We start from the raw sequence: 55,570 nt of genomic DNA, 5'->3' as shown, positions 1-55,570 counted from the left end.
AGCGTTCGCTCTGAGCCAGGATCAAACTCTCAGGTTCAATCCAGACCAACAGAATAAAACATCCAGCTCAATTCAACGCATCAAACTTAAAGTCAGATACATCAGCTTCCGTCTTCCATCAGCCTTCACTAACGAAAACGCCGCCAACATATCCCTTCCAGTCTCTACTTTATAACCCATATTCTCTTGTCAATGACCACCCCAGCCGCCCCGAAACTTCCGCTCCAGCGCCGCCGGTGAATGGGCTTATACGCACCCACCCCCATACGGTCAACACGATTCCCGAAACTTTCTCAAAGTTTCTTCACAAACTCTTCAAAAACCCCAGAAAACCGCCACCCAACCCCAAAAACACAACCCCGGCGAATCACCCCACCAAAAAGAATCGACAACAGAAAAAAGGCCGCCCCCTGCGGGGCGGCCTTCCATCACGCCATTCAGCTCTGGGCTGCCGAATGTCCATTTATGAGCAGTCCCTGATCATTGGCCGAGATGGTCACCTCATCTCCGTCATGGATGGTCCCCTCCAACAAGAGACCAGCCAGCGGGTTCTGCAGCTCACGCTGGATCACCCTCTTCAGCGGACGGGCACCATAGACCGGATCATACCCAGCCTCGGCCATCCACTCCCGTGCCTTCTCATCCAGAGACAGGGTGATCTTGCGATCAGCCAGAAGATGCCGCAGGCGGCCCAGCTGAATCTCCACGATCTGGCCCATGTCCGCCCGCTGGAGACGGGAGAAGAGAATGATCTCGTCCAGACGGTTCAGGAATTCCGGCCGGAAATGCGCCCGAACAACCTCCATCACCTCATTCCGCACGGCCTCGGTTGAGTCGCCATCCTTCTGATGCGCCAGAACCTCGGAACCAAGATTGCTGGTCAGTACAATGATCGTATTGCGGAAATCCACCACACGACCCTGCCCGTCCGTCAGGCGGCCATCATCCAGCACCTGAAGCAGGATGTTGAAGACATCCTCATGCGCCTTCTCCACCTCATCAAAGAGGATGACCTGATAGGGACGACGCCGCACGGCCTCGGTCAGCACGCCACCCTCATCGTAACCGACATACCCCGGAGGGGCACCGATCAGACGGGAGACGGAGTGCTTCTCCATGAACTCGCTCATGTCGATCCGCAGCAGGGCACGTTCATCATCAAAGAGGAACTGCGCCAGCGTCTTGGCAAGCTCCGTCTTACCCACACCGGTCGGACCAAGGAACAAGAAGGAGCCAATCGGGCGATTGGGGTCCTGCAACCCGGCACGGGCACGGCGCACGGCATTGGACACGGCCACCAGAGCCGATTCCTGCCCCACGACACGCTCACGCAGCACGGACTCCATCCGCATGAGCTTGGAACGCTCACCTTCCAGCATCCGGTCCACCGGCACGCCGGTCCAGCGGGACACGACAGCGGCGATTCCCTGATCCGTCACGGTATCAGCGAACAGCGTATTGCCATCAGACTGGGCTTCTGCCTGCTGGGCCTGTTCGATCTGACGTTCCAGCTCCGGAATACGGCTGTACATCAGCTCGGATGCCCGCTGGAGATTTCCCTGGCGCTGCGCCACCTCAACCTCGGACCGGGCGTGGTCAAGCTCTTCCTTGTATTTCTGCACGGCATTCATGCGGTCTTTCTCCGCATGCCAGGCCGCACTCATCGCATCAGACTTCTCCTGAAGGTCAGCCAGTTCAGCTTCCAGAGCTTCCAGACGCTCACGGGAGGCCGTGTCATCCTCCTTGCGGATGGCCTCACGCTCGATCTTCAGCTGGATGATGCGGCGGTCCAGCTCATCCAGAGCCTCAGGCTTGCTGTCGATCTGCATCCGCAGGCGGCTGGCGGCTTCGTCAATCAGGTCGATGGCCTTATCCGGCAGGAAACGGTCCGTAATGTACCGGTTAGACAACGTCGCTGCGGAAACCAGTGCATTGTCGGTGATCCGCACCCCATGATGCAGCTCGTACTTCTCCTTGATCCCACGCAGGATGGAGATCGTGTCCGCAACGGACGGCTCACCCACAAAGACCGGCTGGAAGCGGCGGGCCAGCGCAGCGTCCTTCTCGATATATTTGCGGTACTCATCCAGAGTCGTGGCGCCAAGGCAGTGCAGCACACCCCGGGCCAGTTCCGGCTTGATGAGATTGGACGCATCCATCGCCCCGCTGGAACGCCCTGCGCCAACGAGCGTATGCATCTCATCGATGAAGAGGATGATCTGCCCCTCGGCACTCTCAATCTCCTTGAGGACAGCCTTCAGGCGTTCCTCAAACTCACCCTGATATTTCGCACCAGCAATCAGTGCCCCCATGTCGAGAGAAAGCAGCTTCTTGTTGCGCAGAGCCTCCGGCACATCGCCATTGACGATACGCAGGGCCAGCCCCTCCACGATGGCGGTCTTGCCAACACCGGGTTCACCAATCAGCACGGGATTGTTCTTGCTGCGGCGTGCCAGAACCTGAATGGCCCGGCGGATTTCCTCGTCACGCCCGATGACCGGGTCCAGCTTGCCTTCCTGCGCCTGAGCCGTCACGTCACGGGCATATTTCTTCAGCGCATCAAAATTGTTTTCTGCCGAGGCCGAATCCACGGTCCGCCCTTTGCGGACCGTCGCAATCGCCTTTTCCAGAGCCTGAGCAGACGCCCCGCCCTGCCGCAGGGCCTCACCGGCCGGTGTCCTGCTGGCCGCAATACCTGCCAGCAGACGGTCCTGCGCCACGAAACTGTCACCAGCCGCCTTGGCAGCCGCCTCCGCACCATCCAGCACCCGCACGAAGTCAGGCGTCGGCTGGGGCTGGGACGCTCCGCTGCCCTGCACAGCCGGCAGTTTGGCCAGGGCCGCATCATTGGCCTGCCGGACGACCTTCGGGTCCCCGCCTGCGGCACGGATCAGCCCTGTCGCCGCTCCCTGCTCGTCATCCAGCAGGGCCTTGAGCAGATGCTCCGGCGTCAGCTGCTGGTGATAATCTCGCAGGGCAATGGTCTGGGCAGCCTGAATGAACCCCTGGCTCCGCTCCGTAAATTTCTGAATATCCATGATATTTGCCTCTCCTTCTCGCCCCATCCTTGGCAGCGATGACTGTTCAGCCTGCCCCGATATGGCGACAGACCGTGCCTAAAATTTAGGCACGATCACATCGGTTTCAAGAGGGCGTTTCTGGATTCACCCACAAAAACGCCTGTCTGCAAGGAGATTCCGGGACCTTTCAGACTGGTAAAGTCTGAGACCAAAACAGAATGCAGGCAATAGAAAGGCAGCCCCGCAGAAACCTTATGCCTCCCCCACTGAAGCCGTAAGTGAGGACGGTTCCAGCCCTACACTCTCCAGCGCACGCTGCCATTTTGTGGAGGGATCCGCTCCAAAGACAATATCTTCATCAGCCGGAACAACATACCAGGCATTGCCATGGAGAATCTCTTCTTCAAGCTGCCCGGCGGCCCATGCGGCATGGCCAAGCAGCAGCATGGCCTGCCGTGGCCCCCGGCCTGCCGCCAGCTCCCGGATCATCTCGATGCTGGCACTGACTTCTGCCACGGGCGGCTCATCCGGCAGGACGGTCATGCGGCTGCCTGTCCTGCCACGCCCAAGGCCTCCACCTTCCGGCGAATGGAGAACAAAACCCCGCCCCGGCTCCACCGGCCCGCCAACACCCACACCAAAAAGACGCTGCGGCGGGTTGGGCGATACATCCAGATGGCGCAGCAACGCACTGATGTCCGGGTGGGTCAGCCGACGATTGACAATCATCCCCATGGCTCCATCCTCGGCGGAATGGGCGCAGAGATAGATGACCGTCTGGGCAAATTCGGTCCCTGCCAGAACAGGGGTGGCAACCAGCAAACGGCCCGTCAATGTCTCGATCGGCTCAAGAATCGGCATGAACACCTCTTACAAACAGGGGATGCGTCCAGCATAACAGAAGACAGTTCTGTTTTTCATTCTTCATACACGGAGTTCCCACAATGACCCAGCCACAGACCATCCTCGTGACGGGCGCCACATCCGGGTTCGGCAGAAGCATCGCCACACGGCTGGTCCGGGAGGGGCACCGTGTCATCGCCACGGGGCGCCGGAGTGAACGGCTGAGCAACCTGCATGAGACACTCGGCACCAGCCTCCTCCCCCTCACACTGGACATGAGCGACCGGGACGCCCTGCGCGCCCTGCCCGAAACCCTGCCAGAGGGCTGGCGCCATGTGGATGTTCTCATCAACAATGCCGGGCTGGCACTGGGCGTCACACCCGCACAGGACTCCAGCGTGGATGACTGGGAAACCATGATCGACACAAACATCTCCGGCCTCGTGGAGATCACCCACGCCCTGCTCCCCGGCATGATAGAACGGGAGCGCGGTTACATCCTCTCCATCGGCAGTACGGCGGGTCATTACGCCTATCGGGGCGGGAATGTCTATGGGGCGACGAAAGCCTTCGTCTCCCAGTTCATGAAGAATCTGCGGACAGACCTGCTGGGCACGCCACTGCGTGTCACGACCATCGAACCCGGCCTTGTGGGTGGCAGTGAGTTCAGCAACGTGCGGCTGCGTGATGATGCAAAGGCACGAGCCGTCTATGAAAACACCACACCACTGATGCCTGCCGATATTGCAGAAACCGTCTCATGGCTGATTGGCCTGCCGGCCCACATGAACGTGAACCATCTGGAGATCATGCCTGTCTGTCAGGCATCTGGCGGGCTGGCCGTCATGAAAAAGGAGGGGTAACCCCCTCCCTCTCCACTTCAACGGCGATGGAATCAGCTCCGGCGGCGGGTGGATTTCTCGCCGCTGCGGGCCGGGCCGGAACGACGTTTGAAGGATGACGGGCCACGGCCCCCTTCCCGACCTTCACGCCCCTCACGACGTCCCCCGCCAGCGGGGCCACCAAAACGCCCTTTCGGTGCACCAAAGCGACGCCCACCCGGCGGGCCACCACGACCCCGGCGGGGACCGGCCCCACCGGCAGGAGCCTCGGCTGGCTCAATGGTCACCTCGTCCTGCTCTGCTCCTGCCCGACAGGCATTGAAGCGGGCCAGCTTTTCATCAGAAATCTGGAAGAGCGTGTCATCCTGCTGGATGCAGATATTGCCAATATCCCGCTTCTGCACGCCACCAAGACGGCAGATGAGCGGAATCAGCCACTTTGGATCGGCCTTTTCACTACGCCCTACGCCAAGGCGGAACCACGAACCAGCCATCTCATACCCACGTCCCCCTTCACGGGCAGCACCACGGGCTGGTGGCTCGACAGACACAGGGCGGATATCTTCCACACGGGGCAGATGCGCCTTGTGGAACCCTACCAGAGCCCGGGCCAGCTGGGTGGCATCGAAACGTTCTGTCAGCTTGGCCACGATCTCTTCCGGCACGGCAACGGAGGCTTCCCCGGTCAGGATCGGATCTTCCAGCAGACGCTGTGCATCCTGCTCGGCAATGGCCTCTGCCGTTGGTACCGGCTCCCACTCAGCCTTCACACGGGCCTGCGCCAGAACACGCTCCGCCTTGCGCCGCTGGTTGAATGGTACCATCAGCACGCTCACGCCCTTGCGCCCTGCACGACCTGTCCGGCCGGAACGATGCAGGAACGTGTCGGAAGAAGACGGCACACTGGCATGGACAACCAGGCCGAGGGCCGGGACATCAATGCCACGGGCCGCCACATCGGTGGCCACGCAGACACGGGCCGCACCGGAGCGCAGGCTCTCGATGGCACGAGACCGCTCATTCTGCCCCATCTCACCGGAAATGGCGACGGAGGCAAAGCCCCGCTCCAGCAGGGCTGCCTGAACCTGATTCACCAGCAGGCGGGTGTTGCAGAACACCATGGCTGTCTGGCTTTCATAATACCGCAGCACATTGACAAGCGACCGCTCCACTTCCTGCGGGGCCGTCACCACGCAGCGATGGGTGATGTCGGCATGCTGCTTCTGGCCGGAGACCGTATCAATCCGCTTGGCGTCCTGCTGATAGCGCCGTGCCAGAGAGGCGATTTCCCGAGCGATGGTAGCGGAAAACAGCAGGGTGCGGCGTTCCTTCGGGGATGCATCCAGCAGCTGTTCCAGCTCCTCACGGAAGCCCATGTCCAGCATCTCGTCAGCTTCATCCAGCACAACGGCACGCAGGCCCGTCAGGTCCAGCTTGCCACGGGAGAGATGGTCACACAGACGGCCCGGCGTACCAACCACGATATGAGCACCACGCTCCAGAGAGCGGGCCTCACGGCGGGCATCGGTCCCACCGATGCAGCTGGCGATACGGGCCCCGGTCTCGGCATAAAGCCATGAAAGTTCTGTCTGAACCTGCATGGCAAGCTCACGGGTCGGGGCAATCACCAGTGCCAGCGGGGAGCGGGTCGGGGCCATCCTGTCCCCTTCCGTCAGCAGATCGGTCGCAAAGGCGAGGCCAAAGGCCACTGTCTTGCCAGAGCCCGTCTGCGCAGAGACGAGCAGATCACGCCCTTCCAGCCCCGGCTCCAGCACGGCCTCCTGTACAGGCGTTGGCTGTTCATAGCCACGTGCAGCCAAAGCACGGGTCAGGGCGGGATGGGTATCGGGAAAAGGCATCGTCAACGAACACTCGGTCATACACATGCTGCCACGAACCAGTTTGTGGCAGCCAGAAAAACGGTGAATACCCCTTTCTGCCCTGCAAGGCCAGAGACGATCCACCACCATATTGAAAAGCTGGATTACAGCTCAACCTGCCACAGGACGGCGGCCAATGACAGCCCGAACCGTATCCTGCCATGCTGTAAGGTCTTCCGGCGGGACAACCTCACCGGTATCCAGCTCCGCAAAACCGGCCCGCTGCATGAGGGCACTGGTGAAACGGACCCGGTCTTCCGGCTCCAGCGCCTGCCAGATGGCCACGGCCTTGGCCGGTACGAATCTGTCGGAAAAACTGATGATCAGCGGCGCACCGGGCCGCAGAACACGGAACAGCTCTTCGATGACCTGCTGCGGCTTTGTCAGATAGGCCAGCCCATCACAAAGGAGAGCTCCATCAAAACTCGCCTCATCAAACGGCAGGACAGGCGTGCTGTTGAGGTCCTGTTCCACAGCGCTGCTCAGGGCCTGATTGGCCTTGAGAGCCGCCTTGCTGACATCCAGCCCGATGAATTCCTGAAAGGTGGCATCCTCCGGCAGATGGCTCATGGCCCCGCACATCAGGTCCAGCGTCCGCCCCCCCACGGGCAGGGCGGTACGGTAAAGAGCGGTAATGGCCGTGCGGGCTCCCATATCCATCAGGGAATCCAGCTCCTGCCGGGCCCAGAAAGCCTCATCCGGCTCTGAAGATGCCTGTGTGAATGCTTTTTCGTGTAGGCCCTGCACGCCTTCCCCTTTTCGGCTTGTTCCTTGCTGTCGTCTCTTAATATAGGGCAGCTGGATTCCTGAACAATGCCTGCCCCGGCAGGAAAAACAGACCGGCAGCAGGAAGGCTTCATTTTACCCCGGCCATGCAACATTATAGAAAGAGGCGGTTTCATCACGTCTCAGAGGGGCATCATGGGCGTTTCCTTCACGAAAATGCATGGGTTGGGGAATGATTTTGTCATTCTGGATGGCAGAACGACACCACTATCCCCCTCCACCACACTCATCAGCCACCTCTGCGACCGCCGCACGGGCATCGGCTGCGACCAGCTTGTGACACTTTCCGCCCCAACACGGGATGGTGCGGACGTGCGGGTCCGCTTCTTCAACCCGGACGGCTCGGAGGCCGGTGCCTGCGGCAATGCCTCCCGCTGCGTTGTGGCCCTGCTGGGCGGCAGCCCAACCCTTCAGACACAGAATGGCCTGCTCCCCACATCGCAGAAAAACGGGCTGATTTCCGTCCTCATGGGCACGCCCCACCTGGACTGGCAGACCATCCCTCTCGCCCGGGAATGCGACACGGCCCGTCTCCCCCTTCACGACGGAGCAGCCTGCTCCATGGGCAATCCCCATCTCACACTGTTCCGCTCCATTGAAGATGCCGCCGCTCTGGGACCAGTTCTGGAAACCGATCCCCTCTTCCCGGAACGGGCCAATATCGGCTTTGCGGAAATTCTCTCCCCCACCCACATCCGCCTGCGGGTCTGGGAGCGGGGTGCCGGGTTGACCCTTGCCTGCGGATCAGGCGCCTGCGCAGCGGTCGTCAATGCAGCACGGCGTGGCCTTGTGGAACGGACATGCCGTGTCACCATGGAATGTGGCGCCCTGACCATCACATGGCAGGATGATGGCTCCGTCCTGATGACCGGCCCGGCCCAGACCGTTTTCACCGGCACGCTGGATGAGAGCTGGCTGGAAAAAGGACAGACCACCACACCATGAGCGTCACCCTTCTCACCTTCGGCTGCCGCCTGAACGCCCATGAAAGCGATGCCATGGAGCATCTGGCCCGCCTGGGGCAGATGCGGGACGAAGAGACCATCATCGTCAATACCTGCACGGTGACGGCAGAGGCCGAGCGGCAGGCCCGCCAGACCATCCGCCGTGCACACCGGGAAAATCCGGCAGCCCGCATCATCGTGACAGGCTGCGCCTCCGAGCGGGCCGCAGATGCATGGGCTGCCCTGCCCGGTGTCAGCCGGGTGATTCCCAATACGGAAAAGACGCTCCCTGCCACATGGGGCCTGCCTGATGAGGCAGGGCAGGCTCCCCCACCATCCCGCTACATCCGGGCCCTTCTCCAGGTTCAGCAGGGCTGCGACAATGACTGCACATTCTGCGTCATTCCGGCGGGCCGGGGGCAGTCCACCTCCATGCCTCCCGGGGAGATCATCCCCAAGGCCCGGGCTCTTGCAGAAGCGGGACATTGTGAAATTGTCCTGACAGGCGTGGACATTGCCTCATGGCAGCAGAAGGATATGGGGCTGGGCCAACTCTGCCGCCATCTGCTGGATGAAGTGCCGGAAATTGCCCGCCTGCGTCTCTCCTCCATCGACCCCATGATTCTCACGCCAGATACAGGGGACAAGGCCCTCTGGGACCTGATCGCTGATGAGCCCCGCTTCATGCCGCATCTGCATCTTTCCCTTCAGGCGGGCTCCGACCTGATCCTGAAACGCATGAAACGCCGCCATAATACAGCTGACGTAGCCGGACTGATCGCACAGGTCCGCCATCTGCGGCCTGATACCGGCTTCGGAGCTGATGTGATTGCCGGCTTCCCCACCGAGACGGATGCCCTCTTTCAGGAAACGTACGATTTTCTGGCAGAGCAGGCCATTCCCTTCCTCCATGTCTTCCCTTACAGCGAACGCCCCGGAACACCGGCAGCCCGTATGCCCGCCATGCCGAAAGCCACAAGGCAGGAACGGGCCGCCAGACTGCGGGCACTGGGCCAGACCATACGGGACCGTTTCCTGAACCGCTTTGTCGGGCAGGAAAAAACCGTCCTCATGGAAAGCCCGACAACCGGCCATACACCCGAATTTGCCGCCTTCACACTTCCGCAAGCGCAACCATCCCACCGGGGACGGCTGGAGCGCATCCGCATCACAGCTGTGCAGGATGGTATGCTCATGGCAGAAATCCCCTGAACAGGGCTTGACGGCTCCCCCCTTCTCACACCAATTCGACAGTCATGGCTGGATTTTTTTCTCGACTCAAACAGGGTCTGTCCCGTTCAAGCGCACGCCTCAATGCGGTGTTTGTCAAACGGCAACTTGATGATGAAACGCTGGAAGAGCTTGAAGACGAGCTGATCGCTGCCGATCTCGGTCCTGCCGTGGCCGGACGGATCATCGAACAGTTCCGTGAGAAGAGCTTCGGGGAGCACATCACCCCGGAGGAAATCCGCCAGACACTGGCCGCCGAGATTTCCCGGGTTCTGGAACCCGTAGCCCAGCCTTTCAAACTGGACGACAGCAAGAAACCGCATGTCGTTCTGGTGGTGGGCGTCAATGGTGTGGGCAAGACCACGACCATCGGCAAGATCGCCCATCAGTATCACCAGCAGGGCAGGTCCGTCATGATGGTGGCGGGCGATACCTTCCGGGCGGCAGCAGTCGAACAGCTCCAGATATGGGGGGAGCGCACAGGCTCCCCGGTAATCTCCGGCAAACCGGGAGGCGATGCCGCCGGACTGGCCTATGACGGACTGAAACGGGCCACGGAGGAAAAGGCCGATCTGCTCCTCGTGGACACGGCGGGCCGCCTGCATAACCGACAGGCCCTGATGGATGAACTGGCCAAGATCATCCGTGTGATGCAGAAATTCGACCCCTCTGCGCCCCATAGCGTCCTGCTGGTGCTGGATGCCACAACCGGGCAGAATGCCATTGAGCAGGTGCGGGTCTTCCGGGAGCTTGTGAATGTCAGTGGACTGGTCGTGACCAAGCTGGATGGTTCCGCCCGTGGTGGAATCGTGGTGGCTCTGGCCGAACAGTTCAAACTGCCTGTCCACCTTGTCGGCGTTGGCGAACAGGCCGAGGATTTACGGCCATTCTCTGCCGAAGATTATGCCCGTGGGCTGGTCGGCGATGCCAAAACGGCGTAACCTGTCCCCGTCACGATATGACCATCTGCCCAGAAGGAGGCATTTTCTCATGTTCAGAGCACTTTTGAGATTTGCGGTCGAAACAGTCATGACTGTCGTTGTCGGAAAGGTTTTGAAGAAACTGCTGGACAGGCTGTTTCCCGACAACAAGGCCTGAACGGCAGTCAGGCTCTCCTCAACAGGACATCAGACAGAAAAGGGAGTGCCCAGAAACTGGACACTCCTTTTTTTATCTCTTCCCGCCTGAAGAAAGCTGTCATTCGATCAAAATAAAAAGGCCAGCCTCTACAGGGCTGGCCTTCATCCAACATGACCTGACGACTGATCAGCCCTCGAAAGGGTCCGTCACAAGGATGGTGTCCTCACGTTCCGGGCTGGTGGACAGCAGAGTGACCGGCGTGCCGATCAGCTCCTCAATGCGGCGGACATACTTGATGGCCTGCGCCGGCAGTTCTGCCCAGGAACGGGCACCACCGGTTGTCTCATTCCAGCCCGGCATGGTCTCCAGAATGGGCTTCACACGGGCCTGGGCCCCCGGTGCGGAGGGGAAACTGTCAATCTTCTGGCCATCCAGCTCGTAACCGACGCAGATGGACACTTCCTTCATGCCATCCAGAATGTCCAGCTTCGTCAGGGCCACGCCACTCACGCCACCAACACGCACAGCACGACGGACCATGGCCGCATCGAACCAGCCACAGCGGCGGGGACGACCCGTTACGGTCCCGAACTCACGCCCACGTTCGGCCATGCCCTTTCCGACCTCATCAAACAGCTCGGAAGGGAAAGGCCCTTCACCAACACGGGTTGTGTAAGCCTTGGCAATGCCCAGCACGAACCCGACGGATTTCGGGCTCATGCCGCTGCCGGAAGCCGCAATGGCCGCCACCGTGTTGGAGCTTGTCACGAAAGGATAGGTCCCGTGGTCCACATCCAGCATGACAGCCTGTGCCCCCTCGAAGAGGATACGCTTGCCAGCCCGGTCCGCCTCGGCCAGACGGTCCCACGCACAGCAGGCATAGGGCAGGAGACGGGGCGTGATCTCCTTCAGGAAGTCCAGAATCTGCTGCTTGGTGAAGGTTTCCGCTCCCAGACCGGCCAGAAGCGTGTTGTGATGGAGCAGCAGCTCGTCGATCTTCCAGTCCAGCGTTTCAGGCTCGGAAAGATCACAGATGCGGATGGCCCGGCGGGCCACCTTGTCCTCATAGGCCGGACCAATGCCACGGCCTGTCGTGCCGATCTTGTGGTTGCCACGGGCAACCTCACGGGCACGGTCCAGCGCACCATGCAGGGGCAGGATGAGAGGGGCCGTCTCGGCGATCCAGAGCGTTTCCGGCGTGACGGTCAGTCCCTGTTCCGTCACACGGTCGATCTCGCTCATCAGGGCCTTGGGGTCCACCACCACGCCATTGCCGATGACGCCAATCTTCCCGCCAACCAGACCGGAAGGAAGCAGGGAAAGCTTGTAGACCTGATCGTTCACGACCAGCGTATGGCCGGCATTGTGCCCGCCCTGAAAGCGGACAACGATATCGGCCCGGCTGGCCAGCCAGTCAACGATCTTGCCTTTACCCTCATCGCCCCACTGGGTTCCGATTACGGTAACATTGGCCATAAGAATGTCTTCCCTCAACGTCTCACGATGGCGGCCCCTGCCTGCACCTCAGCGTGCCAGTACGACGGGTTTTCCATCTTTCCAGATATGGCTGCACCGCAGATGATGCGCCTCCTGCTCCATCTCGCCTGATTCCCCAAGCGATGCGATCGTGGCATAGCCTGCCTCATGCAGGCTGGACAAGTCTTTCTGCGCCATTACGGGCGGAACAAGGCAGCGCTGCCGCCGCTTCGGCTTTTCCGCAACCCGCAAAAAGGCATGGGGGTTGAGGGTCAGCCCGCAGGCGGGCTCCTCTCCGGCCAGATAGCGGCCGCCACGTCCCAGCTCCTCACGGGAATGCATGGCAAAAACCGTCACGCAGACCCCCGTATGGTACCGCCAGCCCCGGAAATCCACCGGGTCCACTGTCAGGCGGGCATCCGGCAGACGGGCCAGAATCGCCGCCACATCAGCCTTCAGCCGTTCGACATGAGGTTTCAGCATGTCGGGGAAGTCCAGCATCGCCAGCTTTTCCAGAGCGATGGCGGCAGGGCCAACAGCCGCCATCATGCCCAGAAGAAGCTCCGCCCACGGGCCGCCACAGTCCCGCACGGCGGCTGCATCCCGCCTGTCCAGAGCATGAATGATGCTGTCCCGCTCGACGCCGGAGAAACTGTCCTCAATCAGGCTCCAGATCATGACAGGCATGGAAAGGTCGAAGGACACATTGGCAATACCCAGACGGGCCAGAGCCTCTGCTCCGAGGGCGATCACCTCGGCATCCGCCTCGGCCCTGTCCGGGCCAATCAGCTCAATCCCGGCCTGCGATATCTGCCGCTGTCCCTCACGACCGAGCGTGCCGATCACCACACAATCCCCCGCATAGGAGAGACGCAGCGGGCGGGGACTATCCTGCATCCGCACCGCAGCAATGCGGGCAATCTGGGTCGTCATGTCCGGCCGCAGGGCCATCATCCGGTGAGAGGACGGGTCCAGCAGACGGAAACTCTGCTCCGCCAGGGCTTCACCGGCCCCGCTCAGCAGGGAGCCTTCAAACTCCAGCAGAGGCGGACGGACACGCTCATACCCATGGCACGAAAACACGTCCATCACTTCAGCAAGGCCACGGGCCTCCGCCTCTGCCTCGGCAGGGAGAAGGTCCACGAACCCCATCGGCAGCAGGGCGGGACTGGATGTCTCGGGACCGTTGATCATGACGCAGCAAACTTCTCTTCAATACGGGCAAAAGCCCAGTCCAGCCAGGGCAGAAGGGCCTCAATATCCTCGGCTTCCACCGTGGCTCCGCCCCAGATGCGCAGACCGGCAGGCGCATCACGATAACCGGCCAGATCGTATCCGGCCTTTTCCTCCTCCAGCAGGCCCGTCATGGTCTTGATGACCTTGGACCGTGCCGCATCATCCAGTGCCTCGAACCACGGAGCGATGATCTTCAGGCAGATGGAAGTGCAGGAGCGTGTCTCTTTCTTCTCACTGAGGAAAGCTACCCAGTCACGGGCCGCTACCCAGCGTTCCACGACGGACAGATTCTTGCGGGAACGGGCCTTCAGGGCCTCCAGTCCACCAACGGACTCGGCCCAGCGCAGACCATCCAGCGCATCCTCCACGCAAAGCATGGACGGCGTGTTGATGGTGTCCCCCCGGAAGATGGCCTCATTCAGCCCTTTTTTATTGGTCAGGCGGAAAATCTTGGGCAGCGGCCTCTGGCTGCCTTCTTCCAGCCGCCGGACCGCCTTCGGGCTGAGGGCCACCATGCCATGAGCTGCCTCACCACCCAGGGCCTTCTGCCAGGACCATGTGACGACATCCAGCCGGTCCCACGGCAGGTCCATCGCAAAGGCCGCCGAGGTAGCATCACAGATCACGAGGCCATCATGCTGCGCCGGAACGCTCTCCACGGAGGGGATGCAGACACCTGATGTCGTGCCATTCCATGTCAGCACCACATCACGGGACCAGTCGATCTGCGCCATGTCAGGCAGCTCGCCATAGGGAGCCTCCAGAACACGCAGGTCTTCCAGCTTCAGGATGTCCTTCAGGTCCTGCGCCCACGTGCCAGAAAAGCTCTCAAAGGACAGGACATCCATGCCTCGCTGGCCTGCCAGTGCCCAGAGAATCATCTCCACGGCTCCCGTGTCGGAGGCCGGCACGATGCCGACCTGCCAGTCCTCCGGTATGCCCAGCAGGGCCGCCGACCGGGTGATGACCTCATGGAGCCGTGCCCGTCCCTCTGCCGCACGATGGGACCGCCCGAGGAAGGCCCCCTTCAGGGCCTCTGGTGTCCAGCCCGGACGTTTGACACATGGGCCGGATGAAAAATAGGGCCGCTGAGGACGGTGCGAAGGCTTGGCTGCGGTCATGATTGGCAGGTCATCCATGATTCAGAAGGCGCAAGAAACCATACGTCCCCACCACAGGCAGGCGACAGCGGCCCCTCACGGCAAACGGTTACTTTTTTCCTAGGTGTCACAGGCACCAGAAGGGGTCAAGCCAGCTCATCCAGGCCAGGCCGCCACATCACTCTACTGTCATGACCTGTAAAAATGGTGCGAAAGAGGGGACTCGAACCCCTATGCCTTGCGGCGGTCGATTTTGAGCCGACTGCGTCTACCAGTTCCGCCACTCTCGCCCATGATCTGCCTGCGCCCCACGGGGCGCAGAAAACGTCCTGCTTATAAGATATCCCGGCACAAAGGGCCAGAGAGCGGCCCGAAAAAAAAATCGGATAGGCTGCCCGACCCTTCAGGTGATGTCCTGCCCACTCATCAACAGGATGTTACGCATGGCCGCACCGGAAGCCCCCTTGCCAAGATTGTCCAGAGACGCTGTCAGAAGGGCCTGCCCGCTATGGCCACTCACACGCAGCTCCATGTCATCCCGGCCCGCCATGGCTTCAGCCACCAGCTTCGGCTCGGACTCCACGACACGGATGGTTTTCGCATCCCTGTAGAACTCTCTGAGAACAGCCGTGACGTCCTCGATCATCGGTACACCGGGGAGAGATACCAGATGCAGCGGAATGGACACGATCATCCCCTGCGGGAAATGCCCGACAGACGGCACGAACAGCGGGTTGCGGGTCAGGCCGCTATACTGCGTCATTTCCGGCAGGTGCTTGTGCTGAAGGTTCAGGCCGTAGAGGAAGAAAGCCGGACCACCCGCCTCCTCCTGCTGCTCGATCATCGTGCGGCCACCACCGCTATAACCGGACACCGCATTGATGGAGACATGGGCATCCACCGGCAGCAGCCCCGCCTGAACCAGCGGGCGAAGCAGGGCAATGGCCCCTGTAGCATAACAGCCGGGATTGCTGACGAACCGGGCCTTCCTGATCCGTTCCGGCTGGGTGGCATCCAGCTCCGGCAGGCCATAGACCCAGTCTGGATGCACACGATGGGCCGTGCTGGCATCCAGAAACCGTGTCCCGGTATCCTGGCCAAGGGCCACGGCCTCACGGGCGGCATCGTCCGGCAGACACAACACGGTGATATCAGCCTGCGCCATGAGGGCACGACGGGCCTGCGGATCCTTCCGCTGGGCAGGATCGATGCTCAGCAGCTTCAGGTCATGACGATCAGCCACGGCCTCGACACGGCGGCGAATCCCCAGGCCTGTCGTGCCTGCCTCACCATCAATGAATATGTGCGTCGTCATCGTCCCGGCTTCCCTGTTGCCTGCCCCTGACCGGGGCGGTGCCATTCACCACTGGAACAGCATCCGCCTCTTTTCATACAGAAGCATGATGTGCCCGTCCCGCTCGAACTGGTCAAGCAGACTCATGCCGATGCTACCCAGCACGATGCGGGAAGGCCGGTTATCCTCACGGGCGACGGCAACGACACGCTCCACCCCCGCATCCAGAACAAAGGTGAGGGCCGTACCAGCGGCCTCACGGGCGATGCCACGCCCGGCAGCCCATGGGAACAGGGCAAAACGCAGGCCGATTCCCCGGCCATCGGGGCGTTCATGCACGCCCGTCATGCCGACAAAACGCCCCTCCTCAAAAATGGAAAAGATGCCGATGCCCCGCTCGGCCCAGAAAGCCACATCCTCGGCCATCTCGGCTTCCGCCCGGACACGGGTCCGCACACCACCCAGCATGGCCCCGAACGCCCCGACATCCGCTTTCAGCCGTGCCATGTCCTCCATGTCCGGCCAGTTGACCGGGCGGAGGATCAGACGGGCTGTCCGCAGCTCATTGCCTAGCACAACATGCCGCCCGGACGGCGATCAGCGGGCGATGGGGCGGTAACGGATGCGGCTCGGCTCCGTGGAATCAGGCCCCAGACGGCGGCGTTTGTCTTCCTCGTACTGCTGGAAGTTGCCTTCGAACCACTCCACGTGGCTGTCCCCCTCAAAAGCGAGGATATGCGTGGCCAGACGGTCGAGGAACCAGCGGTCATGGCTGATGACCACGGCGCAGCCTGCGAAGGATTCCAGAGCATCCTCCAGCGCACGGAGCGTATCGACATCCAGATCGTTGGTCGGTTCGTCGAGCAGCAGGACGTTGTTGTCCTCCTTGAGCATCTTGGCCAGATGGACACGGTTGCGCTCACCACCGGAGAGGACGCCCAGACGCTTCTGCTGGTCCGGCCCCTTGAAGTTGAAAGCCCCGACATAGGCACGGGACGGCACGGCCCGCTTGCCCAGATGGATGACGTCCGTTCCGCCGGAGATTTCTTCCCAGACGGTCTTGCTGTCGTCCAGATCATTACGGGACTGGTCAACATAGCCCAGCTTGACCGTATCGCCGATCTTCAGGGAGCCTGAATCAGGCTGTTCCTGCCCGGTAATCATCTTGAAGAGTGTGGACTTGCCAGCACCATTCGGCCCGATGACCCCCACGATGCCACCCGGCGGCAGCTTGAAATTGAGATTGTCGATCAGCTGACGATCACCAAAGCCCTTGCAGAGATTCTCGGCCTCGATGACCGTCTGCCCCAGACGGGGACCGGGCGTGATGACGATGTCCGCCGTGCCTCCAGCAGCTTCCTGCCCGGCAGCCAGCATTTCCTCATAACGGGTGATACGGGCCTTGCTCTTGGCCTGGCGGGCCTTGGGCGAGCTGGCGATCCACTGCTGTTCCGCTGCGAGGGCACGCTGGCGGGAGCTTTCCTCTTTCTCTTCCTGAGCCAGCCGCTTGCGCTTCTGCTCCAGCCAGGACGAGTAATTGCCCTCGAACGGATAGCCACGGCCACGCTCGATCTCGAGAATCCAGTTGGTGACGTTGTCGAGGAAGTAACGGTCATGGGTAATGACCATCACGGTGCCCTTGTACTCACGCAGGGTCTTTTCGAGCCATGCCACGCTCTCGGCGTCCAGATGGTTGGTCGGCTCATCGAGCAGCAGGATGTCGGGCTTCTCCAGCAGCAGGCGGCACAGGGCCACACGGCGCTTCTCACCACCGGAGAGCTTGTCCACCGGGCTGTCCGCCGGAGGGCAGCGCAGCGCATCCAGAGCGATCTCCAGATGACGGTCCAGCTCCCAGCCATCCTCGGCATCAATCTTTTCCTGAAGCTCGGCCTGCTCAGCGAGAAGGTCGTTCATCTCCTCATCGGACATGGGCTCGGCAAACTTCATGGAGATTTCATTGAAACGCTCCACGGCCTTCTTCAGCGCACCGAAGCCCTGTGCAGCGTTCTCGCCCACGGTCAGGTTCGGGTCCAGCTGCGGCTCCTGCTCCAGATAGCCGATGCGGACACCTTCGGCAGCCCAGGCCTCACCGCCGAATTCTTTCTCGATTCCAGCCATGATCTTCAGCAGGGTGGACTTACCTGCGCCGTTCACCCCGAGGATACCGATCTTCACCCCCGGCAGGAAGGAGAGCGTGATCCCCTTGAACACCTCACGGCCGCCCGGATAGGACTTTGTGACGTCCTTCATGACATAGACATACTGATAGGCGGCCATGGAACGGTCTCCTCTAGAACACACGAACGAAAAGGCAGGAAGCAGGACTGTGCCCCCTCTCGCCCGGGGCGTTTCCCAACAAATACAGGCGGCTCCACATGCATGGAGGCGTCACCTGCGCCCGGCAGGACTCGAACCCGCAACCTAGCCGTTATGAGCGGCCAGCTCTAACCAATTGAGCTACAGGCGCACAGACATTTCGCCACATCGCTCATACGCAGTTTTTTTTCAAGCCCCTGCGGGGCAAAAACACGCCTGACAGGGCAAATAATGCGCTTTCTTTTTCCCGACTTCACCGCAGCAGAGAGGCCGCAGGCAATACACATATACAACACCGGGCATATTCATTAATAATGCGCCCATCACATCACCCACAGACACGGATGGAGCAGACGATGGACGTTACCAAGATTTCCCCCGGCAAGGATGTGCCGCATGACATCAACGTCGTGATCGAGATTCCACAGGGGTCCCAGGTCAAGTACGAAGTGGACAAGGACAGCGGCGCCATCTTCGTGGACCGTTTCCTCTTCACGCCGATGGCCTATCCGGCAGCCTATGGCTTCATCCCCAACACGCTGGCCGCTGATGGTGACCCGGTGGATGCACTGGTCCTGACCCCGGCTGATGTCCTCCCCGGCAGTGTCATCCGCTCCCGCCCGATCGGCGTACTGAAGATGGAAGATGAAAGCGGACAGGACGAAAAGCTGATCTGCGTACCGCATGACAAGATTCATCCGCAGTTCAGCAAGATCGACTCTCTCGACCAGCTGCCGGAAATCACGCTGAAGGCCATCGCCCACTTCTTCGAGCGTTACAAGGACCTCGAGCCCAACAAATGGGTGAAGGTTTCCGGCTGGGGCGACAAGGCCGAGGCTGGCAAGGTCATCGAAGCCGCCATTGCTGCGGCAAAGAAGTAATCTTTACTGCTGCTGGAAAGTCGGGCAGTCCCTTCGGGGACTGTCCGTTTTTTGTGTCCATTCAGCAGGACCGGGAAAACGGCAGACACAAAAAAACCACCTCACCCGATCCGGCAAAGTGGTTCTTCCGTCTTTCTGGAGCGGGCGAAGGGATTCGAACCCTCGACCCCAACCTTGGCAAGGTTGTGCTCTACCCCTGAGCTACGCCCGCATCACATTGTCACCAGCAGCTCCCCAGACCCTGAAATCTGGAGCGGGCGAAGGGATTCGAACCCTCGACCCCAACCTTGGCAAGGTTGTGCTCTACCCCTGAGCTACGCCCGCATGCTGTCGGTGGGAGGCTTATGCCTCAAAGAAGCTCCCGACGCAATCCCCCCCAACACATTTTTATTTTCCTTTTTTGAAGGTTCTGCCCCCCTTGCCTCCATGCCCTGTGGAAACAATTTTAACTGGAGCGATTGTGACAGACTCCCCCGCCAGCTGACAGAGGTTGCCGACCATGACAGAAGCCCTTTTCCCCTCCAGCAGCCCCTCCCGAACCATGGAGGTGGACCAGTCAAACTTCATGGAACAGGTTGTCGAGGCCAGCAGGAACATGCCGGTTCTTGTGGAGTTCTGGGCGGCCTCATCCGCTTCCTGCAAAAAGCTCTCCCCCGTGCTGGAAAAACTCGTCCAGACCACGGAAGGCCGGGTGAAGCTGGTACGGCTGGATGTAACCGCCAACCGGCCACTGGTCAGCCAGCTGGTGCAGATGGGCCTGCCCATACAGTCCATCCCGGTAGTGGTTGCCTTCTGGCAGGGGCAGGTACGGGACCTCCTGCAAGGTGTACAGCCGGAAAGCGGTATCCGGGCCTTCATTGAACAGCTCCTGAAGGACAGCGGGCAGGCCATGCCCGTTGCCGAACAGCTGAAAATGGCTGACTCCGCCCTCAAAGAAGGTGAGCTGGCTGAGGCCACCAACCTCTACGCCGCCGTACTGGAAAGTGAACCGGAGCATCCGGCAGGGTGGGCTGGGCTGATCCGCTGCATGATCGCCATGGATGACCCGGAAGGCGCAGAAGAAGCAGCCTCCCAGATTCCCGAATCCATTGGCGGGGAGCCCCTGATCACCAGCGCCCTGAGCAGCCTGAAACTCTATCAGGAAGGCCGGGACAGTGCCGGAAGGATCGATGAAATCCGTCAGAAACTGGAGCAGTCCCCTGACGATGCTGCCCTTCAGACAGAGCTGGCCAAAGCACTGAATGGCACGGGCCAGCGGGAGGAAGCGGCCCAGCGCCTGCTGGACATCATCGCCCGGGACAGGGAAGGAGCCGGACAGGCTGCCAGGGCCGAACTTCTGAAATTTTTTGAAGCCTGGGGCATGGCAGACCCCGCCACCCTGGCGGCACGGCGCAAACTGTCCTCCCTGTTATTCTCATGACCGGATGATCCGGCACAGACACGACCATATGCAGGGAAATGGTCCATCCATGATGCAGTCCCTGCCTGCCCCGCTGGAGGAGACGCCCCATGCCTGATGCCCACCACCCTGCCCATGACACATCCTGCGGCTCCAGACGCCGGATCCCCGTCCTGACAGACATGACACTGGCGGACCTGCCACCCCGAATCGGTCTGCTGCCTCTGGGCAGCACGATTCTTCTGCCACAGGGGCAGCTTCCCCTGACCATCTTTGAACCCCGCTACCTGACCCTTCTGGAAGACTGCCTCGCCCAGCATCGGCTCATCGGCATCATCCAGCCCTCCGAGACGGCCCGTTACGGCGACATGGCCCCTCCACTGGAACATGTCGGCACCATAGGGCGGGTAACCTCCTTCATGGAGCAGGAAAGCGGGCAGTTCTTCATCACCCTTACAGGGGTCTGCCGCTTCCGCCTGCTACAGGACAGGCTGACTGACAGGGGCTGGCGGGAAGGGCGCATCAATGCCATGCCTTTCTCCCACGACCTGCTGGAGAACCCTTCCCTGAATCTCGACCGTGAAGATCTTTCCATCGTCCTGAAAAACTATGGCGAGCGCCATGCCATGGCCATCAACTGGGAAAATCTGAAGAAACTGGACGACAACACCCTGCTGACGATGCTGCCCATGCTGCTCCCCTTCTCCGCCGGGGTGAAACAGAAACTGCTGGAATGCCCGGACACGACGGAACGGGCCAGCCACCTTCTGGACGAACTGTCCCGCTAGGCGATGAACATGCCATCATGTAAGGCTGGTTCCCTGTCTCAGGGTGCTTTCAGGTACCCTTCGCCCCCAACCGCATGGACTGAAAAATCATCATGACCCACACCTCTCCATCCCCAGAACTGCTGGCCCGCCTCGTCTGCCCCGTCACGAAAGGCCCAGTGCATTACGACCCGGCCAGCAACAGCATCATCAGTCCCCGGGCCGGACTGGCCTTTCCCGTACGGGATGGCATCCCCGTCATGCTGCCGGAACAGGCCACGAAACTGGAGGACTGATTCCTACCCGTCCCTGACAGATCGCCGATCTATTTCTGCCTAGGTGCAGGAGCCCCGTAAGACGCCTCGGTATGGGTCTGTGCAGGGAAATGCGGCAGATCATCACCACCAGCGCTGCCACCTTCAGCCGTATGAACAGTCCGACCGGAAATTTCATCTGGCGTGGGCTGTATGGCCTGCACCATGGGCACCATCCCGCCTGAATAAGGCGGCATGGGATGATGAAGCTCCCGGAACGGTTTTCTGGGATAGGCCTCCGTCATGTCCGCTTTGGGCAGGTGCCGGACAGGGGCATCTTCTTCTTCCGTCGCACAGCCTGCCATCAGGGTACAGCCCAGCAGACAGGGCCACAGGACCCGGCATACCGGACGGACAGACAGGACAGGGGGAAAAGGCAGCCTCATGACCTTCACCCTATAGCACTTCTGCCCAATTGACGAAGACCCACAGGCGTGAAAAGAACAGGCATGTTCAAAGGTACCCTTTCCACCCCTGCACGGCGGCTGCGCGCCTGGCATGACGCCCTGTTTGTGGACCATGCCATCTTCCGGCTGGTCTGGACAAATCTGGCCCCTGTCGTGCCGGGACGTGTCTGGCGCAGCAACCATCCCACACCGGGCCGACTGCACCGCTGGCGCAGGACATTGGGGCTTGTCATGGTCATCAACCTGCGGGGACACCGGCAATGTGGTGCCGATGCCCTGGGGCGGGAGGCCTGCCAGAGACTGGACCTCCCCTATCTCGACATGGCCTTCGAGAGCCGCAATGCCCCCCACAAGGACCGTATTCTCCGCTTCCATGAGCTCTATGAAAAAGCCCGGTTCCCCCTGCTGCTACATTGCAAGTCCGGAGCGGACAGGGCCGGGCTTGCCAGCGGACTGGTGATCCTCTTTGAAGGTGGAACGGCCGAAAATGCCCTGAAGCATCTGCACTGGCGCTTCCTGCATTTCCGTCGGTCCCGCACGGGAATTCTGGATGCCTTTTTCCAGCTCTACCAGAAAACGGCAGAAGGCCGTCTGCCTTTCATCGACTGGGTGAAACAGGAATATGACGAAGAAGCGCTACGGAACGCCTACAGGGCCGGGCGCTTCAGCGCCTTTCTCAACGATGCCATCCTGCGGCGAGAGTAGCCCTCTCCGCTTCCATCACCCTCATCTGGACCGTCTGGCCACATCCCGGATGAAATTCATGAGCTGCTGACGGATCTTCTCCTCCCGGATACTGTAATAGGCCTGTGCCAGTTCCATTGTTTCCGGCAACATGAGCAGCTCTATACCGCCCCCATTTTTCTCCTGGGGGGCCTCAGCCATTTTCTCCCCGCCCCCATCATCCTTCTGGAAGGGAGCCTGTTCTTCCTGAAGATTCCCCGGTCCTGCTGCGGGACTGGCGAAACCATCCAGCTCGTCAAAAAAGAAACCTACCGGCACTTCAAGAACCTGGGCCAGCTCATACAGACGACCCGCCCCGACGCGGTTTGCCCCACGCTCATATTTCTGAACCTGCTGAAAAGTGATACCAAGTGCCTTGGCCAGTTTTTCCTGTGAAAATTTCCGCAGCCCCCGAAGAAGCCGGATACGTTTGCCAACATGTGCATCGACAAACGACGCTAGTTCTGTCATCAATCACGAACCTCAATAAAAATCAGGTCAAAAGGTTTCTACTCTTCATCGATAGTGGTTAACAATAAATTATATTTTCAATTTTTTCAGGCTACACCGATCTGCCCTTTTCATAAAACCACCGCCCGACGAGAGCGGCCCCCACAAACAGCAGAGACATCAGCGCCGGTATCCAGCGCCCCAGCAAAGCAAAAAATGTTTTTGCTTCCGGTCCCGGAAGAGGGCGTACAAGCACCTGTTCCCTGCCCCATTCCGTTCGCCCAACTTCCCTGCCACGGGCATCATAAATGGCAGACACACCACGGTTATTGACAAAAACAACCGGCAACCCTTCTTCCACGGCACGCAGCCGCCCTGTCGCCAGATGCTGCCTCGGCCCGGCACTGTTGCCATACCAGGCATCGTTGGAGATCGTCAGCAGCCAGTCTGGCCGCTGCCCCGGTGCCACAACACCACCAGAAAACACGATCTCATAACAGACCATGGGACCGACACGACCAACCTGTGGCAGGTTCCAGGTCATCAACCCCGGGCCCGGCACCACCTCGGCCGGCAGCAGGTGGAAGGGCAGTATCCAGGGGTCATACTCTCCAAACGGAACCAGACGGCTTTTGTCATAAATGGCCTCTATGTGTCCATCCGGGGCCAGAGCCATCAGGCTATTGTACCAGCGATCCACACCGGCGGCACGCCTGTCCGACCCGAGCAATACCGGTGCCCCGGAGGCAGCGGCGGCAATGGCCTGCCTTGCCCAGCCTTCCTCCTCCAGAAGACCGGGGAAAGCAGATTCCGGCCAGACGACAACAGCCGGGCGTCCCGGCACCAGGCGCTGCGCATCTCTCACGCCCTGCGCTGTCAGCTCCAGATAAGACCGGAACTGTGAAACCGCATCATCCCGCCCCAGCACCTCATCTTCTGTCACGTTGCCCTGCACAACCACGACAGCCGGATTGACATGCCCCGGCAGAACGGCCTCATGCCCAGCACGCCATGCCCCCCAGCCACACCAGAGACCTGCACAGGCGACCACGGCCAGCAGCCCCCGCCGTCCCTGCCATACGGCCAGTGAAGCCAGCACCAGCAGAAGCGTCAGCCCATCCACACCGATCAGGGACGCTGGCTGAATGAGCCAATCCCCCAGCCATCCTGGGACTTCTAGCGCACTGCCCAGAGGATTCCAGGGGAAACCGGAAAAATAGAAAACCCGGGCCATGTCGGCCAACGTCCAGCTCCCGGCGAACATCGCCACACGTGGCCAACCCGGCGGTACGGAGCGACAGAGCAGGGCCGGAACCATCACGAGAGGCGCAATGAGCAGCGCAACACCAGGCGCTGCAAAAGGCACCACCCACCAGAACTCATGCACCCGGGTCAGGATTGCATTGGTCAGCCAGTAAAGACCCGCCGTATGATACCCCATCCCGAAAAGGAATCCCCACAGGGCAGCCTGACGGTGCCCCGGTGCGGCACAGACAGCCTTGTAGAACAGCCCCAATGCCAAAGGCAGAATCGGAAAAAAACAGAGCGGTGGCAGAGCCAACGCTGCCACCGCCCCCAGAACCAACATGAAGACGGCGCCGCGCCACCCTCCCTGCTGTGGAAGGGAGCACAATGCCTTCACCACCATGGAAATCCCTTGTTAATCCAGCGCGTCCTTCAGACGACGCTCATAATGACGGTAATATTTGTCAGCCAGCAGCTCACTCTTGACGAGCACAGCCACATCCGTGGTGTTGAACTGTTCATCCACCACGGCACCATCACCAACATACCCACCAAGACGCAGATACCCCTTGATGAGGGGCGGCAGCTTGCTGAGGCAGGTGCGGCGGTCCAGCGTGGCAGGGTCTGTCCGGCACATGCTGACATAGCGCTCTGGCAGGGCCCGAACCCGCAGGGCGGGCGGCGCCAGATGGTTGTGATACAGCCATGTCAGCTCATCACTCATCATATCCGGTGATGTCCCATGCAGGCTGGCACAGCCAAACAGCACGTCAATCCTGTGCAGGAAGATATAGGAGGCTATGCCCCGCCAGAGCAGCTGCATGGCCGCACGACCACGGTAATCCCGTGCCACACAGGACCGCCCGACCTCCAGAAGGCGACCGGGGAAATCTGTCAGACAGGAAATGTCATACTCATCCGCCGTATAGAAACGGCCACCTTCCCCCAGCGAATCGGAACGCAGCAGACGATACGTCCCCACCACGCTGTCTGCACCACCACCACGGGCATGGTCCACCACAAGAAGGTGATCTGCAATCTCGTCGAAGCGGTCAGAATCCAGACGGGTCCGCAGGGCCTCCTCACTGGGATGAGCCCCCATCTCGTCAAAGAACACACGATAACGCAGGGCCTGTGCCGCACGGATCTCTTCTTCCGTCGTGGCAAGCCTGACACCCAAGCTGCCGCCACGCAGTTCCTGAAAACCGCCTTCACGGTTCAGGGCAAGAGTCGCCAGGGTATCCATCTGCCGCTGCGTTTTCTCGCTGCTGATGAATCCCCCCGCCTCCGGCTGCTCTGCATTACAGGAAGGGATGCATGCATCCCCAATGGTATCTGACGGCCTCTTCCCGGTCATACGAAATCAGTCACTCCTTATGCCCGGCCTGTTGGACTGGACCTGTTCCCATCCTCGGGAGCGGCATCTTTCTTCTTTTCGGGTGCCGTACGCCGTCCGAAAAGCTCCGCCCGGTGAGACATGAGATCAAACCCCAGTTCCGCAGCAATCTTCGCCAGCAGGCCGACCAGTTCATCATTCTCGAATTCGATGACGTTACCACTATCAATATCAATCAAATGATAATGATGCCCATTTTCACTGGCTTCGTAGCGGGCACGGCCCCCGCCAAAATCCCGGCGTTCCAGAATTCCTTTTTCTTCCAGCAGGCGGACTGTCCGATAAACGGTAGCAACGGAAATGCGGCTGTCCAGTTCCGAAGCACGGCGGTACAGCTCCTCCACATCCGGATGATCCTCCGCCTCCGAAAGGACACGGGCAATCACCCGCCGCTGTCCGGTCATCTTCAGACCATGCTTGACGCAGAGACGTGCAATGGGCGAATCACCCACAGTATCCCCGGACGCAGCACCCTCGCGCCCCATTTTTTTTGTGCTCATCACCATACTGATGATCTATCCGATTATGATACGGTTTGTCCAATCCACATCATAATACGAAACGCACCTCCTCCATCATGCAGACTCAACCGGGTCTGTCCTGAGAAACAGGACAGACCATCCTGATTACCCCTCGCTCCCTTCACGGCGGCGGCCAAGACCGATGCGCCGTGCAAGGGAAGAACGATGATTGGCATAGTTGGGAGCAACCATCGGATATTCCGGCGGCAGCCCCCAACGCTCACGATATTCCTGCGGTGTCATGTTGTAGGCTGTCTTGAGGTGACGGCGCAGCAGCTTCAGCTTTTTACCGTCTTCCAGGCAAATGATATAATCGGGGAAGACCGACTTGCGGGGCGGTACGGCCGGTACCGGTTTTTCGGGCTCTGCCTCCACGGCAACACCGGCCCCTGCAAGGGCACCGTGCACCGAACGGACAAGGTCCGGCAGAGTTTCGGCAGCAACATCATGACTGCTCACATACGCCGTGACGATCTGTGCTGTCAGCTGACGCAGGGCCTGTGTTTCTGTCTCAGACGACGACATAAAAAACCTATCTCCCAAGAAATTTAGTTCGACCTATAACGGATTGTAGAAAAAGACAACAAGAAAAACCGTTTCTGTAATAGTAAACACTTGTTGATAAGATAAGAAAATCCACAACATAGACAGAAATTCTTACAAAATCACGACATTACATAAGAGAACTTCTCCCTTCCGCCTGCGCTCAAATAACACCATTTATCACAGGGAAATACAGGCGCCCTACAAAGATCATGCTGTTTTATAAGGAATATTCATCATGAATGACATGACAAGTCTTATAGAAGGCTGTTACCTGGAGCAGACAAGGAAAGACGTTACAAGAACATAACAGCTGCAAGATCATATACATGATGACCTGCCATTACAGGCATACCACACAGCCTGACCGCCCCTTGTTCAACAGCTATTCCAGCATTACACGGCCCATACGTCGTGCCATGCAAAAGAAGACAGGGTATGACCTGTCAGGGCGACCACCTCAAAAGACGGGCATCCTCACCATCGTCGTAATAACGACGCCGCACCGCTATCTGCTGAAAGCCGCACCGCCCATACAAGGCAAAAGCGGCTTCATTACTGAGCCGCACTTCCAGAAACAGGGTGGCTGCCTCCTGTCGGGCCCGATTGATGAGATGGGAGAGCAACCGATGCGCCAGACCCTGCCGCTGCCATTGTGGATGCACCCCCAGAGACAGGACCTCACCTTCATCCAGCACATGACGACTGATGATGAAACCCACAGGAACATCACTCACGCAAACCAGCCAGGCCTCCACACCCGGCAGGGCCAGAATCTGCCCGCAGGCTGTCTCATCCCAAGGGTCACGTCCCGAAAAGGCCGCATGATGCAGGGCCGACACGACACGGGCTGCCTCTGGCCCCACAGCCACCAGCTCAGGCCCCTGCACGTCCGACCGGACCTCCCTCTGGCCATCATGATCCGCCCTGTCCGGACAGCCCGTGCCAGACATCACTGCGGTGCCGGTCTCAGACCACCTGCCGGGGGTTTTGCCTCCGGGGGGTCCACATAAAGGGGTTCAAGCGGGTAGGCCTCGACCGTCCCATCATCCAGACTCTGGCAGGCGGCCCTGAAAATGCCTTCCGCCGTCGGAGCGGCATGAGGCAGGCGGACCACGTTACTCCCCAGAACACCACAGCCTGTCTGGCCACTCAGCTCCGGCAAGGCATCATCCCCATGGACGGCATCACCTGCCACGACCGGCCAGCTCCCCGGCTGAATCTCGCCTACCGGCAGGGCACAGGCCTCCCGCCCCGGCGCATCCACAAAAACCCGCCCCCGACGGGCAAGGCACAGGATAGTGGCCTCATCATGCTTCATGGTCGCCCGCAGTGCATCACCCAGCCGAACACCTACGCCCCGACAGGACCATCCCCGGACCAACCCTGCTGCAAGGGAAAGAGACGCTCTCAACCCCGTAAAAGAACCGGGGCCAACCACAGCCACCACCATCTCCGGTGGTTCTTTCCAACCGGTCCGGGCCAACATGGCCTGCACGGCCGGAGCAAAACGTTCCGAAGCACCACGCCCGGACAGCACCTGTTCATCCACCACCTGGCCATGTTCCAGCAGGGCGATCAGATTGCTCTGCCCCCGTCCGGCTCCCGCCCCGTTCATGACGAGACACCGCCCCGGCATCACAGCCACAGGCAGACTTCCTCATAAGGCAGACGGGGTGCCCGGGGAGAAGATACTTCCCCCCCGGGATAACCCAGTGCCACGAGGAAATTGGCCCGCCAGCCCTGCTTGCGGAAACATTCCTCCTCCACCATCACGGCATCAAAGCCGGACATGGGCCGCACAGCCAGCCCCAGCGCACGGGCTGCCATGATAAGATAGGCCCCCTGAAGGGTACCGTTGCGAAACGCCGTCTCGTCACTCAGCCCGACATCAGCCGCATACCAGTCCCGCAGGCCGGGCATGGGGTTGAGAGTCTCGAATTTCTCGAAAAACAGGGGATCATACCCGACAACAACCAGCACCGGCGCCGTCATGGCCATCTCCGCATTGCCCAGAGACAGGGCAGGCCGGATTTTCTGCCGGGCCTCTTCCGTCTTCAGGAAAGCGAAGCGGGCCGGTGAGCAGTTGCCCGATGTTGGCCCCATCCTGAGCAGATCGTAAAGACGATGCAGGACATCATCACCCACTGGCCGGTCAGAAAAACAGTCTGCCGTGCGGCAGCGTGTAAAAAGCTCCTCGGCCAGAACAGGGCTGGAGACCTCTCCTTCTGCCGGCTGCCCCTCCGGGGCTGGTGATGATGTCATCAGCTTTTACTCCTCTACAGGTTCAACCGCCGTCACCTCCGGGATGTAGTGACGGAGCATGTTCTCCACGCCGTGCCGCAATGTAGCCTTGGAAGACGGACAGCCAGAGCAGGCGCCCTGCATGCTCAGATAGACGACACCTTCCCGATAACCACGGAAGACAATGTCCCCCCCATCGCTGGCCACGGCCGGACGGACCCGTGTATCCAGAAGCTCCTTCACCCGGGCCACGATCTCGCTGTCCTCGGGAAAGATGTCAGCCTCCGGGGCAGCGATGTCTTCTGCAAGGGCTGGCTTCCCGCTTTTGAAGAAATCTGTCAGGGCCACCAGCACCTGCGGGCGCAGTGCATCCCAGTCGGCTCCATCATCCTTCGTGACAGAAACAAAATCACTTCCCAGGAAGACACGCTTCACCTCGGCCATGCCAAAAAGAACATCTGCCAGAGCAGAACGCCCCGCCACGACCCCGGCCTCTGCAAAATCGACAGGGGACCGGTCGCCCGTCACGTCACGACCCGGCAAAAATTTCAGTGTCGCCGGGTTGGGAGTATCTTCAGTTTCAATCATCATAAGATCATTCTGTGTCATGAACGCCTCTCTTATCAGATACCCGATGGAATGAGCACCCTCTAACGCAACTCTACCACTTTTGGACCTTTATAGTCCTATTTACAGACAGTATGTATATCAGACTGGCAGAACAGGCTACCTCTGCCACGTTCCCCCTTCTCCAGCTCCACCCAAGAGGATCCATGACACCCCCCTCCACCGCACTCCCTGCCAACAGCATGTCGGCCATTCCGCCGGGTGTGGCCACTGGCGGTGCATACCGTACCCTGCTCCGGGCCTGCCAGATGGGGGGCTATGCCCTTCCGGCTGTCAATGTCAGCAGTTCATCCACTGCCAATGCAGCTCTTGCCGCAGCACGGGCCAACAGGGCTGACATCATCATCCAGATTTCCGCCGGAGGGGCCCGCTTCTACGCTGGCCAGTCCCTGCCGGATGAGCAGCAGGCCCGGATTCTGGGGGCCGTGGCTCTGGCACGACATGTCCATCTTCTGGCCCGCCATTACGGGGTAGCTGTCATCCTCCATACGGACCACGCCAACCGTCCCCTGCTGGGCTGGATTGACGGGCTCGTGGAAGAAAGCCGCCGCCACCACGAACAGACAGGCCAACCCCTGTTCTCCTCCCACATGCTCGACCTCTCGACAGAACCGGTCGCCGACAACATCGCCACGGCAGCGACCCTGATGAAAAAACTGTCCCCTCTGGGAATCGGCCTTGAGATCGAACTGGGAATCACGGGGGGAGAAGAAGACGGCATTGGCAACGAGCTGCATGGCACCGGACCGGCTGACCATCCCTCCCTCTATACAAGTCCGGAAGATGTTCTGACCGCATGGAAGACCCTGTCCCCTCTGGGGATGCTTTCCATCGCTGCCTCATTCGGGAATGTTCACGGAGTCTACGCCCCCGGCAATGTCCGCCTCCGCCCGGACATACTCCGCAGGTCCCAGGCTCTCGTGGCCGAGCGGCTCCAGACGGGCCCCAATCCTGTTCCTCTGGTCTTCCATGGCGGGTCTGGATCGGATGAAGACGCCATAAAACAGGCTGTCAGCTTCGGGGTCTTCAAATTCAACATCGATACAGACACCCAGTTCGCCTACGCACAAGGTGTGGCCCGTTACATGCAGGAACATGAAGAAGCCTTCGCCCATCAGGTCTCACCCGTAACGGGGCGGCCGCTGAAAAAACAGTACGACATCCGTACCTGGATGAAGGCCGGAGAGGACAGTTTCATCCAACGGCTGACAGACAGTTTCCGTGTACTCGGGGCTCAGGGGCGCAGCATGGCCCGCCAGCCCTGACCGTCCGCTCCATCAGCGGGCAGATGGAACCGCAGCCGGTTTCTGACAGGAAACCGTCTCCACCGCCCCTTGCCCACAAACAGGCAGGGGGCCATGCCGCCCCGGCAGGGGCCAGAAAATCTCAATACCCAGAGAGACAAGCATGAGCAGGGCTGCCAGCAGCACCCATGGCAGAAAACGTGGCCTGTGACCCAGAAGAGGCGGGATACCCGTCTCCCGCTGGAACCGGCGCCCTTCCTCCAGCAAAGCCGCTGAATCCGGGACAGGACCAGCAGGCCGGTCTTCCTCTTCAGGGAAAAGGTCAGAGCCGGACACGTCTCAGCCCTCCAGAACAGCCTGCATCTCCGTCCACTCCCGCTTCGTCAGGCCGGATGTTTCCTGCGTGACACTCTCCCCGGCAAGGCGGCGGCGCAGCACCTTCAGCATCCCGGCAGAGAAGCTGTAAGCTCCGAGGCGATAATCCTCAAAAGCCTGTGCCGTATGCGGTACCCATGCCTTGAGAATCTCGATCATCTTCTGGGCATAGACACGGATTTCATACTGGGCATGTGGGTCGGACCGCAGCGCCAGAAAATGCATCAGATTATGGAGGTCAATCTTCCAGTACCACTGCGTGTAGGTGTTGAGTGTCAGATTGATGCGGGCCAGTTCCCGGGCCACACCCAGCCCCTCCGGGTCGAGCAGCTGCTCATAGTCGCCATAACATTGCAGGGCATCCCGCTGGAGAATGGACAGCACCTCTGCCGCTGTCTCTGCGCTGAGGGTCTCGCCCCGCCCCTGATTGTTGACCTTGCTCTGCGCAGCAATCTGCGTGGCATCGGGCAGATAGAACTCCCTGTCCAGTACGGAATACCGGGCAGAATATTCATTCACGCTGGCCATGCGGTGACGAATCCACTGCCGGGCGACAAAAAGTGGCAGTTTCACGTGAAACTTGATCTCGCACATTTCAAACGGTGTGGAGTGACGATGCCGCATCAGATAGCGGATGAGCCCGGCATCTTCCGACGTCTTCCGTGTCCCTTTGCCGTAGGACACACGGGCCGCCTGCACGACAGCCGAATCATCCCCCATATAGTCCACGACACGGATGAAACCATGATCCAGCAGCGGGAAAGGCTCAAAAAGAAGTGCCTCCATGGCCGGAACGGTTGGCCGCACCGTCTGGTTGGGGGCGGCACGCACGGCCTCTATTTCGGAACGCTGCTCGTCTGTCAGGGCCATGACTTCTCTCCCGCTCATCTGGCTGTGCCGGGCTATTATCCACGGAGGTGGATCAGCACGGCCATCCACTTCCCCCAGCTACTGAATGTAACCATAACGGTGACAGATGTAACCGCCCAGATGGCAGAAGGGAAGGCCCGTTTCACCTTGCCATACCGGACATAACTGCCTATATTCGTCCCTGCCGGAGGCTTCGGCCTTGGCTATGGCGATAAACGGTAGATGGAATAAGTGTTGTGGACCCGGGGGCAGTGCCCGGCGTCTCCACCATCAGCCTTCCGGGCTGGCGCTATGGGGACGAAACAGGCTCGACACGCATGGTAAAGATCTACTTTTTGCCCGGTATTGTTCCGCCGTCATCGGGCTGACTTTACAAGTGCCAACGATAACTCTGAGGTGCTCGCTGTTGCTGCATAAGCGATAAGCGCGGTCCGGGGGGTGCACCGGGCAACAGAAGCCCCCCCACCTGTTTCTTTTCTGAAACACCATCCCACGATAAAAGGTCGGGCTGGAAAATATGCAACCCGGCCCCTTGCGATTTCATGCCGCCTGTCGCACACCTGAGGTAACTTCCCAGATGCAACAGGTGATGGTGCTGTTCCATGAGTGATGATACCAACGGCTCCGACGGGCTCGGCCCCTCCATGCCAGCCAGCCTCCTCCCTTATGACCGCTGGATGGAGGATGCCCAGCGTATCGTCATGATCAAGGCGCTGGACCATGTCAGCGAACATGGCCTCCCTGGTGACCATCATTTCTACATGACATTCCGTACCGACATGCCGGGAGTGGACATCCCCTCCCGCCTCAAGGATCGCTACCCGGAAGAAATGACCATCGTCCTGCAACACCAGTTCCAGAACCTGACGGTGGACCATGACACCCGGACCTTCTCTGTCGGGCTGTCCTTTGGCGGCATCCCCAGCACCCTGCACATCCCTCTGGGAGCGGTCACGGCCTTTGCGGACCCTCACATCCATCTCGTCATGCATTTCACGCCCCAGCAGCACATGGCAGATGCCGACACTCCGACAGACCCTGACCTCCACGGAGGGGACAAGGGCGGTCTGGCCGAGGTCCACACCTTCCACCCCTCGGCAGACGAACCGAAGGCACATGCCGGAACCAGTGCAGGCCATGACGGTGACTCCCATGACCAGGAAAATGAGGGGGCGAAGGTTGTCAGTCTGGCAGCCTTCCGCAAGAAACCCTCAGGCAATGATCCCTCTGGAACCCCTGATGACAGGGACCGCTGAGCAGGGACCGGGCGTGTGACCCTGTCCTCCCTCTCCTGGCGCTCCCATGGGTCACGATGGGCAGAGCTGGTCTTTTTTTCTGCCGTGATTTCCGGCCTCTTCATGCTGCTGCATCTGACAGCGGGCATGATGCTGGGCCCCATGGCGGCCGGCATCATCCTGTCGATCAGGAACCGTGGCGTCACCATCAAACCCGTTTTCTTTACCATGGCACAGGCCATACTGGCCTGTGTGGTCGTCAACAGCCTGACAGGCTCTGTCCTCCACCACATCATGTCCCACTGGATACTGGTTCTTTTCAGTGTCCTCTCCGTCATCCTTGTCAGTTTTTCCACGGGGGCCTGTCTGGCCTGGTTCGGGGTCATGCCGGGGACGACGGCCCTCTGGGGCACATCACCGGGCGCAGCCTCCACCATGGTCATGCTCTGCGGGTCTTTCGGAGCTGATACAAGGCTGACAGCCTTCATGCTCTATTTCAGGGTCATCATGGTTGCCGTTGCCACGTCCCTGATTTCATGGATCGTCATACGCACGGGCCACGCCACTCCCACGCCCGCACCAATGCGAGGCAACCTGCTACCTACACTGCTGCTTGTCGCCATCAGTACAGTCATCGGCCTCAGGCTGCGTTCACCAGCGGCAACACTTCTGCTGACCATTCTGACAGGTGCCACAGCCCAGCTGAGTGGCCTGTTCCAGATCAGCGCCCCTTTCTGGATCCGCATCCCGGCCTATCTGACCATCGGCTGGTCCATCGGGCTGCGTTTCACCGCACCCGTCCTGCGTTATGCACTCCGCTCCATCCCAGCGGTCGCCCTCTCCTCCATGACGCTCATTGCCAGCTGCGCCCTGCTGGCCCTGCCGGTAGCCCATTTCGCCCGGATTGACCTCCTCAGTGCCTACCTGGCCACAAGCCCGGGCGGGCTGGACACCATCATCGTCATCAGCGCCAACGTCCCGATTGCCCTGCCCTTCATCATTGCCATGCAGACAGCCCGGATGCTCGCCATCATCACGCTCGGGCCAGCCATTGCCCGTCCCCTTGGGCGATGGCTGGAACGCCATACCAGCCGCACGGCCGCCATGCCTGAGCAGATGGAGCAGCTGCCCCGCTCCCCTTCCACAAGCAAGTAACCCCGGAAGAGGGCACGGCCACGCCGCCTGCTGGCATGACGGCAAAGAAAAACCCTCCACGAAGGAGGGCTTTTCCATATTCCAGCACTGCCTGAATGGGTTGAACCCCCATTCTATCTCAGAGCATCAAACTCACTGACTGCGTCTGCCTGGTAAGACCGGCGGGCCTTTTCGAGATACTCTTCCCACTTCGGAACGTAATAGCCGTATCCAGCCGGATTCTGGAAGAACCAGTGACGCCAGGCATGGAAGACATGATCATGCTCACGATAGGCCGGATCATTCAGCAGATGCCGCGCAGCAGGTGGCTTGGCCGCATGAAAATGGACGATGGTAGCGTTGTCATCCACCCCCCAGTAAGGCTTCCAGTTGAAGCGGGCGGAAAGTGGGCTCCACTGTGCATTGTAGAAAATGCGCAGCAGCTCCTGATCATACCCAGCCACATGGTCCAGATTATCGCACAGGAAATCCACCATTGCTGGCAGGTCGCGGCGCATACGCTCGAGGTTCATCACCATGACCCCCGAGTTCATGTCCACGTAGTAATCCTGCTTGCCGAACTGCCCGCAAGCCGCAAAGATTTCCGGCGTGCAGAACTCGACCTGCGGGTCCTTCAGGAACATCACGTCACAGTCGGTGTACAGGACGTACTGGTCATCCTGCTCCAGCAGGGGCAGCTCCAGCCGCATGAAGGCACCAGCCGCCGTAAAAATGTAATTGGGCCATTCCGGTTTGAGGCGACGCTGGGCCTCCAGCAGGCGGTCATAGAAATGCAGACGGTGAAAAATGACATTCACCCCGGCAGCCCGCATCTCCCGCGTGAAGTCACATTCGTTTCCATCAAACACCATGTGCGGGATCAGCGTCGTATTCTCACGGGCCGACTGTACGGCAGCCCGGATACAATCGATAAAACCATGATCAGGGTCGTTGGACAGTGTCTTCTCTGTAATCGCAAAAAACCACTTCATCCCTCAACGCTCCCTGACACCCAGTCTCTCAGAATCATATGATCATTCATTCGCCATGCCCCACTGACACGTCACCAGTTCCGGGAAATCAGCCAGAACTCTTCGGACGTCAGCGTCACCGTCCCCTGTCCTGCCGTATCTGCGGCGGCTCTGGCAAGAGCATGTATACGCTCGATCAGGATCGTTTTACGCTGATGCGCCTCAGAGGTCTCCCTCTCCCCGGCCAGCGTCTGCAGGGCCAGCTCGGCAGCACGGGCAACACGGCCTGCATCCAGCGCAGCGTAAGACATGATCTCGTCCTTCAATTCCTACCAATAAAACCATTCCCCCGCCTCGGGCAGGTACAGAACGGAGCAGCTCCCGCTGCCAGCCAATATAATCCCCTCTACAGTAGTCCCGTTTCCTTCCTTTTTTCAATCCCCTACCTTCCATTAAACCTCTTTTATAACGTGATCTTTACTTATAAAAACCAGGCTCCTCTCTGCCCTCCATCATTTCCATGATAGGGAGAGGAAGCTCACGCATGTCCCTGTTCAGGAAGCCCCCATGATACGCACTGCCCCGTCCTCTACCCTGCGTATGGTCCGCCTCTGCCTTGCCCTGCTCCTCCCTGCCCTTCTGGCAGCCTGCGCCACACGTCCCAGCGGCAACAGCCCGACCATGCCCGTGCTGGAGGAACAGGCAGACTATCAGGCCCATGCCCGCTCGCACTACACACCGCCCGGCCCGCCTGAAGACCCCTGGGGACCTTACATCAATGAAGCATCAAACCGTTTCGATGTGCCTGCTGAATGGATCAGGGCCGTCATGCATCAGGAATCAGGGGGGCATCTGTATGACCGTTATGGCAACTTCATCACCTCCACGCCCGGCGCCATGGGACTGATGCAGATCATGCCACCCGCCTATGACGACCTGCGGACCCAGTACAATCTGGGACCTGACCCCTACGACCCGCACGACAACATTCTCGCCGGAACAGCCTATATCCGCCAGATGTATGAAATATACGGCTCTCCCGGCTTTCTGGCTGCCTATAATTATGGCCCGGGCAGTCTGGACCACTACCTCCGCCAGAACAGGGCCCTCCCACGGGAGACACGCAATTATGTGGCGGCCATTGCCCCCAAGATCATGGGCATCTGGCCGCATCAGCGCTCCCGCAATGACCTCATCGTGGCCCGCCATGACAGGACGGCGCAGGGGCCCGCCCGCATGGATACGGCTACACCTCTGGATGGTGGTGGGAGCTATGACGAAACCACCACGGCCGGACAGGCTGTCCAAACAGCCGAAACACAGGATATCCGGGCCGCATGGGCCGCCCGCGGTTTTTCCTCCCCTCAGCCGCAGCCAGCAGCTCCCATCGCCCGGCCCCATTCGCCTCCACCACGCTCCTTTCCGCCAGAACCACAGAGAAATACGCTGCGCATCCAGTCCATTCCCCTGGCTGATGCCCCAGCCAGACGGAGGGGAGCAACAGACATGCTGGCCGAATCAACCCATGACTGGGCCATCCAGCTGGGGAGCTATGCTGGTGAAAAACAGGCCCTCATGGTTGCCACACAGCTACGCCCCCGCATTACCCCCATTGCCGGCGGGGCCTCCGTCCATGTCATGCCCGTTCGTACGGCCAGAGGTACACTCTACCGGGCCCGGCTCATCAACCTGACGCACAGCCAGGCTACCGGGGCGTGCAGGCATCTGCGGGGGACCATAGACTGCCTGACAATTCCCCCCAACGCTCCCTGACCATCATCGGAGGAACACACGGGACATGCCGCACACACCACACCATGTCGGCACGGCCAGGCCACTCCGGCTCGCTGATGATGTCACCAGCACAGCCCTCTATGCCGGGCCAGGTGACTGTTACCGCTATACGCTCAGGCGTATCTGGAATGCGACAGGGCCCCTCATCATGTGGATCATGATGAATCCCTCTGTCGCCACGGAATATGGAGATGACCGTTCCGTGGCCAAATGCCAGCGTTACAGTCGGCAATGGGGTTATGGCGGCATGTTCGTGGGCAACAGCTTCGCCTATCGCTGCACGGACCAGAAACGCCTTCTCGAAGTTGCCGACCCCGTCGGCCCGGAGACCGACCACTACCTGCTGGACATGGCTGGACAGGCTGAACTCATCGTGCTGGCCTACGGCACCCCGCAGGCCAAGGAGCTGCGCTACCGGGGACCTGAGGTGGCACGGCTGCTGCTCCGGGCTGGTCACAGGGTCACGGCCCTGCGGCTGAGCCGCAAAGGCCATCGCCCCGAACACCCGCTCTATCTCCCGGCGGACCTTACACCCGTCCCCCTGACGGCAGACGATTTCTGATCCACCTCCCACCACGCAGACAGGGCTTTCCCGCAAGGGGAGGCGCGCCCATCTGGCTTCAGACGCTTTCTGCGACCCAATTTTTCTTCTTTGTCTGACGGCCAATGCCGGGATTCAAACAGTTGCAAGGATCGAGCGAGCGGTAATGGGCGGCCATGCTCTGCGGAGCATGATAGAGGTGCCCCACATTATGCTCGGCCGGATAACGGGCTCCCCGTTTGTCCAGTATTGGCCACATCATGGTCGTCTCAACTTCCATGGGGTCCACACCAGGCCTGACAACATAATCCTGATGCATGACATGGCAGAGGAAGTGCCCGTAATAGAGCTTCAGCAGCAGCTGGTCGTCCACCTCCGGCGGAAGACGCTCCTGCCACTCCCAGTCATTGCGGCGCAGAGCGACATCCAGTGCCATCATGCCGCCCGTCTTCCTGCCATGAACAGCCACATACCGGTTTGCTGCCCCCGCCGCCGCAAACCGGTGCAGAAAAGCCAGCGTCCCCTCCTGCGCCGTACACTCAAAGAAGGCACCCTCCACCTCCTGCCCTTCGGTAAAGAAGCTCTCCAGCCATGGGCGGACCTGCCGGGCCAGCGTGCCAGATACACGCAGCATGAGGTGATGGTCATATCTCTCGTGATAGGCCCTCATGCGGGCTGGCACCTGCGAAGGCAGGAACCGGCTGCCAGACTGCATGAGCAGGTCGCTCAGCCCGTCCGGTACCCATGAGAAACGCCGGGCGAAGGCATCCACACGAGCCTTCAGACGGAACATGAGCGGCAGATGTTTCGTTCCCAGAAAGCGGATCAGCGCCACGGTATCCCGCCCGTATTCATCCGCAATGGCAAAAGCATCCCTATGCATGTATTCACCCGCAACGGGCAGCTCCTCAAACGCCGTCAGAAGATGCCGCCGAACCTTTTCCAACGTATCGGTCCGGTTGGTGCCAAGATAGAAGACGGCCGTATCCTTCGCTGCCGGGAAGGTATCCAGCCGCACGGCAAAGACGATCAGCTTTCCCGCATTACCGGATGCCTCGAACAGACGGCCCGGGTCCGCATTGTAACGCCCCGGGGATGCCTCATCGACCTGGCGGATACGGTTGACGTAATCATCATCATGGGCCTTTCTCGTGCCCGACCAGTCCACATCATCCGGGCTGTAACGACCATGTTCCAGCGCATCCAGCACGGATTCTGCCACAGCTTCATCCGGGAAGCGGATGCCCAGATGATTGACCAGATTCAGCCTGCCCTCGGCATCCACCTGTCCATAGAGGGCCATTTCCGTATAAGCCGGACCACGCTGCACCAGGGCCCCGCCCGAGTTGTTGCTCACCCCCCCGAGGACAGAAGCCCCGATGCAGGAAGACCCGATGACCGAATGGGGTTCCCGCCCCAGCGGAGCCAGTTTTTCTTCCAGCTCGTAAAGATCCGCCCCCGGCAGGCAGACAACCTGTCGGCCTTCTCCCAGAAGCTGGATACCTTTCAGCCTGCGTGTGCTGATGAGAATGATCGGCCTGTCATAATCGTTGCCATCCGGTGTGGAGCCGCCCGTCAGCCCTGTATTGGCCGCCTGCATGAGAATGATGCGCCCTGATTCCACCGCCAGCTTCGAGACACGCCACAGCTCAACCAGAGAGCCGGGAATAACGACGGCTTCCACCCGGCCATCACCAAACCGGAACCCCTTGCGGTACCCGTAGGTCGCACTTTCCGAGGTCAGGACATATCTGGTGCCAACAACAGATTTCAACTCGCCAACAAGATCGACCATTCCATCCTCTTTCCGCCCCTTTCCTTCAAGATCAACTCCGGGAAGGAAAGGGCACATCCATGAAACAAGATGTGACATTACCTCTTTCAATGCGATGAAAACCATAGAAAGGCCCTTTGGGCCGCCCTGTTTTCCTGTCAAAGAAATGTGAAATGCCTTTCGGCACCAGTATTACCTGGTCCGCCCGAAAAGTTTCTCCAGCCCGTCCTTGTCCAGCTTCAACCATGTCGGACGGCCATGAGGGCAGGTATTGGCCCGGGGATGCTGTTCCATGCCCCGCAACAGAGCATCCATTTCCTCCTGCTTGAGAATACGGCCGGCACGGATGCTGCCATGACAGGCCATCCGGGCCATGATGGCTTCAAACCGCCCATCCAGACTGTCTGTCTGCCGGGCTGGCAGGTCAGGCATCTGCACGAGTTCATCCGCCACATCCCGCAGAAGGCCCGCCACGTCACTACCGCTCAATGGGGCGGGCAGACTGCGGACCAGAACGCTCCCACTGCCAAAAGATTCTATCTCCAGACCAAAACGGGCCAGCTCCTCCGCACATCGTGACAGCGCCTCGGCCGCCCCATGCGGCAGATCAACCACCTCCGGCATCAGAAGGGCCTGCGCCTGCACGGCCCCTTCAGCAAAACGGGCACGCAGGCGCTCATGGGTCAGACGCTCATGGGCAGCATGCTGGTCTGTCAGGATCAGGTCACCATCCGGGGCAATCGAGAGAATATAGGTGGCATGAATCTGCCCGATCGGCACACCAAGTGGCTGCTCCGGCTGTCTGCCGCCAACAGACGGATGAGGCACCTCCTCCCCTCCGCCATCTTCCACCTGCGCAACCCGGCCCGACGTCACATAACCCTGCTGCGGCTCCGCAAGGCCGGGAGCAGACTGCCGCTCCTCCATCACGGCAGACGAAGCAAAACGGCGAACGGACGTCCCCAGACCAAGATCGGCCGGAGGAACAGCCCGGGCGCCCGTATGATCATATGAATAGGACGTACCCGGCACGTTCTGCCCAATGGAAGCCGCCCGACGGCCAATGATGCCAAGATCGGCCTGTATGCCTCCACCGTCCCCGGCGCTACGGGCCAACGCACGCCCCACAGCCCCGATGACAAAAGCTCTCACCTCGGCCTCATCCGCAAACCGCAGCTCTGTCTTGGCAGGATGGACATTCACATCCACACGATCAAGCGGAAGGCGCAGATGCAGCAGGAGAACAGGGAAACGCCCTTTCTCGATCACGGGCCGATAGGCCACCCGTATGGCAGTCCGCAGGATGGGGTCCATCACAGGGCGATTATTGACCAGCATGAACTGGCCGCTGCCTGTCCGCCTGGTTTCACCCGGACCACAGATATACCCGCCCAGCCGCATGGGGCCACGCTGCTCATCAACCGTCAGAAGGCCATCTTCGGGCACTTCAAGAATGCTGGCCACACGGGCACGGACATCCTGCGGCGGCAGATTGAATATCTCCCGCCCATCCATGACGAAACTGATGGCACAATCCGGCGCACTCAACGCCACACGCCGCATGACGGCTTCAGCGTGATTGCCCTCCACTCTGGCTGTCTTGAGAAATTTGCGGCGGGCCGGTGTCGCAAAGAACAGGTCCCGCACCACAACACGGGTCCCCACAGAACCAGCAGAAGGCACCGGCCCGCTGACAACACCCCCCTGCACGGAAAGCTCCCAGGCCGTTTCAGCCGTTTCTGTCCGTGATGTCAGGAAAAGGCGGGCACTGGCCCCGATGGATGGCAGCGCCTCCCCCCGAAACCCCAGTGTTTTTATGGCCGTCAGGTCATCATCCGGCAATTTGGAGGTACAGTGCCGCTCCACCGCCAGGGGCAGCTCCTCGGCTTCCATCCCCCGGCCATTATCCCGGACATCAATCAGCTCACAGCCGCCCCCCCGCAGGGTGACCTCAAGACGGGTCGCCCCGGCATCCAGCGCATTTTCCACCAGTTCCTTGAGCGCCGCCGCCGGACGCTCCACCACCTCACCAGCGGCAATAAGATCCACAACATGGCTGGAAAGACGGCGGATGACAGGCCTCATCATGACTTCTCCTCAAACAGGAGGCAGAACAGGACGGAACACCAACCGCAAAAGGAGAGCCTGGAAGCTCTTATTTGCCACCCTTCCGCAGGGTCGGCGTGGCGCCTTCAGCAAAGCTCTGCCCCAGGGCCGCATTCTTCTGGATGCGGCGATTTTCCGCTTCGCCATCCACAACATTGCCAGCCCGGCCACCCCGCCAGAAAAGAAGACTGTCCACAAATCCAGCATCAGCATCGCCAAGTTCGGCATTGTTCGGACCACGGGCCGCCGATGTGGCCCGCTGGACAAGGGCCTCCTGCCCGACGCTCTCCGTCCCCTCATTGGGGTGAAGAGCGACATCCGGGGCGAGCGTCTCCAGCGCCTGCATACGGGGACTTTCATCCGGGCGGTTGGCACTGGCTGCCCCCGGAAGGGCCAGTTTCTCCGAGGGTGGCATGGAGAGTGGCGCACGCGTCGTCACGGCGTATTCATCCGGCAGGCTGCGCTGAAGGCCGAAGCCACGCGCCACATCACTGCCGGAGCACCCAGCCAACGCCAGCCCGAACGTGGCCAGAGCACCCAACCGGACTCCGTGACGTATAACTGAAGGAGCAAAAAGCCGCATGACAGGTTCCCGCACTGCACTCACAAAAAGATGCCCAATCCTATAGGGCCTGCCTGCAATGGGCAAGCCGGTTGTCACTTCAGCCATTCCGGCTCCGCCGCTCCGCCAGAAAGGAGTCCAGCAGCCACAGGCCAACACCACAGACAATGCCGGAATCCGCAATGTTGAAAACATACCAGGACCATCCCCCGACATGAAAATGCAGGAAATCCACTACAGCCCCGTAATGAAGACGGTCTATCACATTGCCAATGGCGCCCCCGATGATTCCGCCGCAGGCAAGACTGACCAGCCGACGGCGTGACCGCAGAAGAACGACCAGAAGCCCCAACACTGCCAGCAGGGAGATGGCAATGAACAGCCAGCGTCCGTGCCCGCCGAACATGCCGAACGTCACGGCGTGATTCCATACCATCGTGAAGCTGAGGCAGGGCATGACATCCATGGTCCCCCGTGCCGGCAGGTTCAGCCCGTAGAGAATCCATGCCTTGCTCGCCTGGTCCACGAACAGGACAGCAAGAGCCGTTACCAACCCGACCAGCCGCCACCGTGGCGACCCCGGTACAGGGGCCGGGGATGCGCCGCTCCCTGTACCTTCAGCCCGGGCCGACCTCATGCACTCACCGCACCAAAACAGCGCAGGCAGAGATGGCTGTGGTCCTCATTCTGCCCGACATCAGGCAGGACACGCCAGCAGCGGGCACATTTCTGCCCGTCCGCACGGCTGACCCTCACCTCATCCTCGGCCTGACCCGGCTGCACATGGACCTCGGACGCCAGGCAAAGCTCCGCCCAGTCGATCCCTTCGGACACGACCTGCTCATCGGCCGTCAGGGGCAGATGGACCTGGGCCTCCAGCGAGGAGCCGATCAACCCTTCCCGACGGGCGACTTCCAGAGCCGTGGTGACACGGCGGCGGACCTGACGCAGGGTCTCCCACCGTCCGGCCAGTTCAGGATCATGCCAGCCTTCTTCCGGCACGAAGAAGCGCTCCAGATGCACGCTGCCTTCCTGCCCGAAACGGGCCTGCCACGACTCTTCCGCCGTGAAGACCAGAGCCGGGGCCAGCCACGTCGTCAGGGCACGGTGCAGCACGTCCAGCACGGTGCGGGCCGCCCGGCGTGCATGGGAGTCCGTCGGATCGCAGTAGAGGACGTCCTTGCGGATGTCGAAATAGAAGGCCGACAGCTCATTGTTGCAGAAATTGTGCAGCAGCGGATAGACGCCGTTCCACTGATGGGTCTTCACCGCCTCCTGCACACGCTGGTACAGCTCGTACAGACGGTGCAGGATATACTGCTCCAGCAGCGGCAGGGCCTTGCGGGCCTTCACCGTTGCCTTGTGGCGGAGGGCACGGGCCGCCTCGTCCGGGACCAGCCTGTCCAGCATCACGTCCACCGGGGCGGACACGTCATCCCAACCCAGCGGCAGGGCCTCGGCCTGCGTGAAGCCATCCAGTGCCCCCAGAAGCCAGCGCAGCGTGTTCCGCACACGGCGGTACAGCTCGCCCTGCTGCTTGAGAATCTCCTGACTGATGCGGAGGTCCTCATTGGTATCAGAGTTCAGGACCCACAGGCGCAGCACGTCCGCACCCAGCGTCTTCGTCACGTCATCCGGCACGATGGTGTTGCCGAGGGACTTGGACATCTTGCGCCCCTGCCCGTCCAGCACGAACCCGTTCGTCACGACCGTCCTGTAGGACGCCACGCCTTCGGCTCCCACGCTTTCCAGCAGGGAAGACTGGAACCAGCCACGATGCTGGTCGGAACCTTCCAGATACAGGTCAGCCGGGTAGTTCACGCCCTCCTGATGCAGGACGAAACGGTGACTGCATCCGCTCTCGAACCAGACGTCAACAATGTCGAAAACCTGATCATAGTCTTCCGGATTGCGGCCTTCACCGAGATAGACGGCAGGGTCCGTGTCATACCAGGCATCCGCCCCACGCTCCCGGAAGCTCTGCACGATGCGGGACATCACATCGGCATCCCGCAGCACCTCACCGGTGCGTTTCTCCACGAACACGGCGATCGGCACGCCCCAGGACCGCTGGCGGGAGATGCACCAGTCCGGCCGCTGCTCGATCATGCTCGTCAGGCGGCGGCGGGAGCTGGCCGGTACGAAGCTGATGTCATCAAGGGCCTTCAGGGCACGCTCACGCAGGCCTGGGCCACCCTCATCCCCTTCACGGGGCTCCATGGCGATGAACCACTGCGGCGTGGCCCGGAAAATCACCGGCTTCTTGGACCGCCACGAATGGGGATAGGAATGGACGATCTCCGCCCGGGCCATAAGGCCACGGGCCGGGGCACCGTCCTGCCGGGCCTGATCCCGCACCTGTGTCAGCAGATCACATACGGGCTGCGTGGCCTTGAAGACATGAACACCCCCAAGCTCCGGCATCCAGTCCACATAGGTTCCGTTGTCGCAGACCTCTTCCGTCACTTCCACGCCGTGGGCACGGCAGAGCATGAAGTCGTCATGACCATGCGCCGGGGCCATGTGCACCAGACCGGTACCGGCATCCGTCGTGACGAAATCACCAAGCAGCAGCGGCACGTCATAATCAAACCCACGCCCCCGCAGCGGATGGGCGAACACGGCTCCTTCCAGCGCACGGCCGGGAAGGGTGTGAAGGACCTCATGCCCGGTAACGCCTGCGCCGGAGAGGAAGTCTTCCAGACGGTCCACGGCCACGATCAGCTTTGCCCCGACCGGCACGAGACTGTCCTCGGCCACGCCGGTGACATGGATGACCGTGTAGGTGATATCCGGCCCGGCAGCGAGTGCCCGGTTGACGGGGATCGTCCACGGGGTCGTGGTCCAGATCACGGCCGAGGCACCGGAGAGCAGCTGCCCTTCCGTCGGGTCCTTCACATTGGGGAAAGCCACGAACAGGGTCGTGGAGGTGATGTCGTGATATTCGACTTCCGCCTCGGCCAGGGCCGTCTTCTCGACCGGACTCCACATCACGGGGCGCAACCCACGATAGAGACGGCCATTGAGAAGGAACTTGCCGATTTCCTCGGCAATCTGCGCCTCGGAGGCGAAGTCCATCGTCACGTAGCGGTTGTCCCACTCCGCCTGGATGCCCAGACGCTTGAAGTCCTCCCGCTGGGCCTCCACCCACTTTGCGGCATATTCCCGACATTCCGCACGGAACTGGAGAACCGGCACGGCATCCTTGTCCTTGCCCTTCCGGCGATATTCCTCCTCGACCTTCCACTCGATCGGCAGGCCGTGGCAGTCCCATCCCGGCATGTAGCGCACCTGCGCCCCATTCATGCGCTGGGCACGGTTGATGACGTCCTTCATCACCTTGTTGAGGGCATGGCCGATATGGATATGCCCGTTGGCATAGGGCGGGCCATCATGCAACGTGAAGATGCTGTCCGCCCGACGCCCGGCCTCCGCTATCTGGCCATCCAGCCCCGCCTCCGCCCAATGGGCCAGCATGTCCGGCTCCCGCTTTGGCAGGTTGCCCCGCATGGGGAAAGACGTCTTGGGCAGGAAGACCGTTCCCCGGTAACGCTCCTGCTGCTCACGGAAAACGGTATCGGTCTTTTCTACAGGCTCAGACATGGAATAGGTGCGCCAGCTCTCAGTACGGGATAAAAATAACTGTACTTATGGAGAGAGCCTGCCGTCCCGGTCAACCCCCTGTCTTGCCGAGCACCTGCTTCGCCTGTGCGGCATCTGCCGCAATATGGGCCTTCAGCTCATCAAGGGAGGAAAAGCGTTTCTCGTCCCGGAGCAGGGCAACCAGCTCCACCCCCAGAATCTGGCCGTACAGGTCCTCATCCACACCGAAAAGATGAGCCTCCAGCCGGCTCTCCCGCCCGTCATTGATGGTCGGGCGGCGGCCAAGATTGGCCACGCCGGGCACGAGCCGGCCGTCCGGCATCTGCACCCTCACGGCATAGACACCCCTGGCAGGCTCCAGATGCTCCTTCAGCGCAATGTTGGCTGTCGGGAACCCCAGAAGGCGCCCCCGCTGATCCCCCTGGACCACCTCTCCCGTGATGGCCCAGTTGCGCCCCAGAAGCTCCGCTGCCTTCTCGGGATAACCCTCCTGAAGGAGACGGCGTATCCGGCTGGAAGACACCGGCCCTGCCACATCCGCCAGCTGCGGGACGATACTGACGCCCACACCATGCTCCACCAGAAGCTGCTCCAGAAACGTGACATCACCCTCCCGCCGGTGCCCGAAGGCGAAGTCCGCCCCACAGGCCACATGAGCCACATGCAGCCCCTCGATCAGCACATCCCGCACGAAGGCCTCGGCACCCAGATGGGAAAAAGCCTCATCAAACTCTGCCTGCACGATGCAGCTTACGCCCTGTTCCTTCAGGGCGGCGGCACGCACCTCCGGCCGCATGAGACGGAAGGGTGGGTCCTGCGGACGGAAAAAAGACCGTGGATGTGGCTCGAAGGTCAGCACCCCCAACCGACAGCCGGGGCGAGCCATCTTCAGGCTCTGAAGCAAATGGACATGACCTCGATGCACGCCATCAAAATTGCCCAGAGCCACGGCCGCACCCCAGCAGGAGCGGGGCACGGCCCGCCAGTCTGTGCAGAAAGTCATATGGGTATCATCGGGTCTTCAGGTGCCGGAACTGTTCCGCAGAGCGGGATCAGCGGGAACGGTGGCTTTCATCATCAGCCATACGGGCATCCGGCTGCTGATGGGGCGCTGCCGTACCCTGCTGGGGCTGGGGCGGGGACAGACGTTCGTCAGCCTGCTGCGGGGCGGCGGTTCCCTCCCGGTCATCCTCGGCCATGCCCTTCTTGAAGGATTTGATCCCCTTGGCGAAATCGCCCATCAGGCTGCTGATCTTGCCGCCACCACCGAACAGCACCAGTACAATAACGGCAAGGATTATCCAGTGAATCGGACTCATGCTGCCCATAGGACCATACTCCCTGATAAGGTTGAGGCGTCCCCCATGTGGCAGGGGCGTACTGATTGTGCAACCCCCGGCCCATGGGCCCACCCATGTCGTGAAGGCATCCTAGCGCATTGGCAGGATAAAACCATAGGTGGGATATGCACGCCTGCCCATACTTCCTGCCGGGGCCCACCAGACCCGGACCAGCGACCAGTCCCCCCTTGGGGAGATGTCCTCCACCGGCACACTGTGCTCAATACGCCCGCCAACCCAGTTGGCATGATCCACTTCAATCCGCCGCCTCGTCCGCAGGCGCCGCACGACCGACACATGCCCATCCGGAATACGGGAGCTTGCCCGGAACACCAGCACACTCCCCGGCTGTGGCCTGTGGCTACGCTGGTAATGGCCCCGGGCTTCCCACCACCAGCTGGCAGCCCGCCCCCGCAGGTTGACCCCACTCACCTGCCGCGCATAAGGCGCACACTGCACCGGCCCATGGTAGGATCCGACCGAGCTGCATGCTCCGAGAGTGAGGCAGACACACAGGGCCAGCACCTCCTTCCGGCGGTCCCACATCTGCCATCCCTGCATGACAGCCCCGCTTTTCTGCATGGTCCACCTCACGCTCTGCCCATTCTCGCCAGACATCAGCCTAACCGGACATTGAGGCTGAATCTGGTTCCTGCCCAACGGAACATCACAGGGACCGGAATCCGATAATCAGATCTTCCGCATCCTCCCTGTCCATTCCAAGCGCCTTCTCCGCAACATCCTGCGAAAAACCGTTGCGGGCAAAAATGGCCAGTACCTTCATGTGTTCCTTCTCCGGCCTGTCGGGCCTGTGGAATGGCCCGACCGCCCTTTTGCGAGCCAGGATGAGTGCGGCGGCCAGTTCGGCCTGATGGGCCTGCTCCTCCCCTGCCTCTCCCAGGCTCTCATCCACCGCCTGCCGGACCGTCTCACCATCAACGCCCCTTGCCTGAAGATGGGCCTGCACAGCTCGGCGGGACCGCCCAGCACGGGCCAGATTGCGGGACCTGGAACGGGAAAAGGCCGCATCATCCACAGCTCCGAGGCGCCCCATCTCCTCCACGATCTGGTCGATAACCGGCAGGCAGACGGCCTCATGTGCAGCGACCTCCTCGGCAAACATGCCAGCCCGGGCAGCCCGTACCCCCCAGCGGCGAACACGCCGCTGCAACATCTGCCGCAAGCTTTGCCGGGTCGTGGCAAAGCGGGCCAGATGGGCCAGAGCTGCGTCTTTCAGGCTCTGATAATCTGGTGAAGGTGGGATAACATCCATGCGATCAGTCCATAACTTGCTCTTGCCCTGCCCGTCCAAAATCTTCATCACTGGTAACAGGCCTCTCCATAGTACCCGCCAGTGAGTTCTCATGCACGCACAACACTCCATCCTGCCCCGGACCGGGCGCCTGAAGGAAGAAATGCACGCCACGGCCTCCCGTTATCCCGGCCCCGGTGGAGCTGTTGCCGTCCTGCATGAGGGGGAAGTGATCGCCCGGCACTGCTGGGGCTATGCCTCGCTGGAACGCCGCCTGCCTTTCACGCCCGCAAGCCTGTTCCGCATCTGTTCCATCACCAAGCAGTTCACCTGCGCCACCCTGCTGGACCGTTACGAAAACCCGGAAACCCTGGCCCCATACATCCACAGGCGGCTGCCCCGGCTCCGCTCCGACCCGCCCACTGTCACACAGCTGGCTCACAACCAGTCCGGCCTGCGGGATTACTGGGCCGTGGCCATGCTGCATGGTGCCGCCATTGAAGGCACATTCAGCCCGGCGGATTCCGACAGGGTCATCACCGGGACACGGTCCCTCCAGTTTCTTCCCGGCACATCCTATTCCTACGTCAACCAGAATTTCCGTCTGATTTCCGAGGCGATGGAAGAAGAAAGCGGGCTGAGCTTTGCCGAGCTGCTCCAGCAGCATGTTTTCGACAGGGTCGGCATGAGGCGGGCCATCCTGGCGGCGGAAACCAGCGCCCTGCCCGATGGCACAACCGGCTATGAGGGGACACAGGAGGGCGGCTACTGGCCCGCCCGCAATCACATCTACTGGACAGGGGATGCCGGGATGGCAGCCTCGCTGGATGACATGATCGCCTGGGAACGTTTCATCGACCAGCAGCGTGATGACCCCGAAGGCCTCTATAACCGCATGAGCCGCCCCGTCCTGTTCGATAACGGGCACAAGGCGCCTTACGGCTTCGGGCTGCAGCATGGCACCATCGCAGGCCATGAGATCACAGCCCATGGCGGCGCCCTGCGGGGCTGGCGGTCCCACCGGCTGCACTGTGCCGCCTTGCGCCTCTCTGTCGTGGTCCTCTTCAACCACATGTCCCCGGCCCAGCAGGCCGCCGCCAACCTGTTCCGGGCCTTTCTGGGAGAAGAGGGAAAACCGGCTGCCCGACAGGCCCCCTCTGGCAGACAGGCTCCCCATGCACTGGAGGGCCTCTGGCTGGATGAGGAAACCGGCCTCTCCGCCCGCATCACCGCAGCAGCACCGGGCAAGCTTCAGCTCCGCTACCTCATGCTGCCGGAAACGCTGGACATCATCTCCCCCCAGCTTGCCGAGGCCGGGAACCTCCGTGTGCGGCATATACAGGGCGAACACATGCAGGCCAGCACACAGGAAATCCCCACGCCCCACATCATCATGGAACGGCCAGGGGAGAACCGGCATGCCCTGCTCCGCCCCTACCCTGCCAGCCCCCAGCCCGACCCGGAAGAACTTGCCGGAGACTATGAATGTGAGGAGCTGGACGGCTCCCGTTTCACCATCACCAGCCAGAGCGGGCTGCTGCATGGCGGGTTCTCCGGTTTTCTGGGAACAGGGCGGATGGAACGGCTGACTGGACTGGGACCGGACCTGTGGGCCTTCCCCTGCCCCCGGGCTCTGGATCACACCCCGCCCGGCGACTGGACCCTCCACTTCGAACGGCGGAACGGGCGCCTCCACCAGCTGCGTGTCAGCTGCTGGCTGGCACGGAATCTCATCTATCGGCGGCTGCCGGACTGAAGGCCATGCGTCCGGCTGCAAAGCCCTCCATGGCCTGCCTGCAAAACAGGGTTTGACGATTCCCCGTTCTGCAAGCAGTATGGTCGGGCAGCTCCCCCTGATCTGAAAACCGGACAGGGGTATTTTCCGTTGGAGGCATGGAACTGATGCGCCACCGGATACGGGCTGTATGTCGTTGATTTTTCAGACCGGGAACGCGTCCACCATGATCGCCTCCATCATGCCGAACTACAAACGCTTTGACCTTGCCTTTGAGCATGGCGAAGGCCTCTGGCTCACCGGCACGGATGGACGACGCTATCTGGACTTCGGGGCTGGCATTGCCGTGTCCTCCCTTGGCCACAGCCACCCGGCCCTCGTGAAGGCCATCACCGAACAGGCCAGCAAAGTCATCCACGTCTCAAACCTCTATCAGGTTCCACAGGCCAGGGCCCTGGCGGACATGCTGGTGGCGAACAGCTTTGCGGATTCAGTCCTCTTCTGCAATTCCGGTGCGGAGGCCAACGAGGGCCTCATCAAACTGATCCGGCGGGCCCAGTACAAAAATGGTCACCCCGAACGCACACGCATCATCTGTTTCAACAATGCCTTTCATGGACGGACACTGGCCACCATTTCCGCAACCGGCAACCCGGCCTATCTGGAAGGGTTCGGCACACCGGTGGAAGGGTTCGACCATGTGCCCTTCAACGACCTCAACGCCGTCCGGGCCGCCGTGACAGACCAGACAGCCGGCATCCTGCTGGAACCCGTGCAGGGGGAAAGTGGCATCCGGGCAGCAGACCATGAATTCCTGCAGGGCCTCCGTGCCCTGTGCGATGAGAAAGGCCTCTATCTGGGCATTGATGAGGTACAGAGCGGCATGGGCCGTACCGGTACGCTCTTCGCCTTCGAGCAGGCAGGCATCACACCGGATGTCGTGTCCTCCGCCAAAGGCATTGGCGGGGGCGTACCGCTCGGGGCTGTACTGGCCCGTGAAGACCTGGCCCAGCACCTCACACCCGGCACGCATGGCACCACTTATGGCGGCAACCCACTGGCCTGCTCGGCCGGGCTGGCCGTGCTGAAAGAGATTCTGTCACCCGGCTTTCTGGAGCATGTCCGCAAGACCGGTGCCGCCTTTGGCACAATGCTTGAAGCCTGCGTGAGGGAATATCCCACCATTTTCGAGGAAGTCCGTGGTGTCGGACTGATGCGGGGCCTGCGCTGCCGCATCCCTGTCGGGGATGTTCTGGCCGCTGTCATGGCCGAGGGCCTTCTGGCCATAGGCGCAGGGGACAACGTGCTGCGTCTGGTTCCGCCCCTCATTGCAACCGAGGCTGACTGTCAGGAAGCCTGCACCCGCATCGGGCGTGCTGCTCACGCCCTTGCCAACAAGTAAGGAGACACCTGCGTGAGTACCACCAAGGCCTCATCGCCCCGTCACTTCCTGGACATCAAGGACCACTCCACCGAGACACTGCGGCACATCCTCACGCTCGCCGCACGGGTCAAGGCTCTCCAGCAGGGGCGCAGACATCCGCTCTGCCCCGGCCAGCCACTGGCCGGCCGTGCGCTGGGGCTGATGATGTCCCGCCCCTCCACCCGCACCCGTGTCTCCTTTGAAGTCGGGATGAAACAGCTTGGCGGGACCGTCAACGTGCTGGCTCCATCCGACATGCAACTGGGGCGTGGAGAAAGCATTGCCGATACGGCCCGTGTCCTCTCCCGTTTTCTGGATGTCATCGTGCTGCGCACGGGCAAGGATGCCAACCTGCGTGAGCTGGCCCGCTGGAGCAGCGTGCCGGTCATCAACGGGCTGACACCGATCTCCCACCCTGTACAGATTCTGGCCGACATCCTTACCTTTGAGGAACACAGGGGGCCGATCACCGGCAAAAAACTGGCCTGGATCGGCGATGGCAACAATGTTGCCACCTCCATGATCGAGGCCGCAGCCCGACTGGGCTTCACCCTGCATCTGGCCACACCGGAAGGGGAGTTCACCCCGTCCGAAACCGCAGTGCAATGGGCCCGGGACAATGGCGGTGACATCCGCCTGACGCATGACCCCAAGGAGGCCGCAGCAGGAGCGGATGCCGTCATCACGGACACATGGGTCAGCATGGGGGATGAAGATGCGGAAAAACGCCTCAGGCTGTTCCGCCCTTACCATGTGGATGAAACCCTCATGGCGCTGGCCTCACCCCAGGCCCTGTTCATGCACTGCCTGCCTGCCCATATAGGGGAAGAAGTCAGCAAGGCCGTGTTCGAAAGCCCGGCCTCCATCGTGTTTGATGAAGCCGAAAACCGCCTGCATGCCCAGAAAGGGCTTCTGCTCTGGTGCATGGAGAAGGATGATCTTTCGGCCTATCAGGGCTAGACCCTTCCGCCTGATGCCTGCCCCGGAGGGGGTACGGCATCAGGCCAGGCAGGCCAGACAGAGAGGATTGTGACCCCGGTGACAGAAACCACCACGCCCGCAGCAACGCCCCGCCCGCATGATGTCCCCGACCTCACGGTCGCCCATGCCATCACACCGTTCCATCTTGGCCATGTGCCAGTACGGGGGCGGCTGATCACACTTGGCCCGCTGGCCGGGGCCATCCTCTCCCGCCATGATGAACTGCCAGAACCGGTCCGCCTCCTTGGCGGACAGGCGCTCGCCCTCGTGGCAGCCATGGCGACGGCCCTCAAATTCAAAGGGTCCTTCTCCCTTCAGGTCAAAGGAGACGGACCTGTTTCCCTGTTCCTTGCAGACTGCACCGATACAGGCGAACTGCGCTTTACCGCCCGCATGGCTGAAGATTACACCCTCCCCCTGCCGGAAGATGCTTCCGGACTGCTGGGCAAGGGCTATATGGCCTTTACCGTGGATCAGGGGCCGGATACCGACCGTTATCAAGGCATTGTCGGGCTCGAAGGCCCCACTCTGGCTGACATGGCCGAACATTATTTCCAGACCAGTGAGCAGCATGACTGCGCCATCCACCTCTTCTCCCGCCATACGGAAGCGGGCTGGCAGGCCGGAGCCCTGGTACTGGAACGCCTGCCAGACAGCACCCCGATTGCGGGCAATGATGACCACAGACCAGCCGATGCCACCATCCAGGACCTGTGGGAAACGGCCTGCACCTTTGGCCAGACCCTGACGGCAGAGGAGCTCTTCAACCCACAGCTCTCCCCCGGGGCGCTCATCAACCGTCTCTTCGGCACGCTGGATGTGGAGCTGGCCCCGGCCAGGCCTCTCTCTTTCGGATGCCGGTGCAGCCGGGCCCGCCTCCAGGGTGTGCTGGAACGTTTCAGCGGGGAGGACCTCGACCACATGGCACAGGATGGCGTGATCTCCATGGAATGCCATTTCTGCAACACAGCTTTCACCTTCACCCGTGAAAGCCTGCCCGATGGCCAGAAAAACGGTGATGCTGGAGCGCCATGACAGCAGGGCTTCCAGTACCTCTCCAGCGGGACGGACAGCCTGTCGAACGGCTCTATCCGGGCTGGCAGTGCAACGGGCGTCATCCGGCCCCTGCCGGGATGGAGGTCCTGAGTCTCCAGCACAGGCACACAGGGCAGGAAGCCTGCTGGTGGCTCACACCTGAAGGGGATATCCTCGCCTGCCACGCCCTGGCGCTGGACAAACACTGGAGCCAGAAGATCAGGGAGGCCGTTGCCCCCGCCCTACAGCAACTCAGCACGACGCTGCTGGGCCGGGTAACGCCTCTGCCAGCCGAGGCCTGCTTCCCGCATGAGGCCATGGCCCCACTCACCAACCTGCCGCACACGGCCCGCCTCCAGCTGCTCGGCCTCTGGTTCCGCTCTGTCAGCAGGTCGCTTCTTGTCCTGTCTCCCGCCACACTGCTGGATGGTGAAGAGACCTCACTGGAGCTGGAGGCAGCGGATGCAACTGGCCAGCCCTTTGCGCCCCGGTTCATCCGGGCCATGCTGGAGACACGGCCCGCCGGCCCCCACACGCTGGCCTGCTCCCCTTTCAGTGGCCGCATCATCCGGGCCGAACTGACCATGCCGACAGACAGAGGTGTGGCCTGCCGCTTCAGTGACGAAAGAAACGGAGAAACCTTCTACCTCTTCTGGCCCGGCCCGGCAGGGCAGATAGACCCGCAAACAGCACAGCAGCCCCTTTTCTACCACCCGCAGGGTGAACTCCTGCTGGGAGATGGGCCGCTTACGCCACTGGTCCCCATCTTTCTCCTCTCATGGTTCATCAGCAACCCCAACTGCATTGAGGAACTGAAACATGCCCACCCCTTCCGGCTGGAAGATTATGGCGTGGGCAAGGCCTCGGCCCTGTGGAAGGACATCGCCCTGTCACCTTCGTCCTCCCAGACCGATACACAGGCCACCACACAGGAAGAGACTGGACAAAACCGGACATCTTTTCCATTTTCTTCCAGACACTGGGGGCAGTCTTTCTTTTTTGAGGCCGGTCGGACAGCAGGCCTGCCCGACCGGGACCGGCTCACCCCGCAGGACCACGAAAAAACAACAGGCGCCGGACATGAAAACCATGACGAACCATAGTGCCAGAACGCCTCATCTGGTCAGCCGCATGAAGCTGCGTTCCTCTCTCTTCAGCCTGGGAATGGGCTGTGCGCTGGCTCTGCTGGCAGGCTGTGCCTCCGGCGGTTCCGGAGAGGAAACATTCCCGTCACCGGATTACAGCTACCTGCCCCCCCTCAACCTGAATGTCAGCCAGGTTGATGTCAGCAACCAGGTCCAGCCCGACAGTGACGCCCTGTCCTCCCACAGCCCGACCAACCCCGCCGACGCTCTGGCCCTTATGGGGCGCCAGCGCCTGCACGCCATGGGAGCATCCGGTACGGCCAGCTTCACCATCACGAAAGCGGAGATGAGCAAGGCCCCGCACCATGCCCTCAGCGGGAGTTATACAGTCCAGCTGAACCTGAATGACACCGCCAGCCATCACCACGGCTTCATCACGGCGCATGTCCAGCGCACGATTGATGCCCCGGGCAAGCTCGGGCTGGAGCACAACCTCCATACGCTCAACACGCAGCTCATGGATGACATGAATGTCGAGCTGGAATACCAGGTTCGCAGCCATCTGGCCTCATGGCTGACGGACGCAACAGGCACACCGCTGAATGCCGCCACCATCCAGAGCCAGGAGCTGAGCAGCACGGATCTGTCCGGCACACCCCCGGCTGCACCGCAGCCCCCGGCCAGCACGGTCGTGACCGGTGCCACCGCAACGGCAGACCGGGCCGTTGGCAATGCTGCCAGCACTGCCGGCAGCTGGCAGAAACCGGCTGATACGGAAACAGGCCAGGCACCTTCCGCAGGCCGCATCCATTCTCCCCAGCCCCACATGCTCACCCTGCCCCAATAACGGACCTGTGCGCCCAATGCGGGAAAAAAGGCGGAAGAAAGCAGGCATGACAGCTGGTTAACTTGTCTTCTGCTGCCTTTTTTCCCATTCTGCCCCCTC

53 protein-coding genes, 4 tRNA genes and 1 other RNA gene are annotated in these 55,570 nt (G+C 60.9%); 21 read left to right on the top strand and 37 right to left on the bottom strand.

Annotation, left to right across the window (positions count from 1 at the left end; all coding sequences use genetic code 11):
- Positions 1-437: 437 nt before the first annotated feature.
- Positions 438-3,038, bottom strand: coding sequence for an ATP-dependent chaperone ClpB (gene clpB, locus CO583_RS08830; protein WP_248630775.1), 2,601 nt, complete (start codon positions 3,036-3,038; stop codon positions 438-440).
- A gap of 234 nt (positions 3,039-3,272) precedes the next feature.
- On the bottom strand, positions 3,273-3,881 hold the full coding sequence (locus CO583_RS08825; protein WP_043558854.1) for a YqgE/AlgH family protein: 609 nt from the start codon (positions 3,879-3,881) through the stop codon (positions 3,273-3,275).
- Positions 3,882-3,964: 83 nt separating this feature from the next.
- Here CO583_RS08825 and CO583_RS08820 point away from each other — a divergent pair, with 83 nt between their 5' ends.
- The gene (locus tag CO583_RS08820) at positions 3,965-4,726 is read left to right on the top strand and encodes an SDR family NAD(P)-dependent oxidoreductase (protein WP_103765617.1); all 762 of its coding nucleotides are present in this window, start codon (positions 3,965-3,967) and stop codon (positions 4,724-4,726) included.
- A gap of 32 nt (positions 4,727-4,758) precedes the next feature.
- Here the strand turns inward: CO583_RS08820 and CO583_RS08815 are convergent, their stop codons facing one another.
- The gene (locus CO583_RS08815; RefSeq protein WP_081562894.1) at positions 4,759-6,564 is read right to left on the bottom strand and encodes a DEAD/DEAH box helicase; all 1,806 of its coding nucleotides are present in this window, start codon (positions 6,562-6,564) and stop codon (positions 4,759-4,761) included.
- Positions 6,565-6,696: 132 nt separating this feature from the next.
- Positions 6,697-7,332, bottom strand: a complete 636-nt coding sequence (locus tag CO583_RS08810; protein ID WP_227449724.1) for a class I SAM-dependent methyltransferase — start codon at positions 7,330-7,332, stop codon at positions 6,697-6,699.
- Positions 7,333-7,506: 174 nt separating this feature from the next.
- Here CO583_RS08810 and dapF point away from each other — a divergent pair, with 174 nt between their 5' ends.
- Genes dapF through ftsY form a run of 3 tightly spaced genes read left to right on the top strand, consistent with a single transcriptional unit; the run spans position 7,507 to position 10,486 of the window.
- On the top strand, positions 7,507-8,316 hold the full coding sequence (gene dapF, locus CO583_RS08805) for a diaminopimelate epimerase (protein ID WP_248630773.1): 810 nt from the start codon (positions 7,507-7,509) through the stop codon (positions 8,314-8,316).
- Positions 8,313-9,527: a MiaB/RimO family radical SAM methylthiotransferase gene (locus CO583_RS08800; RefSeq protein ID WP_043558866.1), complete on the top strand. Its 1,215-nt coding sequence runs from the start codon at positions 8,313-8,315 to the stop codon at positions 9,525-9,527. Before dapF ends, CO583_RS08800 begins: the two co-directional genes overlap by 4 nt.
- Before the next feature lie 44 nt (positions 9,528-9,571).
- Complete coding sequence (ftsY, locus tag CO583_RS08795) at positions 9,572-10,486, top strand: signal recognition particle-docking protein FtsY (RefSeq protein WP_081562896.1); 915 nt, start codon at positions 9,572-9,574, stop codon at positions 10,484-10,486.
- Positions 10,487-10,811: 325 nt separating this feature from the next.
- Here ftsY and CO583_RS08790 read toward each other — a convergent pair whose 3' ends face one another.
- From CO583_RS08790 to CO583_RS08755, 8 genes are all read right to left on the bottom strand, one after another.
- Positions 10,812-12,101, bottom strand: coding sequence for an adenylosuccinate synthase (locus tag CO583_RS08790; protein WP_043558873.1), 1,290 nt, complete (start codon positions 12,099-12,101; stop codon positions 10,812-10,814).
- Between the two features lie 48 nt (positions 12,102-12,149).
- Positions 12,150-13,295 (bottom strand): ATP phosphoribosyltransferase regulatory subunit, encoded by a 1,146-nt coding sequence (locus CO583_RS08785; RefSeq protein ID WP_043558877.1) that lies wholly within the window; start codon positions 13,293-13,295, stop codon positions 12,150-12,152.
- Positions 13,292-14,458, bottom strand: coding sequence for a phosphoserine transaminase (locus CO583_RS08780; protein ID WP_043559294.1), 1,167 nt, complete (start codon positions 14,456-14,458; stop codon positions 13,292-13,294). The genes CO583_RS08785 and CO583_RS08780 overlap by 4 nt, the downstream gene beginning before the upstream one ends.
- Before the next feature lie 184 nt (positions 14,459-14,642).
- Positions 14,643-14,727: transfer RNA gene (locus tag CO583_RS08775), tRNA-Leu, on the bottom strand.
- Positions 14,728-14,840: 113 nt separating this feature from the next.
- Positions 14,841-15,752 carry an N-acetyl-gamma-glutamyl-phosphate reductase gene (gene argC / locus CO583_RS08770; RefSeq protein WP_086441984.1) on the bottom strand — a complete coding sequence of 304 codons (912 nt, stop codon included), beginning with the start codon at positions 15,750-15,752 and terminating at the stop codon, positions 14,841-14,843.
- Between the two features lie 45 nt (positions 15,753-15,797).
- Positions 15,798-16,307 carry a GNAT family N-acetyltransferase gene (locus tag CO583_RS08765; RefSeq protein WP_043558880.1) on the bottom strand — a complete coding sequence of 170 codons (510 nt, stop codon included), beginning with the start codon at positions 16,305-16,307 and terminating at the stop codon, positions 15,798-15,800.
- Between the two features lie 21 nt (positions 16,308-16,328).
- Positions 16,329-18,008 carry an energy-dependent translational throttle protein EttA gene (ettA, locus tag CO583_RS08760; RefSeq protein WP_043558883.1) on the bottom strand — a complete coding sequence of 560 codons (1,680 nt, stop codon included), beginning with the start codon at positions 18,006-18,008 and terminating at the stop codon, positions 16,329-16,331.
- Positions 18,009-18,124: 116 nt separating this feature from the next.
- Positions 18,125-18,198, bottom strand: a tRNA-Ile gene (locus tag CO583_RS08755).
- A gap of 205 nt (positions 18,199-18,403) precedes the next feature.
- Between CO583_RS08755 and ppa the strand changes: the two genes are divergently transcribed.
- On the top strand, positions 18,404-18,928 hold the full coding sequence (gene ppa / locus CO583_RS08750; RefSeq protein ID WP_043559301.1) for an inorganic diphosphatase: 525 nt from the start codon (positions 18,404-18,406) through the stop codon (positions 18,926-18,928).
- Positions 18,929-19,064: 136 nt separating this feature from the next.
- Here the strand turns inward: ppa and CO583_RS08745 are convergent.
- Together CO583_RS08745 and CO583_RS08740 are read right to left on the bottom strand one after the other, a co-directional pair.
- A tRNA-Gly gene (locus tag CO583_RS08745) sits at positions 19,065-19,139 on the bottom strand.
- A 38-nt stretch (positions 19,140-19,177) separates the two neighbouring features.
- Positions 19,178-19,252: transfer RNA gene (locus tag CO583_RS08740), tRNA-Gly, on the bottom strand.
- Between the two features lie 175 nt (positions 19,253-19,427).
- On the opposite strand from CO583_RS08740, the gene CO583_RS08735 reads away from it, so the two are divergent.
- The 3 genes from CO583_RS08735 (at position 19,428) to CO583_RS08725 (ending at position 21,390) form a co-directional block, all read left to right on the top strand.
- Positions 19,428-20,348 (top strand): tetratricopeptide repeat protein, encoded by a 921-nt coding sequence (locus CO583_RS08735; RefSeq protein WP_248630772.1) that lies wholly within the window; start codon positions 19,428-19,430, stop codon positions 20,346-20,348.
- An 89-nt stretch (positions 20,349-20,437) separates the two neighbouring features.
- Positions 20,438-21,115 carry an LON peptidase substrate-binding domain-containing protein gene (locus CO583_RS08730; protein WP_248630771.1) on the top strand — a complete coding sequence of 226 codons (678 nt, stop codon included), beginning with the start codon at positions 20,438-20,440 and terminating at the stop codon, positions 21,113-21,115.
- 92 nt (positions 21,116-21,207) lie between these two features.
- Entirely contained in the window at positions 21,208-21,390 is a 183-nt protein-coding gene (locus tag CO583_RS08725) for a Trm112 family protein (protein ID WP_043558894.1), read from the top strand.
- Positions 21,391-21,419: 29 nt separating this feature from the next.
- On the opposite strand, the gene CO583_RS08720 is transcribed toward CO583_RS08725, so the two are convergent.
- A complete protein-coding gene (locus CO583_RS08720; RefSeq protein ID WP_081562899.1) occupies positions 21,420-21,794 on the bottom strand; it encodes a hypothetical protein in 375 nt (124 codons plus the stop codon).
- 63 nt (positions 21,795-21,857) lie between these two features.
- On the opposite strand from CO583_RS08720, the gene CO583_RS08715 reads away from it, so the two are divergent.
- Positions 21,858-22,520, top strand: coding sequence for a tyrosine-protein phosphatase (locus tag CO583_RS08715; protein WP_043558901.1), 663 nt, complete (start codon positions 21,858-21,860; stop codon positions 22,518-22,520).
- 21 nt (positions 22,521-22,541) lie between these two features.
- Here CO583_RS08715 and CO583_RS08710 read toward each other — a convergent pair whose 3' ends face one another.
- The 9 genes from CO583_RS08710 to CO583_RS08670 all read right to left on the bottom strand — a co-directional run bounded on the left by CO583_RS08710 (position 22,542) and on the right by CO583_RS08670 (position 29,528).
- Entirely contained in the window at positions 22,542-23,009 is a 468-nt protein-coding gene (locus tag CO583_RS08710; RefSeq protein ID WP_248630770.1) for a helix-turn-helix domain-containing protein, read from the bottom strand.
- A 91-nt stretch (positions 23,010-23,100) separates the two neighbouring features.
- On the bottom strand, positions 23,101-24,636 hold the full coding sequence (gene lnt, locus CO583_RS08705; protein ID WP_248630769.1) for an apolipoprotein N-acyltransferase: 1,536 nt from the start codon (positions 24,634-24,636) through the stop codon (positions 23,101-23,103).
- Between the two features lie 12 nt (positions 24,637-24,648).
- Positions 24,649-25,479, bottom strand: coding sequence for a GNAT family N-acetyltransferase (locus CO583_RS08700; RefSeq protein ID WP_193599755.1), 831 nt, complete (start codon positions 25,477-25,479; stop codon positions 24,649-24,651).
- A 128-nt stretch (positions 25,480-25,607) separates the two neighbouring features.
- The gene (locus CO583_RS08695) at positions 25,608-26,135 is read right to left on the bottom strand and encodes a Fur family transcriptional regulator (RefSeq protein ID WP_043558908.1); all 528 of its coding nucleotides are present in this window, start codon (positions 26,133-26,135) and stop codon (positions 25,608-25,610) included.
- 120 nt (positions 26,136-26,255) lie between these two features.
- Positions 26,256-26,675, bottom strand: coding sequence for a MucR family transcriptional regulator (locus CO583_RS08690; protein ID WP_043558914.1), 420 nt, complete (start codon positions 26,673-26,675; stop codon positions 26,256-26,258).
- A 464-nt stretch (positions 26,676-27,139) separates the two neighbouring features.
- Complete coding sequence (rimI, locus tag CO583_RS08685) at positions 27,140-27,646, bottom strand: ribosomal protein S18-alanine N-acetyltransferase (protein WP_052348955.1); 507 nt, start codon at positions 27,644-27,646, stop codon at positions 27,140-27,142.
- A complete protein-coding gene (gene tsaB / locus CO583_RS08680) occupies positions 27,646-28,332 on the bottom strand; it encodes a tRNA (adenosine(37)-N6)-threonylcarbamoyltransferase complex dimerization subunit type 1 TsaB (protein ID WP_248630779.1) in 687 nt (228 codons plus the stop codon). The genes rimI and tsaB overlap by 1 nt, the downstream gene beginning before the upstream one ends.
- A complete protein-coding gene (locus tag CO583_RS08675; RefSeq protein WP_086431546.1) occupies positions 28,332-28,958 on the bottom strand; it encodes a malonic semialdehyde reductase in 627 nt (208 codons plus the stop codon). The genes tsaB and CO583_RS08675 overlap by 1 nt, the downstream gene beginning before the upstream one ends.
- A 6-nt stretch (positions 28,959-28,964) precedes the next feature.
- Positions 28,965-29,528, bottom strand: a complete 564-nt coding sequence (locus CO583_RS08670) for a NifU family protein (protein WP_043559316.1) — start codon at positions 29,526-29,528, stop codon at positions 28,965-28,967.
- A 182-nt stretch (positions 29,529-29,710) separates the two neighbouring features.
- On the opposite strand from CO583_RS08670, the gene fbaA reads away from it, so the two are divergent.
- The gene (gene fbaA / locus CO583_RS08665; RefSeq protein WP_248630768.1) at positions 29,711-30,829 is read left to right on the top strand and encodes a class II fructose-bisphosphate aldolase; all 1,119 of its coding nucleotides are present in this window, start codon (positions 29,711-29,713) and stop codon (positions 30,827-30,829) included.
- A 12-nt stretch (positions 30,830-30,841) separates the two neighbouring features.
- Here fbaA and CO583_RS08660 read toward each other — a convergent pair whose 3' ends face one another.
- Both CO583_RS08660 and thyX read right to left on the bottom strand, forming a co-directional pair.
- Positions 30,842-31,144 (bottom strand): hypothetical protein, encoded by a 303-nt coding sequence (locus CO583_RS08660; protein ID WP_043558918.1) that lies wholly within the window; start codon positions 31,142-31,144, stop codon positions 30,842-30,844.
- A gap of 3 nt (positions 31,145-31,147) precedes the next feature.
- Positions 31,148-32,053 carry an FAD-dependent thymidylate synthase gene (gene thyX, locus CO583_RS08655; protein ID WP_043558921.1) on the bottom strand — a complete coding sequence of 302 codons (906 nt, stop codon included), beginning with the start codon at positions 32,051-32,053 and terminating at the stop codon, positions 31,148-31,150.
- 143 nt (positions 32,054-32,196) lie between these two features.
- Here thyX and ssrA point away from each other — a divergent pair.
- The 3 genes from ssrA (at position 32,197) to CO583_RS08640 (ending at position 34,443) form a co-directional block, all read left to right on the top strand.
- Positions 32,197-32,520, top strand: a transfer-messenger RNA (tmRNA) gene (gene ssrA / locus CO583_RS08650).
- 135 nt (positions 32,521-32,655) lie between these two features.
- Positions 32,656-33,309, top strand: a complete 654-nt coding sequence (locus CO583_RS08645) for an SspB family protein (protein WP_052348957.1) — start codon at positions 32,656-32,658, stop codon at positions 33,307-33,309.
- Positions 33,310-33,324: 15 nt separating this feature from the next.
- The gene (locus tag CO583_RS08640) at positions 33,325-34,443 is read left to right on the top strand and encodes an AbrB family transcriptional regulator (RefSeq protein WP_081562903.1); all 1,119 of its coding nucleotides are present in this window, start codon (positions 33,325-33,327) and stop codon (positions 34,441-34,443) included.
- 113 nt (positions 34,444-34,556) lie between these two features.
- On the opposite strand, the gene CO583_RS08635 is transcribed toward CO583_RS08640, so the two are convergent.
- The gene (locus CO583_RS08635) at positions 34,557-35,414 is read right to left on the bottom strand and encodes a hypothetical protein (RefSeq protein WP_043558923.1); all 858 of its coding nucleotides are present in this window, start codon (positions 35,412-35,414) and stop codon (positions 34,557-34,559) included.
- A gap of 71 nt (positions 35,415-35,485) precedes the next feature.
- Positions 35,486-35,704, bottom strand: a complete 219-nt coding sequence (locus tag CO583_RS08630; RefSeq protein ID WP_043558926.1) for a hypothetical protein — start codon at positions 35,702-35,704, stop codon at positions 35,486-35,488.
- 256 nt (positions 35,705-35,960) lie between these two features.
- Between CO583_RS08630 and CO583_RS08625 the strand changes: the two genes are divergently transcribed.
- Positions 35,961-37,166 carry a transglycosylase SLT domain-containing protein gene (locus CO583_RS08625; protein WP_052348959.1) on the top strand — a complete coding sequence of 402 codons (1,206 nt, stop codon included), beginning with the start codon at positions 35,961-35,963 and terminating at the stop codon, positions 37,164-37,166.
- A gap of 25 nt (positions 37,167-37,191) precedes the next feature.
- Positions 37,192-37,749 carry a DUF1643 domain-containing protein gene (locus CO583_RS08620; RefSeq protein WP_248630767.1) on the top strand — a complete coding sequence of 186 codons (558 nt, stop codon included), beginning with the start codon at positions 37,192-37,194 and terminating at the stop codon, positions 37,747-37,749.
- Positions 37,750-37,807: 58 nt separating this feature from the next.
- On the opposite strand, the gene dld is transcribed toward CO583_RS08620, so the two are convergent.
- The 9 genes from dld to CO583_RS08575 form a co-directional block, all read right to left on the bottom strand.
- Positions 37,808-39,523, bottom strand: coding sequence for a D-lactate dehydrogenase (gene dld / locus CO583_RS08615; protein WP_154981031.1), 1,716 nt, complete (start codon positions 39,521-39,523; stop codon positions 37,808-37,810).
- 171 nt (positions 39,524-39,694) lie between these two features.
- Positions 39,695-41,590 carry a DNA mismatch repair endonuclease MutL gene (mutL, locus tag CO583_RS08610; RefSeq protein ID WP_248630766.1) on the bottom strand — a complete coding sequence of 632 codons (1,896 nt, stop codon included), beginning with the start codon at positions 41,588-41,590 and terminating at the stop codon, positions 39,695-39,697.
- A gap of 67 nt (positions 41,591-41,657) precedes the next feature.
- A complete protein-coding gene (locus tag CO583_RS08605) occupies positions 41,658-42,191 on the bottom strand; it encodes a DUF3035 domain-containing protein (protein WP_043559333.1) in 534 nt (177 codons plus the stop codon).
- 79 nt (positions 42,192-42,270) lie between these two features.
- Positions 42,271-42,807 carry a signal peptidase II gene (lspA, locus tag CO583_RS08600; RefSeq protein ID WP_081562907.1) on the bottom strand — a complete coding sequence of 179 codons (537 nt, stop codon included), beginning with the start codon at positions 42,805-42,807 and terminating at the stop codon, positions 42,271-42,273.
- Complete coding sequence (ileS, locus tag CO583_RS08595; protein ID WP_086431552.1) at positions 42,804-45,773, bottom strand: isoleucine--tRNA ligase; 2,970 nt, start codon at positions 45,771-45,773, stop codon at positions 42,804-42,806. The genes lspA and ileS overlap by 4 nt, the downstream gene beginning before the upstream one ends.
- A 70-nt stretch (positions 45,774-45,843) precedes the next feature.
- Complete coding sequence (locus tag CO583_RS08590) at positions 45,844-46,776, bottom strand: bifunctional riboflavin kinase/FAD synthetase (protein ID WP_248630765.1); 933 nt, start codon at positions 46,774-46,776, stop codon at positions 45,844-45,846.
- 49 nt (positions 46,777-46,825) lie between these two features.
- Entirely contained in the window at positions 46,826-47,101 is a 276-nt protein-coding gene (locus tag CO583_RS08585; protein ID WP_043558941.1) for a twin-arginine translocase TatA/TatE family subunit, read from the bottom strand.
- Between the two features lie 102 nt (positions 47,102-47,203).
- A complete protein-coding gene (locus CO583_RS08580) occupies positions 47,204-47,659 on the bottom strand; it encodes a CHAP domain-containing protein (RefSeq protein WP_043559339.1) in 456 nt (151 codons plus the stop codon).
- A gap of 121 nt (positions 47,660-47,780) precedes the next feature.
- Complete coding sequence (locus tag CO583_RS08575) at positions 47,781-48,386, bottom strand: regulatory protein RecX (protein ID WP_043558945.1); 606 nt, start codon at positions 48,384-48,386, stop codon at positions 47,781-47,783.
- 91 nt (positions 48,387-48,477) lie between these two features.
- Between CO583_RS08575 and CO583_RS08570 the strand changes: the two genes are divergently transcribed.
- From CO583_RS08570 to CO583_RS08545, 6 genes are all read left to right on the top strand, one after another.
- Positions 48,478-50,121: a D-aminopeptidase gene (locus CO583_RS08570; RefSeq protein ID WP_081562911.1), complete on the top strand. Its 1,644-nt coding sequence runs from the start codon at positions 48,478-48,480 to the stop codon at positions 50,119-50,121.
- A gap of 205 nt (positions 50,122-50,326) precedes the next feature.
- Positions 50,327-51,502, top strand: coding sequence for an aspartate aminotransferase family protein (locus CO583_RS08565; RefSeq protein ID WP_043559342.1), 1,176 nt, complete (start codon positions 50,327-50,329; stop codon positions 51,500-51,502).
- Between the two features lie 12 nt (positions 51,503-51,514).
- The gene (gene argF / locus CO583_RS08560) at positions 51,515-52,483 is read left to right on the top strand and encodes an ornithine carbamoyltransferase (protein WP_081562912.1); all 969 of its coding nucleotides are present in this window, start codon (positions 51,515-51,517) and stop codon (positions 52,481-52,483) included.
- 78 nt (positions 52,484-52,561) lie between these two features.
- A complete protein-coding gene (locus CO583_RS08555; protein WP_043559345.1) occupies positions 52,562-53,539 on the top strand; it encodes an Hsp33 family molecular chaperone HslO in 978 nt (325 codons plus the stop codon).
- Positions 53,536-54,642: a hypothetical protein gene (locus CO583_RS08550; protein WP_081562913.1), complete on the top strand. Its 1,107-nt coding sequence runs from the start codon at positions 53,536-53,538 to the stop codon at positions 54,640-54,642. The genes CO583_RS08555 and CO583_RS08550 overlap by 4 nt, the downstream gene beginning before the upstream one ends.
- On the top strand, positions 54,629-55,471 hold the full coding sequence (locus CO583_RS08545; protein ID WP_156878836.1) for a hypothetical protein: 843 nt from the start codon (positions 54,629-54,631) through the stop codon (positions 55,469-55,471). The genes CO583_RS08550 and CO583_RS08545 overlap by 14 nt, the downstream gene beginning before the upstream one ends.
- The last annotated feature ends 99 nt before the right edge of the window (positions 55,472-55,570 follow it).

The organism is Parasaccharibacter sp. TMW2.1882, from assembly GCF_023337635.1.
GTDB classification, from domain to species: Bacteria; Pseudomonadota; Alphaproteobacteria; order Acetobacterales; family Acetobacteraceae; genus Bombella; species Bombella apis.
The sequence above is the reverse complement of the archived record's forward strand: the minus strand, read 5'-3'. Positions and strand labels throughout refer to the sequence as shown.

Excerpts from the sequence above, each read along its gene's own strand:
- clpB (WP_248630775.1), bottom strand. The coding sequence starts at position 3,038 with ATGGATATTCAGAAATTTACGGAGCGGAGCCAGGGGTTCATTCAGGCT.
- CO583_RS08825 (WP_043558854.1), bottom strand. The coding sequence starts at position 3,881 with ATGCCGATTCTTGAGCCGATCGAGACATTGACGGGCCGTTTGCTGGTT.
- CO583_RS08820 (WP_103765617.1), top strand. The coding sequence starts at position 3,965 with ATGACCCAGCCACAGACCATCCTCGTGACGGGCGCCACATCCGGGTTC.
- CO583_RS08815 (WP_081562894.1), bottom strand. The coding sequence starts at position 6,564 with ATGCCTTTTCCCGATACCCATCCCGCCCTGACCCGTGCTTTGGCTGCA.
- dapF (WP_248630773.1), top strand. The coding sequence starts at position 7,507 with ATGGGCGTTTCCTTCACGAAAATGCATGGGTTGGGGAATGATTTTGTC.
- CO583_RS08800 (WP_043558866.1), top strand. The coding sequence starts at position 8,313 with ATGAGCGTCACCCTTCTCACCTTCGGCTGCCGCCTGAACGCCCATGAA.
- ftsY (WP_081562896.1), top strand. The coding sequence starts at position 9,572 with ATGGCTGGATTTTTTTCTCGACTCAAACAGGGTCTGTCCCGTTCAAGC.
- CO583_RS08790 (WP_043558873.1), bottom strand. The coding sequence starts at position 12,101 with ATGGCCAATGTTACCGTAATCGGAACCCAGTGGGGCGATGAGGGTAAA.
- CO583_RS08785 (WP_043558877.1), bottom strand. The coding sequence starts at position 13,295 with ATGATCAACGGTCCCGAGACATCCAGTCCCGCCCTGCTGCCGATGGGG.
- CO583_RS08780 (WP_043559294.1), bottom strand. The coding sequence starts at position 14,458 with ATGACCGCAGCCAAGCCTTCGCACCGTCCTCAGCGGCCCTATTTTTCA.
- argC (WP_086441984.1), bottom strand. The coding sequence starts at position 15,752 with ATGACGACGCACATATTCATTGATGGTGAGGCAGGCACGACAGGCCTG.
- ettA (WP_043558883.1), bottom strand. The coding sequence starts at position 18,008 with ATGGCCGCCTATCAGTATGTCTATGTCATGAAGGACGTCACAAAGTCC.
- ppa (WP_043559301.1), top strand. The coding sequence starts at position 18,404 with ATGGACGTTACCAAGATTTCCCCCGGCAAGGATGTGCCGCATGACATC.
- CO583_RS08735 (WP_248630772.1), top strand. The coding sequence starts at position 19,428 with ATGACAGAAGCCCTTTTCCCCTCCAGCAGCCCCTCCCGAACCATGGAG.
- CO583_RS08730 (WP_248630771.1), top strand. The coding sequence starts at position 20,438 with ATGCCTGATGCCCACCACCCTGCCCATGACACATCCTGCGGCTCCAGA.
- CO583_RS08725 (WP_043558894.1), top strand. The coding sequence starts at position 21,208 with ATGACCCACACCTCTCCATCCCCAGAACTGCTGGCCCGCCTCGTCTGC.
- CO583_RS08720 (WP_081562899.1), bottom strand. The coding sequence starts at position 21,794 with ATGAGGCTGCCTTTTCCCCCTGTCCTGTCTGTCCGTCCGGTATGCCGG.
- CO583_RS08715 (WP_043558901.1), top strand. The coding sequence starts at position 21,858 with ATGTTCAAAGGTACCCTTTCCACCCCTGCACGGCGGCTGCGCGCCTGG.
- CO583_RS08710 (WP_248630770.1), bottom strand. The coding sequence starts at position 23,009 with ATGACAGAACTAGCGTCGTTTGTCGATGCACATGTTGGCAAACGTATC.
- lnt (WP_248630769.1), bottom strand. The coding sequence starts at position 24,636 with ATGGTGGTGAAGGCATTGTGCTCCCTTCCACAGCAGGGAGGGTGGCGC.
- CO583_RS08700 (WP_193599755.1), bottom strand. The coding sequence starts at position 25,479 with ATGGATACCCTGGCGACTCTTGCCCTGAACCGTGAAGGCGGTTTTCAG.
- CO583_RS08695 (WP_043558908.1), bottom strand. The coding sequence starts at position 26,135 with ATGGTGATGAGCACAAAAAAAATGGGGCGCGAGGGTGCTGCGTCCGGG.
- CO583_RS08690 (WP_043558914.1), bottom strand. The coding sequence starts at position 26,675 with ATGTCGTCGTCTGAGACAGAAACACAGGCCCTGCGTCAGCTGACAGCA.
- rimI (WP_052348955.1), bottom strand. The coding sequence starts at position 27,646 with ATGTCTGGCACGGGCTGTCCGGACAGGGCGGATCATGATGGCCAGAGG.
- tsaB (WP_248630779.1), bottom strand. The coding sequence starts at position 28,332 with ATGCCGGGGCGGTGTCTCGTCATGAACGGGGCGGGAGCCGGACGGGGG.
- CO583_RS08675 (WP_086431546.1), bottom strand. The coding sequence starts at position 28,958 with ATGACATCATCACCAGCCCCGGAGGGGCAGCCGGCAGAAGGAGAGGTC.
- CO583_RS08670 (WP_043559316.1), bottom strand. The coding sequence starts at position 29,528 with ATGATGATTGAAACTGAAGATACTCCCAACCCGGCGACACTGAAATTT.
- fbaA (WP_248630768.1), top strand. The coding sequence starts at position 29,711 with ATGACACCCCCCTCCACCGCACTCCCTGCCAACAGCATGTCGGCCATT.
- thyX (WP_043558921.1), bottom strand. The coding sequence starts at position 32,053 with ATGGCCCTGACAGACGAGCAGCGTTCCGAAATAGAGGCCGTGCGTGCC.
- CO583_RS08645 (WP_052348957.1), top strand. The coding sequence starts at position 32,656 with ATGAGTGATGATACCAACGGCTCCGACGGGCTCGGCCCCTCCATGCCA.
- CO583_RS08635 (WP_043558923.1), bottom strand. The coding sequence starts at position 35,414 with ATGAAGTGGTTTTTTGCGATTACAGAGAAGACACTGTCCAACGACCCT.
- CO583_RS08630 (WP_043558926.1), bottom strand. The coding sequence starts at position 35,704 with ATGTCTTACGCTGCGCTGGATGCAGGCCGTGTTGCCCGTGCTGCCGAG.
- CO583_RS08625 (WP_052348959.1), top strand. The coding sequence starts at position 35,961 with ATGATACGCACTGCCCCGTCCTCTACCCTGCGTATGGTCCGCCTCTGC.
- CO583_RS08620 (WP_248630767.1), top strand. The coding sequence starts at position 37,192 with ATGCCGCACACACCACACCATGTCGGCACGGCCAGGCCACTCCGGCTC.
- dld (WP_154981031.1), bottom strand. The coding sequence starts at position 39,523 with ATGGTCGATCTTGTTGGCGAGTTGAAATCTGTTGTTGGCACCAGATAT.
- mutL (WP_248630766.1), bottom strand. The coding sequence starts at position 41,590 with ATGATGAGGCCTGTCATCCGCCGTCTTTCCAGCCATGTTGTGGATCTT.
- CO583_RS08605 (WP_043559333.1), bottom strand. The coding sequence starts at position 42,191 with ATGCGGCTTTTTGCTCCTTCAGTTATACGTCACGGAGTCCGGTTGGGT.
- lspA (WP_081562907.1), bottom strand. The coding sequence starts at position 42,807 with ATGAGGTCGGCCCGGGCTGAAGGTACAGGGAGCGGCGCATCCCCGGCC.
- ileS (WP_086431552.1), bottom strand. The coding sequence starts at position 45,773 with ATGTCTGAGCCTGTAGAAAAGACCGATACCGTTTTCCGTGAGCAGCAG.
- CO583_RS08590 (WP_248630765.1), bottom strand. The coding sequence starts at position 46,776 with ATGACTTTCTGCACAGACTGGCGGGCCGTGCCCCGCTCCTGCTGGGGT.
- CO583_RS08585 (WP_043558941.1), bottom strand. The coding sequence starts at position 47,101 with ATGGGCAGCATGAGTCCGATTCACTGGATAATCCTTGCCGTTATTGTA.
- CO583_RS08580 (WP_043559339.1), bottom strand. The coding sequence starts at position 47,659 with ATGTGGGACCGCCGGAAGGAGGTGCTGGCCCTGTGTGTCTGCCTCACT.
- CO583_RS08575 (WP_043558945.1), bottom strand. The coding sequence starts at position 48,386 with ATGGATGTTATCCCACCTTCACCAGATTATCAGAGCCTGAAAGACGCA.
- CO583_RS08570 (WP_081562911.1), top strand. The coding sequence starts at position 48,478 with ATGCACGCACAACACTCCATCCTGCCCCGGACCGGGCGCCTGAAGGAA.
- CO583_RS08565 (WP_043559342.1), top strand. The coding sequence starts at position 50,327 with ATGATCGCCTCCATCATGCCGAACTACAAACGCTTTGACCTTGCCTTT.
- CO583_RS08550 (WP_081562913.1), top strand. The coding sequence starts at position 53,536 with ATGACAGCAGGGCTTCCAGTACCTCTCCAGCGGGACGGACAGCCTGTC.
- CO583_RS08545 (WP_156878836.1), top strand. The coding sequence starts at position 54,629 with ATGACGAACCATAGTGCCAGAACGCCTCATCTGGTCAGCCGCATGAAG.